Below are 57,671 nucleotides of genomic sequence, written 5' to 3' on the forward strand. Positions count from 1 at the left end.
AACTTCTTTGCTATCAAAAGCATGAATATTATAACACTATTTTTTTTATTCAAAGTTTTTTTAAAAATTTTTTTCGAATTTTTTATTTGAACTTTTGATTAAAAAAATACTATCCACATCATAGTTTAATGGACAGTATTAAAGTTTTTGTTATTTGTATATTTTTGAAATATCAGCAAACATCGAAGTTTCTTCATTGTATTTTCTTCTATTATTAGTATCTAATAATTTATTATATGTTTTCTCTGTTATTAATTTATCATCATATAAAACTTTTAAATAGTATGCAATAACTTCGTCTGAAAAGAAATATTCATAATCATTATATAAAGAAATGATGTCTTTAATTTCATCATAAATAGTCTTTCTTAATGATTCGGGATATTTCATCTCTTTTGAATGTTCAGCAAATTCTTCTCTATCAACAATTTGCAATTCTTTATCTGGATAACATTTTATGTCTAAATCATAATCAATAAATTTAAGCGTGTCATCTTCAAAAATTGGACGTGATGCAAGGTTTATATAATAATAAGAACCGCTTTCTTTTAAAAGAACAATTGCATTGTACATTGAATCTTTCGGAATAAATCAAATTGCATTTTCTTTATATCTTCACCCATTTACATCTCTTTCATATTCAGCCACTTTAGTGTTTTTTAAAAATAAAACAATATGTCTCTTATTATGAAAAATTACTTTTACAGAATTTCATTGTCTATAAAGATGACCATTATGTTTATAAGCTTGAACATTAATCATTTGCCCAACTTTTAATTTAGAAAAATCTCATAGCATAAATTCCTTTCTATTTGCTTGTGAATATCTTAACTATGTAAATAATTTATGAAAATCTAATTTAACTTTATTATCTCTAGTTTTTATTATATTGTAAACATTTTGATTTTTTGTTGATCTTGCTGTTGTTACTCATCTATTTTCAGGAAGTGTTATTTCTTTTTCAGTTAAAATTTCATTTTCTTCAGCAATATTATTTTTATTTAAATCTTTTCATAAATAAATAACTGAATTATTACTTGGTTTTGTAATGAAATCTTCTGAAATATATGGAATAAATAAAGTGTTTGTATATTCATTTAATGAATTTGGATAAATTCTATTATTTAATTGTTCTTCTCTTTGCTGAACTTGTTCTGATGTTAATGAATTTGATAATAATGCACCTTTATCAAAAGTTTTGTGACCAAAAAAATTGAATGTATCTAAGTATTTAATTTTTGACGTTGCAGTAACTTGATTATTATCTGGATTAACGAAGACAAACCCTGTGTACTCATTTGAATCTAAGTAACCACTTAATTTGATTTTATGTTGATTTGCTTCATTATTTTCTATTTGCGAATGCTCTAAATCAATTCATTTTCATCCACTATTATCATAATATAGTTGTGAAATAGTTTTTCCATAACCCATTGTATCTAAAAATAATTTGTAAAAATCAACTGATTTATCTTGTTTTATTTTCTGAAGATTTAAATATTCAGTTTTAGTTCTATATCCTACTTGAGGTTGATATTCAGATAAAGCAAAAGGTGTTGTTGGCAGAAGAATTGAAGATTGATTTTTATAAGTTCTTGTTCTGTTTGAATTTTCTTGAATTGTCAAATCACCTTGTATGTATCATCCTTGTCTATATTGTGAATCAAAATTATTCAAGAAAACTTTACTCATATCATCTGCTAAAGATGTTGGTGAAATTGTGTAAGTTGTGGATGAAGATTTTTTATCAATATGAGCATAGCTAAAATAACTCATTGTAAAGATATCTTGACCTTTATTTCTTGAATCTTCTATAGCAGGACCAATTGGATTTGGTAAATTTATATTAAAGTAAGGTTCAAAACCATATTTCAAATATTCTCTAGGAACTAATTCAGTCAATGAATAATAGTAGCGAATATTATTTGATGAAAGACCGAACTTTGTATCAGGTGAATAATACAATTTTGAATGTTCTTTTAATTTTTTATTAAGTTCAATTACATCAGGATTGCTTGGTTTTCCGTTTGAAAGATCTCAAATATCTTTCGGGCTAAAAACATTATGAATAAAACTATTTTTTTTGTTATTATCTGCTCTTAATATTTCTCAAGTTTCATCAGAGATTTTTGACTTTGAAGTTACATCATAGTTTAATAAATATTGAAATGAATCAACAAACGATTTATTTCAATATTGAGTGTAAAGATGATTATGCTGATCTTTAATTGTTGTTCCAGGTGAATAATAAATAATTGATGGGTTAACTAAATCTGAATCATCATTTTCAAAACTATAATATTTTGCAAGTACATCTTTTTTAAATGCAATTTCTGCATATGAGTTTGCTCAATGATGCATATATTCGTGGAATGTTGTTTGCATCATATAAGCAATAATTTCATAAAGGCTCATTCCTGATTCACAAAAAAAGAAACCATTAATAAAGATATTTTTAATATTCGGAATATATAATCCGTTTGCAGTATTATCTATTACACTAAAATTATTTATATTTATAGCTTCAAGATCGAAAACTTCAGTACTGAATGGAATTTTTCTTTTAAATTCATGAGCATATAAAACTAAACCTTCAGGACCTAATAAATATCTACGCTCACTTTTGTTTTCACTAACATAATATGCATAGTCTCTAAAAGTCACATTTGTGTACGGATCTATGTATTCAAAATAGCAGGTTCCATTAGTTTCTTCATATTCGTGCACATTATTTTTTTCAGTTTCAAATCTATTTAATAATTGACTAACTTCATCATTACTTTTTGATGAAGTTTTCATAAATTCTTTATTGTTAATTGGAACTACATTAGAAGCTGCAATTGTAGGATGTGTGTAATTTGTAAATCTTAATTTAACTTTATTAACTTGTTTTTTATCACCATTTCCAGAAGATTTAAAAATATCTAGAAAACTGCATGAATTAGTCACAAGTGTTCCTAGACCTAAAATTGAACCAGTTAAAAACAATAAAGATTTACGTAATTTAGTCATATTTAAATCATACACTTTTTATCTTCAAATAAGATAAGAAGTGTTGTAATTATTTTTTTCATAAATGTGAAAAATTTACTAGAAAACATTAAATTTTTGATAACTTGATCTCAAAAAGTTATAGAATAAAAGTGTAAGAAATCGGAGGTGCTTATGTACAAATACAAAGCAAAATTAGTAGCTAGTGGTGAAGTTATTGCACAAGCTAACACAATTGACGAATTAGAAGGTCAAATCAAAGGATTTCGCCGTGGTCAAAAACACGGATTACACACCAAGGGAAATGAAAAAATTGAAATATTCCATATAGAAAGAAACAATTTGGAAGGTAAATCACATTCTAAAGAAGTTTCAGTTAAAGTTGTTTAATTTATTGAATAGAATTTATATATTAGTTTTATAGATATGTGCCACCAATTTTTGGTGGTTTTTATTTAAAAAACTCTAATTGCTATATAATAAAAAGAAAATTATAAGGAGTTAAAATGTCAAAACCTAGATTAGAAGATAATTTTTATGTATACGTTAATTATGAATGATTAAATACTGCCACAATTCCATCAGATAGATCATCAATGTCAGCATTCGGTGAATTAGATATCAAATTAGAAAAATTACTTAAAGACTTAACAGTTCAGTGAGCTAATGGTCAAAAAGAATTACCTAACGATCCTATGATGAAGCAGTATGTTGAATTTTACAAAATGATTATTGATAAAGATAAGAGAAAAGAAATCGGAATAAAACCAGCTAAAGATTTTCTTAAAAATATTGAAGAATTAAAATCATTTGAACAACTTGCTTCAAATTTTGATTACTTTAATAATAGATATGTATCTTTACCTTTATCTTTTGGTGTTGGAGAAGATTTTAAAAATAATAAATTACAAGTTTTATGACTTGATGAATTTAGCTTAATTTTACCTTCAAAAGAAACATATGAAAATGAACAAGAAGCAAATAGATTAATGACTGTATGAATTAATATGGTTTTTGATTTATTACAAAAATATGGATTTGATGAAAGAAAATCAAATGATTTAATTAATAAAGCTATTGCTTTTGATTTAAAAATTAAAGATTATGTTCTTTCAGATGTTCAAAAGGCTGATTATGTTTCATTATACAACCCTAAAGAAATTTCATGATATACCGATAAAAGTTCAATTTTTAATATTCCAAACATTGCAGAACAATTAGTAGGTCAAAAAGTTGAAATGATACCTTGTTCAAATGTTAAATTCATTGAAAACTTAAACAATATTTTCAATAGTGAAACATTCGAAGAATATAAAGCCTTATTCTTTATTAAAAACTTAATTTTTGCAGCTTCATATTTAGATGAAGAAACAAGAATTAAAGCAACAGAATTTAAAAATGCAATTTACTCAATCCAAAAACCAAGAGATTTAGAAATGTTCGCTTATGATTTAGCTACTAAATATTTCAAAGAACCATTAGGTATGTACTATGCAAAACATTTCTTTGGAGAGAAAGCTAAAAAAGATGTAGAACATATGGTTGCTAATATGATTGAAGTCTATAAGAAAAACTTGGAAGAAAACACATGATTATCAAAAGAAACGATTAAAAAAGCAATTACTAAATTGAACAAATTAGGTGTTATGGTAGGATATCCAGAAATCATCAGACCATTTTACAAAGATTTTGTTGTTAAGAACTATGAGCAAGGTTCAAACATTTTAGAAAATGTTTTATTCTTTGAATCAATTAAGACTCAATATAACTTATCCCAATACAATCAATTAAAGAATGATAAGTATTGATCAATGTCTCCTGCAGAAATTAATGCTTACTTTAATCCATTTGCAAATCACATTGTTTTCCCTGCTGCAATTTTACAAGCTCCTTATTATGATATTAATCAATCTTCATCTGCAAATTATGGAGGAATTGGAGCAGTTATTGCTCACGAAATCTCACATGCATTTGATAACAACGGTTCACAATTTGATGAAAATGGAAGCTTAAACAACTGATGAACTGATGAAGATAGAGTAAAATTTGACGAAAAAATTGCTGCAGTTATTAAGTTATATGATGGTAAAGAAACTAAATATGGAAAAGTTAATGGAAAACTAACAGTTTCTGAAAATATTGCTGATATCGGTGGAGTTTCATGTGCTTTTGAAGCTGCTAAACTTGAAAATGACTTTAATCCAAAAAACTTCTTCGAAAACTGAGCTAGAGTTTGAAGAATGATTATCACAGAAGGAAGTGCAAAAAGAAGATTGGAATCTGATGTTCACTCACCTTCAGAAATACGTGGTAATGTTGTTTTATTAAACAATCCAGATTTCACAAAAACTTATAACTTAAATGAAAATGATCAAATGTTTTTTCCTGAAGAAGAACAAATCAAAATTTGATAGATAACTAAATTGAAAAATATAAACCTCAATATAACAAACACTTTTTTAGTGATAGTTATATTGAGGTTTTTTATAATTATTTTAACAATTTTAGTTTGATATTTAGTCTCCTAAAATTGTATATGCATTATTAGCATGATATGCTTCATATTCTCCTCCATTAAATGTCTCAAGGCTCTCAGGATTATCTATAGAAAATGAATAACTTTATCAACTATTTTAATTTTTTTAACTATTTTTGTAACTAATTACCTAATAGTTCAAATTTGAGGAAAATCACTAAATTAATGAGGTGATTATGAAAAAAATTTTAGTTTACTTAATAATTTTTATGAGGTTAATCTTTTGTTGTAGTTTTTTTACTGCTTCATGCAAGACTGATAACCATCAATTAAAAAAAGAAATTAATAAGAAAAACCATAATACAAATTCTTATAAAACAACAAATAGTTTATTGAATCAGAAATATTTAAGTAATTTTTGCCCATTATTAATTAATAATAAAATTTTGCTTGGTTCAGGAAAAATGAATTGAGAAAGTTTCAAAGTTGATAAAAATAATCAAATTAATCTTAATATTCACCATGAAGATATGATGAATAATACATTTAAAGTTTCATTTCATAACTATAACCCTCATAACAGGATAAACTCACAATCTAAATACATGATTCATTCAGGTACTATTAGTTTATTTGATTATCATCTTGATGATAATGGTGAAATTGAAAAATTGTATTTCGTAACAAATGCTCATGTTCTAAATAACTTTGTAAAGAATAATTCTGATGGTTCAATATTTTCAAATATTATCAATGATAATCAATTATTAAATGATGAAAGTAACCTTATAACTTCTCAAGTTCAAATTTCAAAGTTAAAATTTGATACGAATAAAAACCAAGAAATTAAGCAAATTTTCAACTTTGATCCTAGTGATTTTAAAATTGTATATTTAGCATTAGATTTTTTAGAGTCAAGTCCTAAAAATTACATCCATAATATGGATAATGTTGAAGAAATGATTGACTTCGGTATACTGGAATTAGATTTGAAAAATCTTCATAATAAAAGTAATTCAATTTTTGAATACTCTAAAAATGAAAATTTAGTCAGTTGTCAAAATATGACGTTTAATGAATGATTAGGTAAATTTATTAATATCAAAAAAATTAACACAATATCATCAGATAATATTTTGGAAAATCATGAATTTTACTCAATAGGTTACCACGATAAGGAAATTGAGTTTACTTTTAATAATTCAAATAATTTAAATCACTCAGAGCAATTTCATTTTTTAGAAAACTATCCTGGTTTTGTTGATATTTTGCTTAACTTTAGGTACATAAGTCATTTAAATAATTTTAAGTATGTAAATAAATCTGTTTTCAAAACAAATAAATTTGTTAATTATGGTTTAGGATTCGTAATAAATAATTATCAACCATATTATGGTTCATCAGGATCTCCGGTTGTTAATCAAAATAATCAATTACTTGGTTTAATGTTTGCTACATATGATGTTGATTTTAAAAATAAAGCATCAATATCTTGTTTATTAAGATCGCCTGAATTAGATTATTCACATAACTTTGGATCATACAACATAGAACCATATGATTTAATTTATGGAGGATATCAAAATCAAAAATCATCATATAAAGATGCAATTAGAAATTTATATGGAGATAACTATAAAACTTGATTAATAAAATAACCAGGTATTAACCTGGCTAAATAAATTATTTGTCAATATTTGTTTTTAAAACTGATAAGAAAGCTTCTTGTGGAACTTCAATAGAACCTAGTTTTTTCATACGTTTCTTACCTTCTTTTTGTTTTTTAAGTAATTTTTGTCTTCTTGTTACATCCCCACCATAAAGTTTTGCAGTAACGTCTTTTCTATAAGCTTTAATTGTTTCCCTTGCAATAATTTTTCCACCAATAGTAGCTTGCACAGGTACTTCGAAGTTTTGCCTAGGTATTGCATCCTTGAGTTTTATACATAACTCTCTTGCTGCTTCATATGCTTTTTCTCTATGAGAGATTATTGAGAATGCATCAACTTTATCACCATTTAATAAGATGTCAACTTTAACTAAATCTGAAGGTCTATATCCAATTCATTCATATTCGAATGAGGCATAACCTTTTGTAGTAGATTTTAATCTATCAAAAAAATCAAAAACAGTTTCTGCTAATGGTAATTCATAAATTATTCTAGTTCTTCTAGAGTCAACTGTCTCTAAAGTTTTATAAATACCTCTTTTATTTTGACAAAGTTCCATAACATTACCAATATATTCGTTTGGCACAAAAATACTTGCTTCAACATATGGTTCTTCGATTTGTTCTATAAAAGTTCTGTCAGGAAATAATGTAGGGTTAGAAATGTATTCAATTTCTCCTTTTGTAGTAGTTACCTTGTACTCAACACTTGGGCTTGTCGCAATAATTCCGACTTTATATTCTCTATCAAGTCTTTCTTGAAGAATTTCCATATGCAACATTCCTAAGAAACCAACTCTAAATCCAAACCCTAATGCTTTTGATGTTTCTTGTTCTCATGTGATTGATGAGTCTGATAATGAAATTTTTTCTAAACTTTCCTTAAGATCCATGTAATCTTTTGTGTCAATTGGGTAAAAACCAGTAAATACAACAGGTTTCATTTTTTTGTAACCTGGAAGAGCTTGTTTTGTTGGATTAGAAATTAAAGTGATTGTATCCCCAACGTTAACTTCTTTTGCATCTCTAATTGCTGCCGAAACTCATCCAACTTCTCCTGCAACTAATTCATCTTTTTTGGTTTCATTTGGATTTTTAATACCTAAGTCAATAACATGATACTCATTTCCTGCATCGTGTCTTGACATAAATTTAAACTTATCTCCTGTTTTAAGCTTACCTTCGAATACTCTGATAAACATAACAACTCCACGATATGGATCAAAGTAACTATCAAAAATCAATGCTTTTAAAGGTTTATTATCATCTGCATTTTTAGGTGCTGGGATATATTCAACAATCGCATCAAGCAATTGATGAACACCTTGACCTGTTTTTGCAGACACCAAAATAGCATTATCAGTTGGTATACCGATAACTTCTTCTATTTCTTTTTTGACACCTTCAACATCAGCACTTGGTAGATCGATTTTATTTATAACAGGTAAGATTTCTAAATTATTTTCAATTGCTAAATAAACATTAGCTAAAGTTTGAGCTTCAATACCTTGTGTTGCATCCACAAGCAATAAAGCTCCCTCAGAAGCTGCAAGTGATCTAGAAACTTCATAATTAAAATCAACGTGTCCTGGCGTATCAATTAAATGAAAAATATAGTCTTTATACTTGATTTGAACTGCATTTAGTTTAATTGTAATACCACGTTCCTTTTCAAGATCCATTGAATCTAAAAATTGAGCAGTTAACTCTCTTGTGTCTACTGTATTTGTATATTCTAAAATACGATCAGCTAAAGTACTCTTACCGTGATCTATGTGAGCTATTATTGAGAAATTACGAATTTTACTTTTTTCCATAGTTCTTTAAATTATAGATGAAAATTTTTTTCATTTTTTGAATTTTTATCTTATAATAATACCAGTGCTTTATCCTTGAACTTGATTCGGATAAAGAATGTGATGTCCATGAAACATCCTTCTTGTGTTAAATTATTAAACACCTGTCACTAAATAATTTTATGTAAAACACATAATCATTATTATGTCTTACATAACTTCGCCACAGCATTCTAGCTGTGGTTTTTATTTCAGAATTCACTGAATAAAGAGTGTAACCAGAGAAAAAATCCTTAATTTTTCACAAAATGTGAAAAAAATAAGAAAAAATTACATATTTATTACATAGTATTTGAAAAATGTGCTTAAATTTAAGTAGATAAATTAATTTTCAGGAGATGATTATTATGAAAAAATTAAAAACTTTACTTATGAGTATTGCTGGATTATCAGCTATTGTGGCGCCAGCCGTGGCAGTGTCATGTAAAGATACTAAAAAACCAGAACAACCTGGTAACCCTAACACAGGTTCACCTGTACATGCTGACGCAGAAATTGCTGAATTAGATAAAATTGGTGAAAGATTAGTGGCTAAAGGAGCTGAATTATTCACATTCTTACCAGAAAAAAGACAAGATGTTATTGACAAATTAACAAAAGGTGAAGTAAGAAAAAGACAATTATTCTTCTCTAACTATGATGGTCAATTAGCAACAGGTGTTGGTAGAGATTACAATGTTTCACAACCTTCAGCAGAAATTAAGGCTATTAATACTGAAAAAGGAATTCAATACATTAAAAGTGGTTACATGATTGCTAATGATGTAAAACCTCAATACGAAAACAAACAAGGTATTCAAGGGGCAAGTGGATGACTTAACACAGTTTACAATGAATCACAAGGAACAGTTACAATTAAATTCAAAGTTGCTAAATTCGTTAATGATGCAACACCAGTTAAGAGCTCATCAAAAACATTCGAAGTTACATTAAATCTTCCAGCTGCTACTACAAATTAAACAAGTACACCAGCTCAATAATTTTTACATAGATTTTATACAACACTAAATCAATTAAATTAGTGTTGTTTTTCATGCTTTTGCAAAAGGAAAACACTCATTCCTGTTCTTAATAGAACTAAAAATAAGTGTTTTCTTAATTGTGATAAAAAGGAAAATCTATTCACTAAGTAATTTTTCTTCAGTACTAATAATTGATAATGCTTCTTGCAATATTTGTTTTTCATCTTTATCATTTGTGTCTATGACATAGTACTTAAGGTTATATTTTGAAGCTATCTCTTTAAAGATTTTTAAATAGTTAGAATGTAAATTTTTAAAATATTCGTAATTAGAATCAAAATTCTTCACTTCTGATTCTCTATTTCTTGCAAACAATCTTTTCTTAAATGTTTCAAAATCTACATCCAAGAAAATTGCAAAATGCGGCATTTCATCTTCAGTTACTAACTTTTCAAACATAGCATGATAAGCCTGTAAATATTTTTTACTTTTTGCCGATAATATCAACTTAGCAAAAATATAATGTTCTAATGCAAATCTATCAACAAAAATGTGATCTTTTTTAATATTTGAATTTGATTGATTGTATTCATCTAATAATTCTGCAAACTTATCTGAATGATTTTCAGCTATATAAGATTGAAAACTAATTGTTAAATTTGGTTTATTTTCATACAATCAATTTAAGAAAGTGTTGAAAACATCATCGGATTCTTCAAACTCTCTTAATATTTTTGAAGTAGGAAACTCTTTTTGTAAATTTTTAACTAACGAACTTTTGCCTGCAGCGATCATTCCACTTATACCTATAACCATAAATACCTCACTTTAATAAATTTGGATAAAAAATCAACTCGATTAATTTAATGAGTTGAATTTACTTAAAATTATTATTACTATTTAACTAAATCTACATCATATAATGTATTAACTGATTTACACATTTTGTTAAGGGTTTTAAACTCTTGTTTAAACTCTTCTAACTGCATAAACTTTTCATAATCTAATCTTGTAGATCATCTTTCTAAAACAATTACTACTCCCTCAGGATCGACAGAATATTCGAATGATAAGTTTTCTTCTTTCATTCTTGTTTTTTTAGTTAATATAAATAAATAATCAATAAATCCTTTTAACTTTTCTGGATTTATTACATATCTTGATGCTTTGGCAAAAATCAAAATCGCCTCCTTAATAAGATCAAGTTATTTTTTTAAACGAGCAAAGAGCATATACTCATTCCCTTGATTAATATTATCAAATTTTTGATAATCTTCTATTAAATCAATAGAAAAACTATCAAAACCTAATGCAGTTGCTACTTCTTTCGTTTTATCTTTTAATACAACTGATAAATAAGTTGATACTGCATAAATACCATTTAGAAGTCTTACTAAAATTTGTTCTAATCTTGGTAAATCTTCTTTTAATTTTCACGGTTCTGTTAAATCAACATATTTATTTAAGTCGCTTGATAAATTAATAGCAACTTTTAATGCTTTGTCAATTTCTAAATTGTCAAAGTGTTTTTTGTACTCGAAGATAGAATTTCTAATTTTTAAGTCTATGTCCAAGTCATTTTGATCTTTTGATGACTTGTATTTTAAAGGACCTGAAAAACTATTTGATTTCATTTTTAAAGTTCTTGAAACTAAGTTTCCATAATTGTTAATTAATTCAGAGTTAATCACATCAATAAATCTATCTTCATCTCAAACACCATCTTCTCCTAATGTGATTTGTGATGTTAAATAGTATTTAATCATTTCTTTATCGTATTTAGCTAATAAATCATATGGATCAACTACATTATTTTTTGATTTCGACATTTTTCCTGTTGGTGTAACTAATCAACCGTGCGCTTGAATTCTTGTAGGTTGTTTTAAGTTAAGTGCTTTAAGGAAAATAGGTCAATAAATCATATGGAATCTTGCGATTTCCTTACCAATTAAGTGAACAACTTCTGAGTCTTTGCTTGCTCAAAATTTCATAAACTCATCTGGTTGTTGTTTGTTTTTTACATCATACCCTAAAGCAGTTATATAGTTGCATAATGCATCTAATCAAACATAAAGTGTATGTGTCTGATCTTCATCAATTTTGATACCTCAGTCAATGTTAGTTCTTGTAACTGATAAATCTTCTAGTCCTTTAAGTAAGAAATTATTTTTCATCTCATTGATGATTTTGTTAGGTGCTAAAAATTCTGGATTACCATCAATATACTCAACTAATCATTTTGCAAACTCATTCATTTTGAAGAAATATGAATCTTCTGAAACTAAAATTAGCTTGTGACCACTTGTCGGATGATAATATCCATCTTCTTTTTTAACTGCTTGTGTTTCTGTTAAAAACTCTTCATCTGAAACTGAGTATAAACCATTGTATTGCCCTTTATAAATAAAACCTTTTTCTAAGAAATAAGAGAAAATGTGTTTTACTGAATCTTTATGGAATTGTGATGATGTCCTTGAAAAGAAATCATATTCTATTCCAAAATCGACTCACATTTGTTTATATTTAGCAACTAAATTGTCAACAAATTCTTGTGGATTTACATTTTGCTCAGCGGCTTTTTGTTGAATTTTTAAACCGTGTTCATCACTACCTGTAAGCATTTTAACTTCATAACCAAGTAGTTTTTTATAGTTAGCTAAAACTCAAGCAACTGTAGTTGTATATAAATGTCCGATGTGTAAATTTCCACTTGCATAATAAATAGGTGTTGTTATATAACTTGTTTTTTTATTCATCTTCTCCTCCACTTTTATAGGTCTATATAGTTTTTTAATTTCAGGCAAATAATCGTGATTATTTTTATCGCTATTATCATGAAGATATAAGTTAGGTAAGAAATGAACGCCTCAACCTGTCTGATATCTTGCTTCAAGTAAAATAAATTTAGGTTTATCATCTATTCTAGGATAAATAAGTTGAACTCTTTTTGGCTCAAATTTATATTTTCTTAATAATTCAAAAGCATCAACCATTCTTTCAACAGGTAATACTAGTGATAAAAATCCTTTTTGTTCTATTATTTTAGAACAACCTAAAATTAATTGTTCTAAATTTAAATGAATTTCGTGTGTTGCAATTAGTTTTTCTTGTGAAATGTTATTTTTAACTTTTGTTTTATCATAAGGATAAAAAGGTGGATTGCAGAAAATAATTTGATATTTCTTTTGTGCATTCTTTGTGTGCTGTTTGTAAAAATCATTAAAGTCTTGGTTAATAATATGAATTTGATTTTCCATATTATTAAGCTTCACATTTTCTTTTGCTAACTCTGCTGCTTTTTTTTGAATTTCAATTGCATCAATTTTCAATTTGTCATATCTAGAAGCAACAAAAATTGATAAAGCACCATTATTAGCACCAATTTCAAGTGCTCTAGTGCTTTTTTTATTTAAATAAATAAAATTACCAAGCATAATGGTATCAACTGAATAATTAAACATATCTTTATCTTGTTTAATTACTAATCCAGCATCAAAACCTAATGAATTTTCCTCTAAATTTCTATTTTTATTTTCCATTCTTATCCTTTAATAAATATTTTTAATTATATTAAATAAGTTATATAAAAGATAACTTTTCATTATAAAAGCGCATAGCTCTTTATTAGCTTTGCGCTATTGTTTTATTTTTGAAAATTTTTTCTTGATTTTGAAAAATTTTGCTTATTTTTAGAAGCTCTTTCAGCTTCTTCTTTTTGCTTTTTAGCTAATCAAGCTTCGTATAAATCAGATAATACACAAGTAATTTTACCTTCAACTAAATCAACTTCTGTAACAATTACATCTACAAAATCACCAATTGTAAATTTTCTATCTTTAGAAATCAATTTAGTTAAGTTTTCATTAGCTTCGTATTCTCCATCAATCAATGTTGACTTATGAACTAGCCCACTAGCTTTAAAATCAAATTCAACAAAGAAACCAAAGTTAAGCACACTTAAAATTTGAGCTCTAAATGGTGAACCGATTTTATTTTTTAAGAATTCAGCAAACTTAAGATCATTAACATTTCTTTCAATTTGAACTGCTTTTTGTTCTGATTTAGTATTTAAATCACCAAATACAGGTAAGTTTAATCTAAAATCTTCAAGCTTTTCAGTTTGTTTATTAATAATAAAATCTCTAATTATTCTATGAATGATTAAATCAGGGTATCTTCTAATCGGACTTGTAAAATGGCAATAATATTCACTTGCTAATCCAAAGTGTCCTATGTTTACATCTGAATAAATCGCTTTTTGCATTGAACGCAAGAACATTAATTTAATAAAATCATCATCTCTTTCAGCTTTAACTTTATTAACAAAATCTGCAAATATTTTAGGAGTAATTGAGTTTGCTTTAAGTTTTGATGCGTCTATTGAAACTGCTGCTAAAGAGTTTTGTAGTAATTGAATTTTATCTTCATCCGGTGCTTCATGAACACGATATAAAACAGGTAATTTAGCATCAAAAAGATATTTAGCAACCGTTTCGTTTGCTCTAACCATAAAGTCTTCAATTAAAACTTCGCTAAATCCACGTTTATTAATCACGATTTGTTCAACTCTACCATATTGATCAAGTTTAATTTTAGGTTCATCAATATCAAAATCAACATATCCTTCTTTGATCTTGTAATCGTGAATAATTAAACTTAATTCTTTAGCTACATTAAGCATTTGTTTTAATTTAGCTACATTTTCTTGGTTTGGATGATCTTTGTTAATTTCACCTGTATTATAGTATTTGTCAACTTGTTTGTAAGTTAATCTAAATTTACTTTCAATAATACCTTGTGAAATATCTGCTCTAACTGTATTTCCATTTTTATCAATTTCCATTTCGCAAGCTAAAACAAATCTTTTTACATTTGGATTGAGCGAACAAATTCCATTTGATAATTCAACAGGTAACATTGGAATAACTCTGTCAACTAAATAAATACTTGTCCCTCTGCTTAAGGCTTCTTGGTTAATGAATGAACCTTCTTTGACATAGTGAGAAACATCAGCTATATAAACTCCAAGGAAATAATTTCCATTATCTAACTTTTTAACTGTGATTGCATCATCGAAATCTTTTGTATCATCACCATCGATTGTTACAATCATTTCATTTGTAAAATCACGTCTATTTGTTTGGTCTTCATTATCAATTGTTTCAGGAATTAATTTAATTTCATCTTCAGTATTTTCAGGGAAAGCTGATGGAACTTTAATTTGTTCTAAGTATGATTTAACAAAAACCATCGGGTCAGCTTCGTTTGTAATAACTCTTTCAACACTTATTGTTATGAATTTGTCTTCGTAAGCTAAAACTTTAGCTAAAACTAAGTCATTTAATTTGTTTGGAACACTTGAAGGAATTAATTTAAATTTAACACTTTTAAATCTAGCATCAATAGGTGCAAATGATTTAACACCATTTTTTTCTTTTATAAATCCAACAAAACTTTCATTGTTTCTTTGAATGATCTGTGTAACTACACCATCTTTTAATTCTTCATCACCTTTTTGAAGTTTATAAACATTAACTTTAACCTCATCACCGCTAATAGCTCCATTAAAATTAAAAGTTTTTACATAAACACTTTTTTTAGTTCCTTCTTCTTCGTTGATGTCATAATCAACAAATCCAAAGTTACCTTTTGTAGCAACTTTTAAAATTCCTGTAACTGTTTCTTCTAGTTCAGGTGAATAATATTCATCATTATTATTTCTAAAAACTAAATATTCAGATTGCAAATCTGAAATAGCTTTAGTCAAGTCTTTATTATTTCTCAATGAAACTTTAAAATGTTTTGCAATGTCTAAAAATGACCTTGACTTATATTTTCTAATGTAATTTAATATTTCTTGTTTTTGCATACTATTATTTTTTCAGTACTATTCTTAAAACAACTGAAGCAATAATTAAAATTGCTCCTAAAACTATCATTGAGTATTTTAAGAATTTCTTAACTCCTCTTTCTTTTGAATTTTTAAATAACTCCAAGTCTCCTGAACCAACTAATGCTCCTGAAAAACCATTTGAATCAGGTGACATTAATAATGAAACGAAAACAATTAGAATTCCAACCATTACCAATATAACTGTTAAAAATGTTGACATTATTACTCCTAATATTTACTTATTTAATATAAGTTAGATTAATATTTTAAATAATACCACAATATCTGTTTTTTGTGCTTTACTGATATAACTATATGCTAGATAAAAATGATTTTTTAATAATAAAAATAATAAAGTTTAATAAAATTAAAATAATTATGAAAAAACTAGTTAAAAAATTCTTATTAACAATGCCAGTTGTAACATCTGCTACATTACCAATTATTGCACTTTCTTGCAACAATCAACAAAAAGAGGATCAAAATTTAAAATCATTTAAAGGTGACTACTTAAAAACAGCGAACGTTTTATTTAACAATATTGTTAATACAGCACAAAAATGATTAAATATCATTGAAAATGATTCTGCAGCTAATGAAAGATTAAATAATTTCTTTAGTCAAAATGCAAATGCTAAAGACACGGTTATTTATGTTTTAAAGTCAGATCCAGAATCATTTAAAAACAACATTGTCAACTCAAACTTAAAACAAATTGAACAAATTATTAATGGCGAAATCCAAAATACTTATAAATACTTTAATGAAGTTTCAAGAATCACATGAGCTATAAATCCACAGTTTCTTAACGGAATTCTTTCTACATTTATTAGATTCATGCCTGAAAGTGAAGAAATTCAACAATCAATGAAATCTGACTTTAGTAAGTTAGTTGGATACTTATTTTATTCAAATAGTAAAGCTGAAATCATTAAAAATTACATTCTAATGAACGAGAGTGAAAATAGAGCTAATAAAATTAAATCATTGACAAATGATGCTACACTTAAAAATTCAGTTGATCAATATTTATTATCAAATCAAAATGTTATTGCTGAGTATAAAAAATTAAATGATGCACAAAACTATGCATATGATTCAATCACTTCATTATCTGAAGAGAAAATCAGAGAAATATCTGATGAATATTTAAAATTCCAAAAACAATTTATGAGTTTTAGAGAGCAATTTAATGTTCCATATCTTGAATTAACACAACCAGAAAGTTCGCTAGATAAACAATTTAACTCATTAATTGTTCCTAACTTTGCAAAAATGCCAAATACAAACGAAATTGGTAAACCTATTCTTGATGAAAATGGTAAGGAGACTTACAAAAACCAAGCAACAACATATGATAGATTATTAGAGAAATACAAAAAAAACCAAGAAATTAAAGCTCTCATAGAAAAAATCAAAGCTAAAAACTTAAAAGAAAAAGTAACAATTGAAAATCCAAGTGTATTAAATGATCTTACAAATGGAAAAATGTTACCTTTATCAATTTCATTCACAACTAACTGAAATCAATCTTTCAAATTTGGTTCTGTAATTTACTCAAAAAACAAGCAAACAAATTCATTTGATAAATTAAATCTTGAAGAAAAAATTACACAAGGTTCAAAATTAGTTTCATCAATGATTAGCAACTGAAATGCAGATCATATTTTAAAATTATCACTACCTATTGAAATTATTAATTATTGAGGAGTTTTCAACCCTAATGAAGCTAATACAAAGATAAATAAAGAATCAAGCGATGAAAATATTAGTGAATTAACAAAACTAACTGACTATATTACATTAGGATTTAACTCAGTTCAACCAATTGAATATAAGATTAAAGAAGAAACTAAAGACAACAACAAATACAATTTATTGCAAATAGGAGTTGTTAGAAATTCATTATTAGGTGGAAGACATTACAAAGATTTTTGAGATACATTCTTCTTAACTCCATCATATGAATACTTAATTGATAAGAATGCTGTTAAACTTTCTGGGCAAGGAATTAATCTTAATGCTTCATTTGACTTATATATAACATTGAGTGATGAAATTTATGAAAACCAAATTAAACCATTAATTATTGACCAAATGTCTGATGAAGAACTTGCGAAATTATCTGAATTAAAAGCTAAAATTTCAGCACTTGAAGATAAAGAAATTGCAATAACAGATGATGATAAGGAAATGATTTCTAAATTTGGTTATATGTATAGATTTAAAGATGTAACTGACGAAACATATCCAACTCAAGCTATTCCTGTTGATCAAATTCCATCTACACTACCTCAAAAATACTTAATTGATGCAATTAACAATTACATTAATGTATCAACAAAAGGTTCAGAATACATTTCTTCTTTAGAAAGTGAAATCTCAAATTACACATCTAGAATTGATACATACAAAAAAGAATTAATTGCACCTGCTGAAGAAAAACTTGCTGCGTCACAAGATGAAGAAGAAAAGCAAAAATTAAGAGAACAAATCGAGCTTTTCAAAGCCGAAGTAGATAAATTAGAAGGGCAAAAAGAAGAAGCGACAGCGAGATTAGATGCTGCTAAAGCAGAAAAAGAAAAATGAAATATTTTTGACACCGATAAAGTTGCATACTTTAAAAACAAATTAACTGAATTAACTGATCCAAAAATTGCTAACCCTAATAAAAATGCTGAGAGTGATCCTGAACAAATTTCAGATCCTGAAAACTCAGTTAAATATAATAAAGAAGAGCTCGAAAAAGTTTATACAGCTTTTGACACAAGAAGAGCTCAAGAATTCAATAAATTAGTTATTGGATTCACATTTAAAGTAATTGATTAATTATGAAAACAAATTACATTTATAAAACTCTTTTAGAAAGAAATGCAAATTTGAATCTATTATCAAATGACGAATTTGAAAAATGTGTTCAAATAATTCTTTCTAGCCCACAATTAATTAACACATTTGACTGAATGGAACAAACTAATGGTGAACCAACATTAGTTTCAATGTTTGATAACATTTATCTTGTAGATTTATCAACTCAGTCACCTAATAGAAGATCGGTGTGCTATGATAGAACTGCGCTAATTAACAGAAAGAAGTTTGTGCCTGAAAATGATGCTTTAAGTCTTGCACATAGTTATTTTTGTGAACTCTTAACTGAGCAAGACTATAGATTTTTAAACACAATCAAACCACTAGATACTAAGACGTCTTCGTGAATTCACACACCTAAAGAAATTCGAGATAAAGGTGGTGCGATATTTTGCGACAATAGATATGGTGCAGTATTTGTCTACCATAATAGTGCTGATTCCTATTATTCTTCTAGAGGTTTTAGAGTTAAAGTTAAAATCATTTAACCTATGCGCATAGATACAAAAAGTAAGATATTTAATTTGGTATCTTACTTTTTCTTTTAAATTAGTTACTAAAAAAGATAAAGAAAAAGCTACCTAAATGGTAGCTAGTTAATGATTTATTAGAATTTATCTTGTGGTAAGTAAATTGAACCATCAATACTTTTAATATCTGAAATAGAGATAAATGCATCTTTGTCAACTTTACGAACATCTTTAATAATACGTAACACATGTCTGAATAATGCAACTGATGTAATAACATCAATATCTTTTCCTTCGTATCCACCTGTAGCTCTGAAAATTGTCATACCTGTAACAATTTTCTTGTCGCTTGTGATAATTTCTTTAACTTTAGCAGCATTCTTTGTAAAGATTTGAACTCTAACAAGTTTAAATTTAGGGAATAATTTATCTAATACACCGATATAAACAACGTTTACTAAGAATGTAGCGATGAAGTTAGGTGAGAAGTAAAGTTCAGCGTGTCATACTTTTGCTTTCAATGCTTCTGCTTGTCTTGTAAATTCAATTACTTGTGAATCTGTTAATCCCATATTAGATTTATTTTGAGCAACTAATGAAGGATCAACTTTTGATAAAAGAATTGAACCTGGTAATCAAGACCCAACTAAAACAGCGACAATCATAATTGCTATGTTCATATATCCACTAATTGAACCGAATGATTTTTGTTTTGCGTTTGCGTATCATTCTCCGATAACACCTGTAACACCAGCTGTTCCTCCAATGATTTGGATAATAGCAAATACGTAAGCTAATAATACTCCATAAACAATTGCATAAAGCATTAATGCTAACACACTACCTGATGAGTATGAGTCTCATAATAATGGAACTAATCCTGAAAGTGATTGGTAAGCTGTAGGTAAAGCGGCTTTAACAGCTTTGTTTGAGAAGTCCCCAATAATATATGTTGAACCAGCACCTGGGATCATTCCGATTCCGAATGAAACTAATGATGAAACAACTAAGAATAAAATTGTTAAGTTTGTAAATAATTTTCCGACTTTCTTATAACCGAAAATGAAAATAGGAATACTTAAAATAACATAAGCAACTCAGAAGACGAATTGGTCAATTAAGTTAAGCACTGTTCCATCAACTTGTCCAGCTATAGAAACTACTAAAATCTTTGCTCCAGCTTGTCCAAAAGCAGCTAAACCAAAGTTGTAAATACCAACATTTTTAACAAAGAATACACCAATGATACCGAAGATAACTGCTGTAATGTTTGTTATTAAAATAATTTTTCAAAGCGGCATTTGTTGGTAGAAGTAATTTAATTTAAGACCAAAGTTAGACATTCTTGTTCTTTTGTATAAAGTGTTCTCTTTTTTAATGTGCACTTTTTCTAAGTTTTCAACTGTGTCTTGTCATTCAAAAGAATTTTGGTCTTTATGACTATTTGACTTTTTAAAAAGCATTTTGCTCCTTTCTTTAAAATTAAAAAATATGTTACCTATCAACAAGATAACTAAACTACTATTCTTATTCTATCACTTTTGCAAATAAAGCAAAATTTTAAAAATACTAAATAAAAAACCACATATTTTTAATATGTGGAGATTGGTCGCTTAAACGAAATGGTAGACCGTACAGGGTTCGAACCTGCGACCCACTGGTTAAGAGCCAGTTGCTCTACCGACTGAGCTAACGATCCACTAATATTATAAAACTTTTCAGAGTGATTTGATAGTCTCTGATTTCAATAATCTAATAAATTAAAAATTAACTTTCACAGTAGTGCTCTAGGTTTAAAAGTTGAATTCGATTTCTCTAAATTAAAAATAAATAAAAAATTCCATACATTAATTTGTGTATGGAATAAATTTATATTAAGCGTTAGCTTGTTCTTCTCTTCATCTAGCTACTTCAGCAGCACAGTCATCAATAACTTGTTCAACTAAATCAAGTGAGTCAATAATAGCACCTGAGGCTCTTTCGTGTCCTCCACCACCTCATTTAACGGCAACATTTCTAACAATCGGTCCATTTGATCTAAATTCAACTCTAACTTTTCCGTTTTCCTCTTCTGTGAATTGAACTCACATTGGGAATCCATCGATGTTAGCAATTGAATTTACTCTAATTGATTGTTGTGGTGTTTTACCAAATTCATTTGTTGTTTTTAAATCATTTTGAATGTAAGCTACACCGTCTCTTGTTTTTAATGTTGTCATTAATCAAGCACTGTATTTTAAGTCATCTAATGTAACTTTAGCTAAATTTGAGTGGATAAAGTCTTGTTGTAATCCTGCTTCATATAATTTAGCAGCTAAATTTAATGTTCTAGCTGTAGTGTTATTGAATAAGAATCTTCCTGAGTCTGTGTTGATTCCTAAATATAAGAAGTTAGCAGCTTTTTGTGTGATTTTTCAGTTGTTTACAACCGCGATTTCTGTAATCATTTCATCAGCTGCAATATATGATGAATCAACTCATCTAATACAATTTTCGCCTAAATCATCATCATTTGGGTGGTGGTCGATTCTAATAACTTGAGCAAATAAGTCTTTGTCTAAAACTTCTCTATATTCAATTCTTTCTTTGAAGTTTGCATCTACAACAACTCCTAAAGCAGTTTTTAAAAATTCATCTGATGGAATTTCATCCATTTTGATATCTAAGAATGAAAATGAACCTTTTGAATCACCTATTGCATAAACTTTTTTATTTGGGAAGTTTGTTTCAAGTAATTCTTTTAATCCAAATTGTGATCCTAAACAGTCTCCATCTGGACGAATGTGGTGAAAAATAACGATGTTATCGTATTTTTCTAATTGTTCAGTAACTAATTTTAAATTACCAATAACCATAATTATTTAGCCTCTCATTCAACGATAGCTTGGTTTAAGTCAGCTAAAACGTCTTTAACTTGGTCTCAAGATTGAAGAGTAATTCCGGCAGCGTTATCGTGCCCTCCACCACCATATTTGTTAGCAACTAAGTTAACTAATGGTCCATTTGAACGTAATCTTCCTCTAACTGTTCCATCTTCAAGTTGAATGAATAATGCTCAACAAGAGTTGTCTTCAATATTAGCTAATTCATTTACGTATTGAGCAGCTTCGAATGAATCCATATCATATTTCTTTAATGTTTCTGTATCAATTTCGTAGTAAAGAACTCTTCCTTCTTTTTTGAATCCATTTAAAATGTGTCCAACAAATTTAAGTTGTTTGAATGTTCTTTTTGAAAGTTCTTTTAAGATGAATGATGGGTGGAATCCTGTTTCCATTAAGAACGCTACTAATTTGTGTGTTCTAGCTGATGTGTCAGGGTATAAAAATCTTCCTGAGTCTGTGTTGATTCCTAGGTAAATGTGTGATGCAGCTTTTTGTGTAACTGTTCATCCTGCATCAAATGCGATTTGAGCAATCATTTCAGCAGCTGCAACATAGTGTTCATCGATTCAGTTGTAATCGTAATCAATGTCAGCTGAGTTAGGGTGGTGATCAATTCTTAATTTAGCTGTTGTCTTGTTTTCATATAATAAGTTTGCACATTCAATTCTGTTTCCACTTGAAGCATCAACTACAATTCCTAATGAGTTTGTAAAGTCGATTTTTTCAATCTCATCAAAGTGGTAACCCATAAAGTCAAATAAGTGTAAGTTATCCCCTACTGTGTAAACATTTTTGTTAGGGTAGTTTGTTCTAATTAATTCTGCAAGCCCAGCTTGTGAACCTAAACAGTCTCCATCTGGACGAATGTGGTGAAAAATAACAATATTGTCATATTTTTCAATAGCATCAATTGCTACTTTTGAATTTCCTATAACCATAATAATTTTCCTTTCTTAATAGTGATTTTTTTAATTTAAATTAAATATTTCTAAATTATATAGCATTTAATTTTTATTAACATAACTTTCAAGATACTCTCATAGGTCTTAAAATCTTTATTTTCATTATTCAAATTGTTAGATTAAAAAAATAGATGCAATTTGATGTTGCATCTGAAATCTTAAGATGTTTTTTCACTTAATTCACTAATTAATTTAAGTTTAATAACTGCTGTTTGTGGATTTTTTGATGAAAGTTGTTTTGTAATCATTGATTCAATTATCACTCCCATATATGGATAGTCCACGAAAATCTTATCAACATAAACACCTAAACTATCGTAAATTGATTGGTAACCAATGTCACTAATTCTAAAGTGTTTTGAAGCATACATGTTAATTGAAATAAACGAATCGTGAGTCGAACAAATAATATTTGAAACATTATTTGTATTTGCAAAAGCAATAATTTCTTTAACTTCTTCTTTATTTTTCTTAGCACTGATTGGATATCTCACATAAGTTATACTATATTCTGAACAAGCTTCTTTGAATCCTGAAATTCTTTGGAATTTTTGATAATCAGATAACTTTTGGTCTTCTAAGAAAATAATTTTGTTTGAGTTTCTCCCTCTTGGGACTCTTCTAATAAATGATTTTGTAAGTTTGTAAAATGCTTCTCTATCATCTGGAACAACTCAAGAAACACCATCAACTTTGTGTCCATAAACTAAGACAGCAACGTCCTTAATGGTTTTAAGGAAATCAAATAATTCTAGATTTTCTTCACTAAGAAATACAACGATTGATTTTGGTTTTCATAATAAAAGATATTTTAAAGTTTCAATATATTCATCAGCTGTTGGTACAGTGTAAAATGTAACAACTCTTCTATTATTTTTTGATGCACCAGCAATAATTCCTGAAATAATGTTTTGAATGTAACTTTGACCATAAAGAGGACAGATAACAAAAATTGAGCTTACTTGAACTTTATTAATTCTACTTCTTGGATTAGGAACATAATCATATTCCTTTATAATTTCTTCAATTTTTCTTCTGTTATCTTTAGAAACATAACCATCATTATAGAAACGACTAATTGTAGCAACTGAAACACCTGTAAGTTTTGAAATCTTTTGATATGTTATCGGTTTTCTTGAAACTCTTTTACCAAGTCTGCCAGGCATTTTCACTTCGATTGAGTCATCTAATATTTCTAACGCTTGCTCATGGTGGTTTTCTAAAATTCTAGGATCTAATTCTTCGCTAAACTGCCTTTTGCTCTTTTTATATTTATCATTAATCATATAATTTAGATTTGATTTCATATTTAAATTATATGAAATTCTAAAATTAATTATTTTATATAAAAAAACAAAAATTTCAAAGACTTTTTTTGTGCTTTTAAAACTTTTACGCCTAGAGGAATATGGTAAAAGTTTCAAAATGGCATTTTTTATTAAGTTTTTTCATTGCAAAAATATTGTTTTATAATTTTATAACTTTAATATTCAGATAAAAAGGAGTTATTTTACTATGAGTAAAAAAATCAGAACACGTTATGCACCAAGTCCAACAGGATACTTACACATCGGTGGAGCTAGAACAGCTTTATTTTGTTATTTATTTGCTAAACATTTTGATGGTGATTTTGTTTTCAGACTTGAGGACACAGATGTTAAACGTAATGTTCCAGGTGGTGAAGAATCGCAATTAAATAACTTGGCTTGATTAGGAATTATCCCAGATGAATCTCCATTAAATCCAAATCCAAAATGTGGTAAATACAGACAAAGTCAAAAGTTAGATAGATACAATGAAGTTTTAAATGAACTTTTACAAAAAGGTCTCGCATATAAAGCTTACGACTCATCTGAAGAATTAGAAGCTCAAAAATTAGAATCAGATGCTAAAGGTATCCCAAGTTTTAGATACGACAGAAACTGATTAAAAATTTCTGACGAAGAAAAACAAAAAAGAGATGCTAATGGTGAATATTCATACCGTTTAGTGATGCCTAAAAATCACACTTTAGCTTGAGATGATATTGTTAGAGGTGAAATTTCATTCAACTCTGATGAAATAGCTGATTGAGTTATTTTTAAATCAGATGGGTATCCAACTTACAACTTCGCAGTAGTAGTTGATGACCACGATATGGAAATTTCACACATCTTACGTGGAGAAGAGCATATTGGAAACACACCTAAACAACTTGTTTTATATGAATACTTAAATTGAGAAAAACCACAATTTGGACATATGACAATTATTACAAATATGGAAGGTAAAAAACTTTCAAAACGTGATCTTGAAACAAAACAATTTATCGAAGATTACAAAAATGAAGGATATATGCCTGAAGGTATTTTCAACTTCTTATCATTATTAGGATGAACAGCTGCTGATGCATCTGAATTAATGAGCAAAGAAGAAATCATTGCTAAATTTGATCCACAAAGATTATCTAAGTCACCTTCAAAATTTGATGTTTCAAAAATGGATTGATTCTCAAAACAATACTTAAAAAATACAGACAATCAAAAATTAATTGACTTAATGAATTTAGGAAACTCAAATTTAGATTCAGAATGATTAAATATTTTCGTTGACACATTTAAAGCTAGCTCTGTAACAGTTTCAGAATTAAAAACTCACTTAAATTCATATTTAAATCCTGAATACTCAAAAACTGAATTCAATGAAGCTGAATTAAATACAGTTAAAGAATTTGCAAATAACTTCAAAAAACTTGCAGTTGATGACTTTACAATTGCAAATATCCAAGAAGCAATTAATTTAACCTCTTCAAATTTAAATGTTAAAGGTAAAAACTTATTTATGCCAATTCGTCTTGCTGCAACTGGAATTCCTCACGGACCCGAATTAGCAAAAGCCATTTGATTATTTGGAAAAGAATTAATTTCAGAAAGACTTAAAGAATATGAAAATTAATTTTAAATCAATTATTAAGGTTCCTACAAATGATGAACCACAGGTTATTGAATTTTTAGCACAACTTGATTTATATAACAAAACTGAAGATGGTGTTATTGAACTTAAATTCAATGAACCTAAATACAATGAAACAAATAGAATTGACATTTCAGAAAATGAAGTTAATATTTACACAAACTTAACAACTGTATGTGTAAAGAAAAATGAAGAGGGTAATGCAAGCATTTCAGTAGTTGACCCTTCAACACAGAAAAAATTTGAAATTAATTTAAAAACTGTATGTAAAAACTTCTTCACATCAATTAATGAATTTAACTTTCAATATGACTTATTGACATACGAAAATGATGAAGTTTTAACATCAATTAATATGACATTAGAACTTTATGAATAATACAAAAAATACTTTTATGCCTTATTCATTAGCATAAAAATCACTACATATAATAAATACTATTAAAATAATATGGTATTATTTATATACAACGTTAATTATATTTAGAGGTAAGAGAAAGGAGTTGCGAAAGCAGCTCTTTCTATTTACATTTTTATAGGAGTAAAATGTTTGATGAAAAGATTTTAAAAGAGCAATTTTCTAAAGTTTTATCAGCAAAAATGGAACACGATCCTCTTTTAGGAAAAACACTAGAAGTAGTGGTTGATTATAGAAGTTTGGATGAAGTTAACAAACTTGGAAAAGAAATTTCTGCATTTTTAGAGACACAAAAATGATTTACTGATGATATAAATTTAGCAGTATTATCAAAAGGAACAGACCTTAAAATTTCAATGGAAATGTTAGATCAATACATTGATAAATATATTGAAGTCAAAACTCAAAAAAGTTTTGAAGGACAAAATAATTTTGTAATTAAATTAACTGAAGTTCACCCAGATCACATAGTTGGTAAATGAAATAAAAAAGGCCAAATTAGAACAATTAAATTAGATCTTTCTAATATAAACGAAATTGAAGAATATATTAAGTTTTAACAAAAAATAAAGGAGTAAATAATGGCAAAAGCTAAAAATAAAACACAAGTTGACCTTGAAAGTCAACAACTATTTAAATATATTGAACTTCAAGCAGAAGGTCTAAACTCTCCATTTGAAGAAGTTTTAGAATTATTTAGATCAGAAACTCAAAAAGCAATTACTAAACAAGTTGACCCTAATGCTGAAATTCAATTTGAAGTAGACTTTGATAATAAAGCTGTAAATATGTTCAACTTAAATGGTGAAGTTATTGAAGATGAAGAAATTTCAGAAGATGATGAACCTCAAGTTTTAAGTGAAGATGATGCATTAGCTAAAATCTACACAATTCAACTTTCAGAAGCTAGAAAAAACGATTCAAATGTTCAAGTTGATGATGTAGTTAGAATTCAATTTAAGTTTGCTGGATTATCAGACAAATTAAGAAGAGCAATCACAAGTGGTGTTAAACAATCTTTAAACTTAACAAACAAATCAAAAGTTGTTGAAAAATATTCAAAAATGATTGGACAAAAAGTTCCTGCAGTTGTTTTAAAACACTTATCTAACAACTCATACAATGTTATGTTAGAAGATAAACAAACAGCTTTCTTACCTGGAGCTAAAAAGCCTAAGAACTTAAAATTAAACTTAGGTCAAAAAATTATGGTTTATGTTGATTCAATTAATCCTGAATCAAGATTAAGCATTGTTACAGTTTCATTAAACTCAACAGAAGAATTAGTTGAAATCTTAAGAAACGAAATTCCAGAAATCAAATCAGGTGAAATTGTTATTAAAGACATTCAAAGAGTACCTGGAGAAAGATCTAAAGTTTCATTTGCACTTAAAGATCAAGAGAGTGATCAAATTAATTTAGTTGGTTCGATTACAGGACAATTTGCTTCAAGAATTCAATCAGTTGTTACTGAATTAGATGGTGAAAAAATTGACGTTATTGTTTACTCACCAGACACACTTGAATATGTTAAAAATGCTATTGCTCCTGGTAAGGCAGTTGATATTAAATGAGCTGATGAAGAAAGAAGGAAAGTTTATGCAATTGTTAAACCAAGCGATGCAACAGTTGTTATTGGGAAACAAGGAATTAACATTGAACTTGCTTCTAAATTAACAGGAACAAGAATTGAAGTATTAACAACTGAAGAAGCACTTGTAAAAGGAATTAAATTCAAAAATGATTATGTTCACGATGTGCACTACTTCAACACAACTCAACCAAAAGTAAATGCAAGTAAAAAACAATCAAAAACAAATTCAATGCTTAAAAACATTGATATGTACATCGATACAGACTCATTATTTGAAGACTTTAACAACAATATTTACACAGAATTAGAAACAGAAACAGTTGTGGAAGAACCAAAACAAAAAGCAGAAGAAGGTAAAAAACCTGCAACTAGCGAAGTTAAAACTAAGAAAAATAAAGCAGAAGAAATTAACAATATTTTTGAAGAAGAATCTTCAAACATCGAGAAACTTCTTAACTCATTAGATGAATACAGTTTCGTTGATGAAATCGACAAATACAATGACGAATTCACAGATGAAGTTGAAGATGAAACTCTTGATGAAGAAGCTGAAAACGCTAAAAAAGAAGAGAAAAACAGAAAAATGCTTAATGAATTTAAGAGAACTAAAAATCAACTTAAAGACTTTAAAGTGGATGATGACCTTACAAACTATGGATTATCAAACGTAAAACTTGATTTAGATGACTTAAATTCAGATGACTGAGATTAAAGCAGTTTTTCGTAAGTGTATTGCGACAAATCAAGTTTTACCAGTTGATGAACTCACCAGATTCAGTTACGATAAAGAAAATAATTTATTAGTTTTAGACTTACATAAAAACAAAAAACATAGAGGAGCTTATTTTGTTGCAAGTTTAGAAAACTGACAAAAAATAAGAAAAACAAAAGCTTTAAATAGAACATATAAAACTAACATATCTGATGAGCAATATGATTCATTAGAAAATGAACTTAAGGAGGTGTTATATGGCTAAAAAACAAAACAGAATTTCAAACGTAAATGAAATTAAAGAGCAATTGCAAACAACGAAAACTGAATTAAAAGATGGTGTATTTATTTTCACCGAAAAAATGTCAATTGCTGATTTTGCACAAAAAATCGGAGTACCTGCTACAGAAATTATCAAAAAATTCTTTATGCAAGGTAAAATGTACAACCTTAACACACTTTTAGATGAAGAGCAAATTGCTGAAATGGCAATTGAATATGGATATGACTTCAGAAAAGAAACAAACATTAATGGTTCAAACTTCCTTGATGAAGTTCAATTTAAAGATGATCCAAAAGATTTAGTTAAAAGATCTCCAATCATCACTGTTATGGGGCACGTTGACCACGGTAAAACTACATTAATTGACAAAATCAGAAACTCAAACATCGTTTCAACGGAAAGCAGTGGAATCACACAACATACAGGTGCTTACCAAATTAGTCACAAAGGTCAAAAAATCACTTTCTTAGATACACCTGGGCACCAAGCATTCACACAAATGCGTGCTAGAGGCGCTAAAGTTACTGATATTGTTGTTTTAGTTGTTGCAGCTGATGATGGGGTTATGCCTCAAACAAAAGAAGCTATTGAGCACGCTAAAGCAGCGAATGTTCCAATGATTGTTTTTGTTAACAAAATGGATAAACCTAACAAAGACCTTGACAGAATTAAAGGTGAATTAGCAGAAAACGATGTTCTTATTGAAGAATATGGTGGAGATGTTCAAATCGTTTACGGTTCAGCACTTAAAGGTGAAGGGCTTATAGAATTATTTGATGCTATTATGTTATTAAGCGAAATTTTAGACTTAAAAGCAAATCCAAAAAGATATCCAATGGGAACAATTATTGAATCACGTGTTGATAAAGGAGTTGGAGTTGTTTCTACAATTATTGTTGAAACAGGAACATTACACAAAGGTGACTTCTTAATCGCTGGTTCAAAATACGGAAGAGTTAGAATGATTACTGATTCTAATGGAAACCAAATTGAAGCAGTCGAACCGGGAGCACCAGCAATCATTTCAGGTCTTAACTATGCACCTGATGCTGGTGATAAATTTGTTGGATTCAATGATGAAAAATTCGCTAAGAAATTAGCTCAAGAAAAAGCTACAGCTGATCGTATGGATTTACTTCACTCAAAAACTATTACAGATCAAAATATTGATGGTAAAAAAATTATCAACGTTATCATTAAATCAGACGTTTACGGTACTTCTCAAGCTATAAAAGATCAAATTGATGGTTTAGAAAATGAAGATGCTATTGTTAAAGTTATCTCAGCAGCAGTTGGAAACGTCAATGATACAGACTTACTTTTAGCTAAAGCGTCAAATGCAGTTATTTTTGTATTTAACTTGAGAGTTTCACAAAATATTAAACAAAATGCATCTGCATCAAACGTTACTGTTATTTCTCACGATGTTATTTACAAAATTATCGAAGATGTTCAAGGAATGCTTGATGGAGAAAAAGCACCCATCTATGAAGAACAAAAAATTGGAGAAGGTCACATTATTCAAATTTTCTTCTACTCAAAAGTTGGAAACATCGCTGGTACAATGTTAGACGAAGGTGTTGTAAGATCTAACTGTAAAGTTAAAGTTTACCGTAAAGGAAAACTTATTCACGAAGGTGTTATTGACTCACTTAAACGTGAGAAAAATGACGTTAAAGAAGTTCTTAAAGGTAAAAACTTCGGAACACACATCAAAGGATTTAATGATATTGAAGCAGATGATGTCCTTGAATTCTATGAAGATGTAAGAGTTAACTAATAATTATCATGAAAAATCTTAAAGATTTAATTACTGATATTCCTAATTTCCCTAAACAAGGCATTGTATTCAAAGATATAGCACCACTATTAGCTAATCCTGATGCATTTACCTATGTCATAAACAAAATGGCACAATTATGCAAAGAAGCAGACATCATTGTAGCACCTGATGCAAGAGGATTTATCTTCGGAACTCCTGTTGCTTATAAACTTAATAAACCATTTGTAATGGTTAGAAAGAAAGGTAAATTACCAGGTCCTACAATTTCTCAAAAGTATGACTTAGAATATGGTGACAATACTTTAGAAATTCAAGATAAAATTCTAAAACCAGGTCAAAAGGCAATCATTATTGATGATGTTTTAGCAACTGGTGGAACTACAAAAGCTATTATTGATTTACTTCAATCTCAAGGTGTAAAAGTTCTAGCTAATGTTGTTTTAATGGTCTTAGATGAACTTGATGGATACAAGAAAATCAGTAAACTAATTGATGTAAAATCAATTCTATAAATTGCAAAATAAAAATACTAGACTTACGAAATCTAGTATTTTTTTACATCACTATTTAGACTTGACTTCAAGGAATAATTCTGTTAATTGCTCTGAATCAACACTTGAAGGAGCTTGGGTCATAAGGTCTTCATTTTTTGAATTTTTAGGGAACGCAATAACATCTCTAATAGTTTTTTGGTTAGCTAAAATCATAATCAATCTATCGATTCCAAGACCAATACCACAGTGTGGTGGGACTCCATATTCAAAAGCTTTTAAGAAAAATCCGAATTTGTTTTGTTGTTCTTCTTTTGAAAGATTGATCATTTCAAACATTTTAGTTTGAACTTCTTCATCATAAATTCTAGCTGAACCTGAACCTAATTCAAACCCGTTAAGAACTAAGTCGTAACTTTTTGCTCTAATTTTTTCTTTAGGTAATTTATCTAAATCTTCTAATGGATTATCAAATTGAGTGAACGGATGGTGAGCTGCTGCTCATTTTCCTGTTTCTTCATCATATTCAAACATAGGTCAGTCAATAATTCATTTGAAGTTATATTCATCTCTAGCTCATCCATATCAAGAATTAAGTTCAACTCTTAATGCTCCTAAAGCTTGTGAAGCATTTTCGAATTTATCAGCACAAATCAAGTATGTTCCTTCACCAAATTGTGAAATTAATTCTTGGACATCTGCTGGATTTAATTTTTGGGCAAAGTTTGTTTCAACAAATTCTTTATTTTCATTAACAACCAAGTAGAATAATGCTTTAACTTTGTTTTTCTTAGCTATTTCTTCAAGTTTCTTGTATTCTTTTTTGTTAATTTTCTCTACAAAATGAAGCAATCTAATTGAAGGAGCTGATGTTATGATGCTGAAATCACTGTTTTTAGCAAATTCAGGAATATCAACAATTTTATTTTCAAATCTAAAGTCAGGTTTGTCTGAACCATAATCTCTAATACAGTCATCAAATCTTACTCTATCAAAAGGAACTTTGATATCAACGTTCATAACTTTTTTCATAAAGTGTTTGAATAAACCTTCAATGTATGATTGGAAGCTAGGAACGTCCATAAAACTTACTTCGATATCTAATTGTGCGAATTCAGGCTGTCTATCTTTACGTGAGTCTTCGTCTCTGAAGCATCTTGCTATTTGGTAGTATTTTTCAAATCCTGAAATCATTAATAATTGTTTGAATAATTGAGGACTTTGTGGAAGTGCATAAAATGCATTTTCTTTATTACGTGTAGGGACTAAAAAGTCTCTAGCACCCTCTGGTGTTGCTTTAGATAAAATTGGTGTTTCGATTTCTGTGAATTCTTGTGATTGTAAGTATTCTCTAATTGCAAAAATTACATCATTACGTAATTTAATGTTATTTTGCATAACATTTCTACGTAAGTCTAAGAATTTATATTCAAGTCTTAATTCTTCTTTAACTTCAATGTCATCTCTAATTTGGAATGGTAATTGTTCTTTAGATGATGATAAAACTTTGTATTCATCAACTAAAATTTCAATATCTCCTGTAGGTAAGTCCGGATTTCTATCTTTTCTTTCACAAACTGTTCCGGTTACTTCTAAAACAGATTCTTTTGTGAATGAAATAGGTGTTTTAAATACTAATTGTGTAATTCCAAATTTGTCACGTAAGTCAACGAAGTTTAATTCACCAAATCTACGTTTGTTAGCTACTCACCCGTATAAAGTAACAACTTGTCCAACATTTTCTAATCTTAATTGATTATTTTTAATTGTTTTTTTCATATTATTTTCCTTCTTCTAATTCTTCAATAAGAAGTGTAACATCAACTAATTTAGAGTCACTGATTGTGATGTGTTCATCGCTATTTTCTAAAATAAAGTTAAGTGCAGAAATGATACCCTCTTCATTTTTTGAGAATGTAACTTTTTCTCCTGTAACCATATCTCTAATGATTAATAAGTTAGGATTAATCATTTTGTCATCATAAACTAAGAAGTCAGCGGTTCTCTTTGCTGCTTTTTCAAATAACTTTTTATTTTTAATTAAAGAATGTTCTGTGTAAACTGATAAACCAGCTGTTGCAATATAATTTTGTCCCATTATAGTACCAAAAGCAATATTATCTTCATCATTTGTCATTGCAATATAAACATCAGCGTGTCTTAATTCTGTATCTGGTTTTAAAATTTCCATCGCATTTTCTCTTACAACACCAACAACACGATCAATTCCCATTCCGAAACCAACACTTGAAATATTATCACCACCTAATTGAGCTATTAAGTTTGAATATCTTCCACCACCAATTAATGTAAGTCCACTTGTTGAACCTTTACCTGCTGTTACAAATTCAAATACAGTTTCATCATAGTAATCGAGCCCTCTAACTAATTCATTTGAAACTTTGTATTCAATATTTGCTGCATCAAGTGCTGTAGTAACTTTTACAAAGTATTCTTTTGATTCATCTGATAAATAATCAGCAATTTTAGGTGCATTTTTAATAAAAGGTTTTTGTGAATCTTCTTTATCATCAAGAATTCTTAAAACTTTTTTGCTTTCTAATCTTTCTTGTGAAATTTCACTTAACTCAGATTTGTAAGGTAATAAGTAGTTATATAAAGCTTCTTCGTATTGTTTTCTACTTAATTCATCACCAATTGTGTTGATTTTTAATTCTCAATCAACCATTAAGTTATCTAAAATGTGTGCAGCTAATAAAATAACTTCCACATCCTTTGTATAAGCTTTTTCACCTACAAATTCAACACCAGCTTGATAGAACTGTCTATATCTACCTTTTTGAGGTTGCTCATATCTGAACATTGGCCCATAGTAAGCAAATTTACTAAATCCATCATTTAATCATTTTTGTTCAATAAGCGCTCTAACAAAAGGTGCAGTTCCCTCAGGTCTAAGTGCTATATCTCTGTCACCTTTGTCTTTAAATTCATACATTTCTTTTTTAACAATTTCTGAATCATCAACAGAACGTCTGAAAAGTGTGGCTTGTTCCATAATAGGCGTTTCCACTAAAACATAACCTGCTTTAGCAACTGTTTCAGTGAACATATCAGTTACAAAATCTTTTAATAAAAACTCTACTGGTGAATAGTCTTTTGTTCCTTTAATTTTTGTAATCATAGTAACTCCTTAATATATTTGGAAATTATACTTTTTTCTCTTGCAGCTTGTTTATTTGTTTAACAATTTTTAAAATTCTTTTTCTGATTTTATTTTTAACTAAATTAGCTCATATAGTTTCTAAAAATGGATGAAATTTATACATATGAGATTGAAATTCAGTTTTGATTTCAATCTCTTTTTTAGCTTTCTTGTAAGAAACACTTGTAATAGTTGAGAATCTTTTACCTTTTGTTTTAACTTGAAAAATGTAATGTTGTTTTGTGTTATCTCAATCAAGTAATTGGAGCTTATCTATTTTTGATTTTTTAAGAAAGCCGGTTGGTTTATTGACTAAATAATCAAAAACATTTTTCATATCTTGAACAGTTTTGTTAATGTATGAATAAACATAGTAAGTTTTATTCATTGATTCAATCATCTTGTTGTATTTAAGTGTAAGTAAGTTATTGTTTTCTAAATACTCTTGCAACATCACGCAGAAGTTAAATAGAAAATCATAATTTTCAAAACTTAAATGTTCATTAATATCATTTGAAAATGAATTTGAATTGTATGCAAATAAAATGTTGTTTGGGTCATCCATTTTATTTTCAAATTCATAAGGAATTTTAAAAGTATTAAGTAAGTTGATAATCAACTCTGAAGCATCTAGTGGAATAAAAATATTTGGTTTATCAGTTAACTTAGTTTCTTTTCATTTTAAATATTGGTTTGAAATGAAAAGATAAGCGATTTGGTCATTATTTAATTCAACAAAGCTATTTTTAACTCTAGCAAATAACTTAATATCATTATGTTCATCCATAACAATAATTAAGTTGGCATTGTAATTAGTTGATAGAGCTCATTTAACAATAGAAAAAGTTGAATTTTTATTTTTTAAATCTTTGTTAAGTGTTGGGTTCAACTTTGAAACCTTAACATTTAAATTTGATAAAAATCTATTAATAATGTAGTTTGATAAATTGTCGCTAATAAGTGTATAAACAACCAATTTGTTGTTTGAACTAAAATCAAATTCATATTTAACTGATTTTAAGAAGTTTTCATAAGCTGAGTCAATAACTTTATCTGAGTTTAAAACAATTGAATAATTTGAATCAGAAACAAATATGTGATCTTTAACTTCATAAAGCTCATTAATTAACTTCTCTTGTTCTTCAAGTGAAATTAATTTATTTTTGTTGTAAATTTTTAAATAAAACTTATTATTAGTTTCTTTGTAATCTAAATAAACTGAATAATCTAAATCCATATTGTTTACAGTTGTATTGATAAAAAAATCATTTAGCTTATCAATATTAAAAGTATAAACGTGGTACTTTTTATCATTTAAAAATCTAATTAATAAATCTTGAAGTTTTGAATTAATATTAACTTTGTTTTTTAATGCAACTAAAACTTTTCTTCTTCTGTTAAAAATTGACTTTCTAGGAAGTGATTTATCAAAAAGTGAAATCAAATTAAGCAATGTATAAGAGTTTAAATTGTTGTAACCAAGTTGATTTTGTGTATCAAATTCAATTCCGTAAACAGTTGATTTTGCTCTTGTGTAAAATTCACCATTTGGAAACTGATTATCAACCTTTCTAACAAATTCATTAATGTCTGAGTTTATTAGTTCTTTGGATTTATAGAAATTAAATCAGTGTTTGATTTTATTGTTAATTTGACTCATTTTTACCTTCCTTAAAATTTATTTTAATTTTATCAAATTAAAAAATTACTTTTCAAGCATTTAGAGTAAAATTAAAAACATAATTATTGATTAAAAAGGAGTTTATTTATGTCACTAAAAGCAGGTATTGTAGGTCTTCCAAACGTAGGTAAAAGTACATTATTTAGTGCAATTACTAAAAAGCAAGTTGAATCATCTAATTACGCTTTTACAACTATTGAACCTAACATTTCATCAGTTCCTTTAATTGATCCAAGATTACAAAAAATTGCAGACATTATCAAACCAGATAAAATTGTTTGAGCTACATTTGACTTTGTTGACATAGCCGGACTTGTTGAAGGCGCATCAAAAGGTGAAGGATTAGGAAATAAATTCTTATCAAACATCAGAGAAGTTGATGCAATTATTCACGTTGTTAGATGTTTTGAAGACAAAAACATCTTGCACGTAGCTAATTCAGTAAATCCTGTAAGAGATAAAGATGTTATTAACTATGAGTTAATGTTAGCCGACTTAGAAACAATTAACAACGTAATTAATAGAGTTACTAAAAAAGCTAAATCAGGTGATAAAGATGGTTTAATTGAATTTAATGCTGCTAACAAAGTTAAAGATGCATTGCTTCAATCAATACCGGCTCGTGATGTTGAACTTGATGAAAACGAATTAAAAGCTGTTAAAGGTTATCATTTACTCACATTAAAACCAATAATTTATGTAGCTAACTTAGGTACAGAACAGTATGCAAATTACAGAGATGATAAACTTTATAATGAGCTTAAAAATTCTTTAAAACCAAATGAAAAAATTATTCCAATTTCAGTTCAATTAGAATCTGAGTTAGTTGATCTATCAGATGACGAAAAAAACGAAATGCTCTCAATGTATGGCGTAGAACGTAGTGGTCTTGATGTTTTAACAAGAGAATCATTTGATCTTCTTAATTTAGAAACATACTTTACAGCAGGTAAAATTGAAGCAAGAGCTTGAGTTTATCATAAAGGTTGAGCAGCTCCTAAATGTGCCGGAATTATTCATACAGACTTCGAGAAAAAATTCATTAAAGCAGATGTTATTGCATATGAAGATTACATCGAATACAATGGTGAATTAGGTGCTAAAAATGCTGGTAAAATGCGTTCTGAAGGTAAAAACTACATTATGAAAGACGGTGACGTTTGCCACTTCAAATTCGGGAAATAATAAAAAAATCATCATTTTAGATGATGATTGTATGGGGGTTTAGTATAGTGGTAGTGCTGCAGTCTCCAAAACTGAAAGTAAGGGTTCGATTCCTTTAACCCCTGCCAAATTTCAAATAAATTTTCTGGTGTTTTCGAATTACCAGATTTTTTTATTTTTGATATTTATTTTAATAGAAGAATTTAAAAGAATATTTTTGCTAGTTTGTCTAATTATTTGTAAAACTAATATCTAATTTAAGTTAAATTATCAAATTTTGCAATTAAATTTAAAAATTGCTAATTTGTCAAAATAAGCAATAAGAAGAACGTATATAATTTATTATAGTATAGTAAATATAGTTTATAGTAAACGAAAGGATAACACATAACAAAATGAGAGAGAGAGACAACCTAAATTTCGTTCTGAAATTTACACAATAAGTAAATTAAAAGACCTAAAAGGAAAAGGTCTATTGATTATAAACCCTGATTACCAAAGAAATTTTGTTTATAATCCAGAAAAAACATCAAAATTAATAGAATCTGATCTTATGGGTATACCTCTTCCTAGCATATATTTATGCGAAGAAGAAGATGGTCGTTTATCAGTAATTGATGGTCAACAAAGATTAAAAACTCTTATTGACTTTACAGAAAATAAATTTTCTTTAAATAAAAAAATTAATTCAGAAGATTGAAAAAATAAAAAATATACAGAACTAAATTTAGAAGATCAAAAAACCATTAATGAAACTAATCTATATGCATATACCTTGATAAAAGGACAAGATAAGCTGAAATTTGATATTTTTGAGAGATTAAACAAAGGCGCAGTCAATCTAAATGAGCAAGAATTAAGAAATTGTGTTTATCATGGTCAATATAATAAAATGATAAATGAATTGTCCAAAGTAAACCAGGAGAAGAAAAGTAGACAGAAAATAAAAAACTGTCTACTTTTCTATTACTTTTTAAAAGTATCATAATTTTTAAATGCTATTTCAAATAATGCTTTTGATATTTCTGTTGAAATATCATTCAACTCATCTAAAACAGTATCTTTTGGTCTTTTTACATTACCCATTTCCTTAACAACTTTTGGTAAAGTAACAATTAATTGATCACATAACTTTTTAAAAGCAAACTTATCCTCTGTGATAAATTCATAAAACTTATCAATAGACATATGTCTAATTCTTTTAATAATATTTGGATCTTCGATTTGTTTCTTAGAGATTGTAAATTCTTTATCTGTTGTTTTTAATGCAATAACTTCAACCAATGCACATTGTACATTTTCATCATTTGATGTTTTAATTTTCTCTAACATTTTTGAATAAATTTTATCTCTTGATGAACTATTCATTGTATTATGTTTATTTTTCATTTCAACATATAAAGTTAATCCATCTTTTTTAACAATAATATCTCAACCATGATCTGGAACAACACAATTTTCTATATATTTAAAAATGTTTTGATGAAAATAACCGATTGCATTGTTATTGTGCTTATCTCTTTGTCTTTCAATCTCTTGATCGATCAATGATGTAAAACTCTTATTTAAAATTTCTTTATCAAAAAGCAGTTTTATTGGATCGATTACATTGCTATTGAATTTCTTTAAATCAATTGCTTCAGTACCTTTTACGTAGCTATCAACGGTTTCTTTGATGTGATTTGTAAAATCGCTTTCACTAATAAAACTTAAATTATATTTGTAGCTCATATTAGTCATCTCTTTTCATATTTTTTAAAGCTTTGACCATTTGCTTTCCAACACTTTTAGCTAAGTTTACTGGGACTGCATTTCCAATTTGCTTATATTGATTTGCAACTGAACCCTTAAAAGTTCATCCATCTGGAAATGATTGAATTCTTGCAGATTCTCTAATTGTAAATGGTCTATTTTCGAACGGATGGCACCTGTCTGTTTGCTTCATTTGAGGAGTTGTTAAGATAGTTAATGATGGTTCATCAAGACTTAATCTTCTTAAAATACCAGTTCTTCCTCCATATGAATCTCAACTGGATTTCATATATTCCTTTGCTATTTCCTCAGGTATATCTCTTCAATATCCACCTGCTGGGACAAGTGAGAAAATAGCTTCTTTTTCCTTAGAATATTTAGCACCCTCACTAGCAGGAACATCTAATAAAATATCTCTTAAAACTGGTTTCGGATAATGTTTATTTGGGAATTGAAAAACAACTTTGTCAACTAAATCATTACGAATTCCAATTAAAATTAATCTTTCTCTTTTCTGAGCCACATTATAATCTCAAGCATTCAGAACTTGATATTCTAATTTGTAACCTTCATTTGTGAAAATATTGTAAATGACTTCAAAAGTCTTACCATTATCGTGTGAAAGTAAACCTTTAACATTTTCAAATAGGAACATTTTTGGCTTAAGCTTATTAAGGAATAAGGCATAGTTGTAGAATAAAGTTCCTCTTGTATCCTCTAAACCTAACCTTTTGCCAGCATAACTAAAGCTTTGGCAAGGAGCTCCACCTGATAAAATATCTAGTTCTCCTTCTTTTAGATTAAATAACTTGCATAAATCCTCTTGTGAAATTTTTGTTATATCTTCTTGGATAACATTTCATTCAGGTCTGTTGGTTTTCAATGTGTCACAAGCTCATTTATCTACTTCAATTAAGCCTATGTGTTGAATACCGGCTTCTTCTAGGCCTAAAGCTAATCCACCGGCTCCTGCAAATAATTCAATACCTTTTATTTTTTCTCTTTTTTTCATTATTTCAACTCTCCAAATATATATTTTAATTATATTTTAAATTGGCTATTGTTTCATAAAAAAGAGCAGTTAAAAATGAATTCAAAAAATAAAATGAAAAGTCCACTCTTTTAATCTTGAGACATTAAAATTTAATTATTATGAGGAATTAAAACTCTTAAAAAATGGATTTTATAATTTTGAATATTTAAAAAATTCAGATAAAAAAGTCTATGATATTAAATAAACATAAAGAGTGTGGTGAGGTACAGACACTATGACCCACCAGCAACTTATTTGAAAAAACAAGATACAGAGAAGAAATGCGTAATCTATTTAAAGATTCTACATATAGAAAAGAGTTAGGTGCAGAATTTAAAAAAGATACATCTAAATATAAAATCGCAATTGTTTAATTAGATAATAAAGTTATTTTTCATGCTCTTATTAAATTTTCAATAAAAAAAAGAACAGCTAACGCTGTTCAATTTATCTAATAATTAGTATTCTGTCGAATGCTCTAATGAATCGATGCTTAATTCAACAGAAGTTCTTTTTCCAAATGATTCAATTTGAATTGTAGCGATATTTGCGTCTAAGTTTAATGATTTAATTGGACCAATTTCACCTTTAAATGGACCATCTAAAACTACAACTAAATCATTAATTTTAAGTCCTTGTAAGTTTTTACCTAAGTTAAATAAGTGTGTAGCTTCTTCAGCGGCTTTTTCCATTTTTCTAATTTCTCTAGAAGAAACAGGTGTAGGCTTTGCTCCTTTACCAGATGAACCGATGATACCTGTAACATTTTGTGTGTTACGTACAACGTATCAAGCTTCATCTGTCATATCCATATTTGCGAAAATGTATCCAGGGTAAAGATTTGTATATTTAACCTTGTATTCTTGACCTAAACGTCTTTTTTCTAATTCTTTAGCTGTTAAAATAGGTTTTTTAAAGATTTTAAAAGCGCCATCTTGTGTTGCATATTGATTAAATGATTCTGCAACATTTTCAGCAATAATACGGTTATTTAAAGCTTCGATAACTTGTTCTTCTTTTCCTCTAACAGTAGAGATCATGTATCATTTAAAATTATTCATAATTTACCTTTCTAAACTGAACCAAATACTTCTCATAATTTTGTAAATCCAATTGTTACTGCATAAACAAATAAAGCAAATATAGCTGTAAAAACAAGAATTTTAACAAGGTTTATTCAATTTTGTCTTGGAGTTGCTCAACGAACACGTTTAATTTCTTTAACCGTCTTTCTAAAGAAATAAATTTTATTTCTGTTTTCAAATCTGTCTTTTAAAGACATTTTTGCTGTTTCAACTTTTCTAGTTTTTGCTTTCTCATTTTTTCTCATAATTAAACTTCTTCTTTGTGAATTGAGTGTTGTTTGCAATGAGGACAATATTTTTTAATTGCTAAACGTTCTGCATTTCCAGCACTTTTAACTGTCACGTAATTTTTCTTTCTGCATAATTCGCATGCAATTGATACCTTGTTACTTTTCATAGTGTTTTAATTTTACCACAACATTACAATATACATTAAGTAAATGAATGCTATGCAATAGGTTTAATTGAAATTATTTACATGTGCAAAAAACATAACACATTACTTTCTTCATCTAAATATTGATCTCACTTTTGCAAATGCTAAACGCACTCCTAAATTAATTGTTGGGACTAAATTACCTCTAACTAAGCTTAAAAATAATCTATTTCTAAATTGATTCTTAATAATAAGTCCAATAAGCATAATGTTGTTAGAACTAATAAGCTTCATTTTAGGTGTTTTTAGTATAAAGTTGATTGTTTCATTAATGATTTTATTTTGCATTTTAGTCATATTTAAGTTGCTCAATAACTTATCTACATATCTATCAAGAGCTTCAAAATCTCTTCTTGAGAGATATTTATAATCAATCTTGCAATAGGCTAAAATGAATTGAATTAATTTATCCTTATCAGTGAACAATTGTTCTAAAACAATGTTTAGAAACTTCGATGATATTTGTTTGATTAGCGCTTTGTTTTGGATAATAAAACTATTAAAGTAACTTTCGAAGCTAACAAAATGTGAACTTGATAAAAAGTAATCTTTAAAAATAATCATAAATTCATCTAAATCATTTTTTACTAATGAAAAATCTAAATTAAACTCATAATCAATCTTTCTAATATCAATTGGAATCTTAATAAATTTTCTTTTATTTAACTCTCCAAGCATAAAATGAATTAAATCAATTATCTCTTCTTTGAAATTAGGGTACTTTTCAAAGAATTTTTTTGTTATATCAAACAATGTTTTTTCATTTGAAACTAAAAAGAATTGTCAAAACTTATTAAGGGAAATGTTTTTGTTTCTAGTAAAGAATTTTTCAACATTATCAATCAATGTAACAAACTCTTGATTATTAGCTAAAAAGTCAATTAATGTGTCTGTGAATTTTAGTGAACTGAATTTATTTTCAATATATTCAAGCACGTTTTCGTCATGGAAAATCTTACCAATGAGCGACATAACATTCTCATTTAGAATTGCGCTGAAATTAAGTGTGATATCTAAACCTTTAGTTAGTTTCTCAGTAATCAATGAATTGCTAATTGTGCTTATATAAATTCTAATTAGCGAACCTTCTAGAACGCCTAATTCTTTGTATCAAGTTTGAACAAGATCAATAATTTTGTTATCCGGGTATATTGGAATACTTCTAAATTTAGTTCAAGTAAATTTATTTAAACGATGCTCTTTAGCAAAATTTAAATAAAGTTTCTTCCCAATGTATTTATAACATTTCTTACTGCAGTGAATATCTAAAAACAACTGATATCATTTGCGTTCATTTCTTAAACATTGTTCAAAGTCAAATATTTCAACATATTTAGTATTTGTTGCTGCTGAAACTTCTGTAAAAATATTCTGAAATACCTTGTATATAGATTTAAAAATAGAATAACTCTTGTTTAAAAGATTATCTTTATTTTTAAGAATCAACTTGTTAAGTACAGGTAATGAAGCAATAGGATAATCGACTAAATAGATTTTGCAATTTGTATTAACTTCTTTAATTTTGTTAACTAAAACAATATATTCATTAATGATTTGCTGTGTTGTACGTTTAACATTTTTCAATAAATCATCAATTTGTTTATTTTGAAGGTAGTAATCTTTTTGAGACATTACTTCAACTAAGTCTACATAGGAAATACTGAATAAAAATTCAATTCCACTAGAGTTTATAAATAAGTAATCTGCTTCCTTAATTTCTTTTAAATATGAATCAAAATCATAATTAAAACAAGTGTGATTAAATTTTTGAGCTAAAACTTTATTTATGTGCATTAGCTCTCTTGTTTCATCCGTAAAATCTTCACCAGAAACGATATTAATTCAAGTACTAATCTTGCTTGCTGATAGGCCTAAATTGCTATATTTAATGTCTAAATTTCTACCAACATTCTTCTGAATTAACTCAATGAAATAGTCTGAATAAGCATAACCTAACTCATCTAAATTTCCATATGTTCCAGTTCCTTGAGATAAATCAAAACCTTGCGCTATTGAGTCACCAATAAATACAAATTTTTTATTTCTAAAATTGCGATTATTCATATTACTAAAATATTAGCACATAATATAAAAAGAAAAAATTTACAAACGGAGGATATAAAAACCACTTAACTTAAAAAAGTTAAGTGGAAATCTAATAGACATTGTAAAAAATTAAATAATAAAATTAAAGAAAGGTGTTTGACATTTAACAGAAAATGTCTAACTGATGAGAGAAGAAAAAATAATGAATTTCGGTTCATTTAGAACCAATTTTGTATTTCGCATTTAATAATAAAGTCTTATATTGAATAAAAGTTAATAAATGGATAAATATAAGAAAGTGAAATACTTTTCAAATGTTGAGAAAGGAATAATCCAACAAATAAACTAAAAACCATATTATATTTTGTTTAAAACACTATAAAAATTTAATGAAAACCAAATTGAGTAATGAAGAACATAAACTGGAAAGTGAAAAAGAGTTCAGTCCCCACAACATAAAAGAAGATAACCGTAATTTTGAGAAATACCCCAAAATTTACACTAATAAAATAAAAAGCAACAAGAGAAAACATATTAATTAAACTTACGAATTTTCCTTAACCCTTAAAACTTAAATTCAAGTTTAATTAATTTTGACCATCCCACACACTCCCCCAAGCGATCGAGATGATACGTTTTCATAACCTAACACTTACCTAATGTTATTAATATGCAAGAATTAATAATTATTGGAAATAAAATCCAAGTGAGTTTACCTAAAATACGGAAAAAACATAGATAGAATCAAAAAAGGTCTATACATGCATATTTTGTAAGTGAAAAAATAAAATAAATATAGAAGGGACTAAATCGTCAGAGAGTAAAAACGATTTGTCTGAAAAAAATATAAACAATAATGGAGCAACAAGCAAAATATAGCTTGTTTATAAAAAACATAACATATTAAAGAGATTTTAAAAATCAACACAAAATAATTTGAAAAATCTACTGCGTTTTATACCATAAAAACATTTCATAAACTTATGTAAATATACGATAAATATATATGAGAAAGAAGAATTAAAAATTTGGACATATAAATTAACATAAGCTCTATTTAACTTGATATCAATGTAGTAATAAGGTTGTTCGAACAAATAATGTCAATATCAATTGATGAACCAACATTTAAATCTGTTGTTTTCATAACTGAATGTTTCTTTTTATAACTACTATTTAAAAAATGATTTCTTGAGTGCATTTTTTGAGTTTTAATTTGATAATCAAGTTGTTTTGGACTATGTGAGTTATCAACTACACTATTTTCCATGTCTATTAGAATTTTTTGTAAATTTACCCTTTTATTAGCTATACCATCATCAAAAATATATTGAGAGTTAATTTCTGAGTGGAAGAAATTCAGGGTCTTTAACTTTAATTTATTTCAAATGAATGATTCGAAATGAGAATAGGATTTAAAATCCTTACAAAAAACTTCTGAAGAAACTTCTAGAAAAATTCCTAAAAATTCATGAAGTATAACATTTTTAATTTCTGCTGGCTCAATAGATACCTTACCAAAGACTCAACTAACTTTTCTAGACAAAACATCTATTGACTTACTGTGCTGTATACTGAAAGCAGAAATGATTTTTGAAACTGAATAATACTTGTCATTTTCGAGTTTCAAAAATTCAGAGAGAAACTTATCGTTCAAATGATATTTTCTTATCATTTAGTTAATGCATCGAACACAATAATACCTGTTGCTACTGATACATTTAAAGATTGCACATTCCCCCTTTGTGGAATATAAATTGTTTGATCTGTGACTGAAAGCACACTTTTTGATACACCATCACCTTCGTTACCTACAACTAAAATTGTAGGTCTGTCGTATTCCACCGTTGTGTATGGGAGAGCTTTTTCATCTAATACAGTTGAATAAACTCAATAACCTCTTTTTTTGAGTTGAGTTAAGGCCGCATTAAGACTATTAACTCTGTAAAAATTCATATTTACAAATCCACCTGATGAAACCTTTAACACAGTTGAATTAATTACAGCTGCATTATCTTTAGGGAAAATAATATGCTTAATTCCCCCAGCATTTGCTGTTCTTATAATTGCACCAAAGTTATGTGGATCTTGAATTTTGTCCAACACAAGAATTGGTGAATTATCCTTATGCAATCTTCATAAATCGTCTAGTCCCTTGTAATTAACAGATTTTAAGATTGCTTTAAAACCTTGATGGTTTTCTTTTGTTTCTTCATCTAAAGTTTTCTTATCAGTGATAACAATTTTTATACCCCTTAAAGTGTTATCATCTTTAAAATACTTCAAACTTCCTTCATCAGTTAAGTGTATTTCAGAAATATCTAATTTATTATTGACACAGTCAATAACAGAATTTTTCCCATACACAATTAATTCTCCCACTTTTTTAGTGGTCATATCATATTTTTTTTGTTTTTCGTGTAATTTTTTCATATTTACCCTATATTAAATTATTTTCAATCAATTCGTTTCTTAATTTGTCAGCATTTTGATAATCTTTTTGAGCTAAAAACTCTTGTCATTTTTGATAAATTGGAACATATTTTTCGTAATCGAATTTATGAAATTCAAAGCCTAACTTATCAAAAATATATACTAATGTACCTATGTCCAAGGTGTTTTTGTCTTTATTAATATTTTTAATTAGATCATTAATAAGTTTATTAAATTCAGAAAATCTCTGCTCAAAAATATATGTGAATGCTTCTTTAGCTAATTCATTGTTAATTTGTGAATCGTTTTGTTTGTTTAATAGTGCATTTAAGAAGTAAATTTTGCTAATTTTCTTGAAAATCACTTCAACATTATTAATTAAATTCTCATCAATATTGATCAAACCTGTAAATGAGTTTAATAATAAGATCATTTTAAAATAGTCAGCTGAATAATTTTTAAGAAAGTCAGAAGCTAAAATTACGTTTTGTAATGACTTGGACATCTTAATTCCATTTAAATTAATTTGACCTGTTCTTAATCATTTATTTGAAAGTTGTTTTTGATTTAAAGCATAGAATTGAATATTTTCATTTTCATGGTGTGGGAATGTTAAGTCCATCCCTCCTCCGTGAATATCTAAACCAGAATCTCCAAAATGTTTTTCAATTAAGGCAACACATTCTGTGTGTCATCCTGGTCTACCTTCGCCAAAAGAAACATTGTATTTAACACCCTCAGCTGTGTTTTTTCATAAAGCAAAATCAGCAGGTGATTTTTTATTTGAAGAAAGTTCACTATCTTCAAATTTCATGTTTTCAATTTTTTGATTTGAAACAATACCATAGTCATTTTGGTTTTTTATGACATCAAATCAAACATTACCTTCATTATCTAAATATGCATTATTCGATTTGATTAATCTTTGAATGAAGTTATCAATTAAATCAATGTTTTTGGTTACGTATTCAATATCAGTTATAGTTTCAACACTGAATTGTTTAAGTAAATCTAAATATAAATTACCATACTTTTCTGATACTTGAGTTTCTGAAACACCTTGCTCTTGGGCTTTTTTGATAATTTTGTCATCAATATCAGTAATATTATGAACAAATTTATATTCAATTCCTAGTTGCTTTGCAGCTTTTAAAATTAAGTCCATAGTTACAATCGGTCTCATATTTCCTATATGAACATCATTGTAAACTGTGGGTCCACATACATATATTTTTAACATATTGTTATTATAATAAAAAATAATATTTAATTACCATTTTATATAAGCAAAATTAACTTTTATAACTATGTGTAAGGTAGATAAAACTAGTTGTTTCCTAGCTATATAAAAAATATTTTTTAATATAATAGATATATAAAATATATCTATAAATAAGGAGGATTATGACGCTAAAAGAACAGTTAAAACAAAATATCATTGACGCAGTTATAGAGTTGCAAAATGAAGATTTTGTTAATAAGGATTTTAATGTTAAAGATTTAGTTTTTAATATCACTCAACCTAATGTTCCTGACAATATTAACATCGATCAAGTTGTTTATGATTTTAGTACAAATATTGCATTTATTTTAAAAAATCATTGTGCTGTTAAAAATCCAATTGAAGTAGCAAATAAATTGGTTACTAAAATGTCAAATTCAAATATCTACCAAAAAATAGACATTGCTGTGCCTGGATTTATAAATATTGTTTTAAGCAATCAATTATTTTTATCAACAATACAAAACATTAACTTAAATCCAGCAGAATATGGAGCTGACTTTATTAATAAAGAACATGTTAATGTTGAATTTGTTTCAGCTAACCCAACAGGATTTTTACACGTTGGTCATGCTAGAGGTGCTGTTTATGGGGATTCTTTAATTAGAATTTTAAGACATGCTGGTTACGATGTTGAAGCCGAATATTATGTAAATGATGCAGGTAATCAAATTAATGTACTTACAAATTCAGTTTATGTAAGATATCAAAACTTATTTGGTATTGATGCACAATTACCTGAAGATTGCTACAGAGGTCAAGATATAGTTTGATGTGCTACAAAAATTAAAGAAAAATATGGTGATTATTTCTTAAATGCTGATGAAGTTAAATTAACTGAATTATCAACTGTGGCTAAAAATATTATGCTTAATAAAATCAGAGAAGATCTTGGTAGATTAAATGTTTCATTTGATACATTTGCTTCTGAAAAAGCAATTAAAGAAGATGGCTTAATTGAACCAGTTCTTAAAAAATTAAGCAAATACACATACACAGAAGATGGTGCATTATTCTTAAAAACCAAAGAATTTGGCGATGATAAAGACCGTGTGCTTATCAAAGCTGATGGAAATTATACTTATTTCTTACCTGATATTGCTTATCACGAACTTAAGTTCCAAAAGTCACCTAAACTTATTAATATCTGAGGAGCAGACCATTCAGGATACATTCAAAGAATGAAAATTGCGATGCAATGCTTAGGTTACAATCCAGATAATTTAGATATATTAACTATTCAATTAGTAAGATTAATCAAAGATGGAGAAGAATTTAAAATGTCTAAAAGAGCTGGTACAGCAGTTACTTTGCAAGATCTTTTAGATTACTCTTCAGCTGACGCAGTTAGATTTATGATGCTCACTAGGGAAATCAATAATAAATTTGATTTTGATATTGATGCAGCTAACTCAACTGATGTTAATAACCCTGTATTTATAGTTCAATACGCTCACTCAAGAGCTGTATCATTATTAAATAGATTAAAACAAGAAGAAGTTAATAATCAAATTAACTTTACAAATAAAGCTAAAAAACTTATTATTGAATTAGACTCATTCCCTGAATTAATTAAAACAATTGTGTCAACTTCAAAAGTCAACTTATTAACACAATACTTAATTAATTTAGCTAAATCATTTAACAGTTTTTATGCTGAAACTAAATTATTAGGTCATGAAGATGAAGCAACATATGCTCACCTTATCAAATCAGTTCAAGCGATTTTAGCTCTTGGACTTAGCTTAATTGGTGTTTCTGCACCTTTATCAATGTAATTAAAGGAGAATTTATTATGTACAAAACAATGTTAGAAATCGCATACGAATTAGTATCATCACGTCCAACAGACGAATTTGCATTTATGGAAATCTTTGACACTGTTGAAGACGAGTTAAGATATGACTGAGAAGACAGATTCGTTTCAATGAACACACCGTATGAAAAAGTTAGAGAAAGAAAAATTGGTGAGTTATACCGTTTATTAACGGTTGATAAAAGATTCAACAGACTTGCAAACGGAAACTGAGAATTAAGAAATATCTAATAAGTAGGTTTTTATGTCATTAGTTAATGCGAAAGATATGCTCAAGAGAGCTAAAAAAGGTAAGTACGCAGTTCCTCATTTTAATATTAATAACTTAGAATGAACAAAAGCAATTCTTACAACATGTCAAGAAATGAATTCACCTGTTATTTTAGGAGTTTCTGAAGGAGCACTTAAATATATAGGTGGATATGAAACTGTAACAGGTTTAGTTTCAGGTCTTATTAAGGACTTAAAAATTTCAATTCCTGTAGCTCTTCATTTAGATCACGGTTCATTTGATGCTTGTGTTAAAGCTATTGATTCAGATGGTTTCACTTCAATTATGTTCGATGGTTCACACCTCCCATTTGCTGAAAATAAAGAATTAACTCAAAAACTTGTTTACTTAGCTCAAAGCAAAAATATGACTGTTGAAGCTGAGGTTGGTTCAATCGGTGGTGAAGAAGATGGTGTTATTGGAAACGGTGAAATTGCAGATATTGAAGAAGCTAAACAATTAGCTGCTGAAAAAATCACAGTTCTAGCAGCAGGGATCGGAAACATCCACGGTAAATATCCAAAAAACTGTCAAGGTCTTAATTTTGAAGTTCTTGAAAAATTATCAAGTGAAACTGGTTTAGGAATTGTTCTTCACGGTGGTAGCGAAATTCCACTTGACCAAATCCAAAAAGCAATCAGTTTAGGTGTTACAAAAATTAACATCAATACCGATTTACAATTAGCAAACCACGCTGCAATTAGAGAATTTATTATTAGCAACAAAGATCTTGAAGATAAAAATTATGATCCTAGAAAACTTTACAAACCTGGTTATGAAGCTATGTGTAAGGTAATTAAACAAAAAATATTAGAGTTCGGATCAAATGATAAAGCTTAGCATCATCTTGATGCTTTTTTATACACATTATTTCTAAATAGGAATAAAATTATATTTATATACAAATAGAAAAGAGACAAGATGAAATTTAAAAAATTATCTTTATTCAGTTCACTTGCGATTTTACCAGTCGCTACTACATTATCTATTTCATGTGGTAATAAAAACGATGTTCCAAAAGAACCATCAAATCCTATTAATAATGCAAATAGTGAACTTATCCAAAAACTAGAAACAGTTAAAACTAATTATTCAACTGACAATAATTTGGTTGAATTAGTTGACGGCTACAAAAATAAAATAAACTCAAACAGTACTAATCAAGATTTATTAACTCAAGCAGGAAACGTTGTAAAAGTTTTTGATAGTGCTAATGAAATGACTGCTGAAATTAGACATCAATGATTTTTAGGTTCAAAAACGTATAACAATTTAACTGAAACATCAAGATTTTTAAGACAAACTTATGCAAATGAGCAAAACTTAATTGAATCGCTTAATAAAATTGATGTAAATTTAGAAGATTATAAAAGTAAATTATTTTTAGCTTTTGCTAGTCAGCAAGAGATGGATTACTTATCATCATTAAATTTACAAACAAGTTTAGGTTTTAGCACAACAATTAAAAAAACATTACCACAAAACTATGCTGTTGTTGACATGTCAGGAATTGTTGATGGCGACACATTATATGGTGCATATATGAATTTAGTTAGTGGTATTCAACCTGGAACTCAATCAACTAATCGTCGTAATGGTAAAAGTCTAGGATTAAGATCTAGAGGAATCGATACTCCTGAAACAGATAAAGGTTCAAATTCAGATGAATTAGCTTCAAAAGAAAATTATTGAGCTCATATTTCTAAAAAATACTACGTAGAACAAGTTCAATCACATGGTTTCTTCTTCTACTTTAATAAGTTAAAAGAAGATGATTATGGAAGATGAGTTGTACTCTTATATCCAGATGAAAGAAAAAATCCTGATTTAGAGTTTGGGAACCAGCTTATTAGAGCAGGTTTAGCTAGAGTTGCTTACATTACATTAGACCCTTCAGATACAAAATTCTACGCAGAAACTGAAGAAGAACAAACAATGTATCACACAATTAAGAACTCTCAAAATTATGCAAAAGAAAATAGATTAGGTTTCTGAGTTGACCCAATCGAAGATGTATTTTATAAGAACCCTAGAAAGAACTGATAATTCGATCAAGCGAAAGCTTGATTTTTTTATCTAGTTTGATTAGCTTAAATTATGCATATTACATATGCATATGTCGGTTAGTAAAAATAGACATTTTTTCACTTTTATCATAGTGTACAAGCTGCAAAAGTAAAAATGTACTTGCAAAAATATAACAATCTATTTTTCTTAAAAATCTATATAATATTTTAATAAATATGTAATATTTATTAAAATTTACATTCACACATGGAGGTATAGATGTCTGAAGTTAAAAAAGAGCATAATTATGATGCAAGTAATATTCAGTTTTTAGAAGGATTAGAACACGTTAGAAAAAGACCCGGTATGTACATTGGGTCAACATCTAAATCGGGTTTACACCACTTAATTTGAGAAATTGTAGATAACTCTGTCGATGAAGCTATGGCTGGTTTTGCCAACAGAATTGATATTATCATTACACAAGATAACTCAATTATTGTTGAAGATAATGGTCGTGGAATTCCTGTCGATACACACGCAAGATTTGGAATTAGTGCACTTGAGGTTGTTTTAACAAAACTTAATGCTGGTGGTAAATTCGAATCTAATGCATATAAAGTTTCTGGTGGACTTCACGGGGTTGGAGCTAGTGTTGTTAATGCTTTATCAGACTCATTTAAAGCTTGAGTTAAAAGAAATGGAAACTTATACTATGCAGAGTTCGCTAATGGTGGAAAAACTATTAAGTCAACAGAAGTTATTGAAAAGCTTGCTAACCCAAATGAAACAGGAACAAAAATTCAATTCCATCCTGACTATTCAGTTATGGAAGAATTACCATTTGATAAAGAAATTATTTTAGACCACGCGAAGCAAATTGCACACCTTAACAAAGGTTTATATGTTTCAGTATCTGACTACAGAGATAACACACACTATGAATTCTTATATGAAAATGGAATTATTGACTACGTACACGAATTAAGCGACGGTTACAAGCCAGTTACACCTGTTATTTATGCAGATGGAGAATTTGCTGTTAAAAATAATAAAGATGAGGATGTTGTTATTGGTGTTGAAGTCGGTATGCAATACTTATCTGATTTATATCGTGGAAACATTATTTCATATACAAACAACATTTCAACACATGAAGGCGGTTCTCACGTTTCTGGTTTCTATGATGCTTTAATGCGTTTAATTAATAATTATGCAATTGAAAAAGGTGTTATTAAATCTGAAAGTGACAAATTTACTCGTGACGATTTAATTGAAGGTGTTACAGCAGTTATCTCAATCAAACACCCTGATCCAGAATTTGAAGGACAAACAAAAGGAAAATTAGGTTCAAAAGATGCTCGTCAAGCTGTTAACAGAGTGTTTAGTCCAATTTTAGAAAGATTCTTAAATGAAAACCCTGCTGATGCTAAGAAAATTATTGAAATTGCATCTATGGCTAAAAAAGGACGTTTAGCTTCTAATGCAGCTAGAGAAAATGCGAGAAGAAAAAATGTTTTCGAATCAGGTGGATTACCAGGTAAATTAGCTGACTGTACATCTAAAAATCCTGAAATTTCTGAATTATATATTGTCGAAGGGAACTCAGCTGGTGGTTCGGCTAAAATGGGTAGAGATAGAAAAACTCAAGCTATCTTACCATTAAGAGGGAAAATTATTAACGTCGAAAAATCTCGTCAAGAAAAAGTTCTTTCTTCAGAAGAAATTTCATCATTAATGACAGCTATTGGTACAGGTTGAGGGGAAACATTTAACATCAACAAATTAAGATACCACAAGATTGTTATTATGACTGACGCCGACGTCGATGGTGCTCACATTAGAACTTTATTATTAACATTCTTCTACAGATACTTTAGACCTTTAATTGAGTATGGATTTATTTACATAGCTCAACCTCCTTTATACAAAATTCAACAAAATAAATTTGTTGAATACGCTTTCAACGATAATCAAAAAGACGAAATAATCGCAACATTAAACCCTAGTCAAAAAATTACAATTCAACGTTACAAAGGACTTGGAGAAATGGATCCTGAACAACTATGAGAAACAACTATGGATCCTGAACGTAGAAAAATGCTTCAAGTGCAAATTGAAGACATTTACAAATCAGATTCAATTTTTGAAACCTTAATGGGAGAAAGAGTTGAACCGAGAAGAGAATTCATTCAAAAGAATGCGAAATACGTAAAAAATATCGATTTATAATTTCAAAAATGCACATCCAAAAATGAACTGGATGTGCTTTTTGTTCACCAAAATTTAGGATTAGATTTAAAACTTTATTGCAACTAATTTTCAACAAAAATTACAAAATCCTAAAATTACATGAATGGAATATATAAAATTTTTTAAACCTCAAAAATAAGGAAAAACTTTTATCACTTACACACTATTATAAAAGTCAAAAATTATTTTAAAAAAATATTTTTATGCTCATAATTTTATTTACTAAAAAGGAATATGATATAAGTGCGACAAGTATATTGTCGCAACAAAAGGGAAATTCTTTTATATATCAAAAAAATATTCTATTATTTTAAAATTTTATTTATTCAGTCACAAAATAGACAGACATTTATTAATATCATTTATTATTAATTATTAAAATTATTAGGTTTTTTATACAAGTTTATTATTATCAATAAAGATATTCACTATATTTTTGTTATAAATTATATTTAGTTGTTTTAACTTTTTATTTTTATCATTATTTTATAGAGTAAATTTTGTATTTACACTTCTTTAAAATAAAGAAATTTTAATCATATTTATTTGAGTAATTTTGTAAATTTAAACACACAGTTCGTCATATATAAATTTTAAATTTTCAAAATATTAACTATCTTTTATTAATTAGTAGATATTAATATTCTTGGGTATTTCCATAGATTACTCCTTTATTAAATTTTATTTTTCAATTAAATAATTTGGTTCGAGAGTCGTCACTTGAACCAATCATAAAATATACATATAATATCCTATTAGCACATCCAATTTAATGGTACTTGGATGTGTTTTTTATACAAAAAAAGATGCAAAAGCATCTACATTTTGTTCATTTTTTCCTCAATTTTAAGCAAATTATTAATTGCTTTATTAACTGCATCAGTTGCAGCTTGTCTACTTGTGACCATCACTTCAGCAACTTCTGCATATGATAAATCTTGTTCATAATATAACTTAAAAACTTGTTGTTGATTTTGAGTTAATAAATTACCATATTTATCAAATAACTCTGTGTATTTAATTACGTTTTCTAATGACTTATTGTTCATTATCAATTAATGCTTTTGTCATTTGATAAATAAATAATTCAAGATCAAATTCTTGTAAGTCATCTAGTTTTTCACCTAAACCAACATATTTAACATCAAGATCATATTCATCTTTAATTGATAAAACAATTCCACCTTTTGATGTTCCATCCATTTTGGTGAGAATAATTCCAGTTAAGTTAGCAATTTCTTTGAAGTTTCTTGCTTGAGATAATCCATTTTGACCTGTAGTTGCTTCAAGAACTAATAATGATTCATGTGGTGCTGAAGGTTCAAATTTTCTAATAACACCAATCATTTTTTCAAGCTCTTTCATAAGGTTAACTTTATTTTGCAATCTACCGGCAGTGTCGATGATTAATAAATCATAATTTTCTTCTTTAGCTTTAGAAACTGCTTGATAAACAACACTAGAAGGATCAGCTCCTTCGTGAGCAGGTTTAACAATTTCTGCGCCAATTCTTTGTGCTCAAACACCTAATTGATCAACAGCACCGGCCCTGAAAGTATCAGCAGCAGCAATTAAAACTTTTTTACCTTCTTTAACATATTTGTTTGCTATTTTAGCAATAGAAGTTGTTTTACCTGATCCATTAACACCAACAAAAACAAAAACATTTAATCTACCAACTTCATAGTTCAGATTTGTATTAACAACCGAGTTGTTTGTGTAAATTGTAAACATTTGATCTGCGACAATTTCTCCAATCATTTTTGGATCGTCAATATTGTTTAATCTAATTTCTTGTTTAATTCTTTCTACCATAACATCAACTAATGAAGCATTAATATCAGACATAATCAATAACTCTTCAAACTCATCAAAAAAGTCTTCATCAAGTTTTACGTGTCTATTTTGTAGCTCTAAAAGTTTTTTTCCAAATGATGCAGAAGAATTTAAACCTTGTTCATATTTCTTAAATTTCTCACTTGTGATTATTTTCTTATGCTCTTTTTTGTCTAATTCTTCTTGAACTTGTTCAACATCTTTAGGTTTTCTATTGAAAACCTTATTTACTAAATTTTTAAAAAATCCCATATCTATATTTTACTTTATAAATCAAAATATCACATCAGCTAAATAAAACTAAAACCATAGTTTGCAAGTCGTAAAAATAAAAATATATTTGTGCTTTATATTGAGTATAGGTATTTAAATATAGTAAAATAATTTTATGAGTAGTTTAGTAATGGTAGCTATGCAAGTAATATTTACTTTAATCATTTATTACTGTGCATATAGATTAATCAATTGCCTTAAATTAATTAAGGGTAGATTTGCATACAAAGATATGCAAATGAAATCAATTTATTCAGCATTAGCTGGATTTGGCTTCTTTGCAATTAGCTTAATTTTATTTGTTTTAAATGCTACAGAAGTAATTAAATTAATTGGTTCACAAGTTAATGAAAAAACAAAAACAGCCGAAACAGTCACGCTTTCATTCAGTGCAATTTCAGTTTCATCAATAGTATTCTATTTATCTTGTGTTATGCTTGCAGTTTTAATTTCATTTATGATTATTGTGATTGTATTTGTTCAAAAATCAAGAATTCAAATTTCTAAGAAAGAGTTTGATGAGTTTGATATCGAAAAATATGACGTTAACATTCTTGGTTCATTCACAAGAGCAAACAAATATTCAAGAAACATACCTGTAACATTCAAGGATCAAGTTGGGAATATGTTGTTTTTTAAGAAATTTGGAACAAAAATGTTTTTAAGCAAAATTGTAGATCAATCAATTTTCTTTATTTCACAGTCACCGTATGTTAATAAAGTTTATGAACAAAATGAAGTGACTTTTACAGAAGATACATTGTTAGCTTCACATTTTAACAATAACAAAGAATATATTCTTTTTGTGCTTAAATCAGCACAAAAAGAAGTGTCAGTTATTAACAAAATTGATGAAAAATTATTTGAGGAAATAGTACTTAAAAAGTTTGCATAAAGAGCTTAAATGCTCTTTTTTTGTAATAAATTAATATAATTAATTTATTATGCTAAAATAAAAAGGAATTTAAAGAGGTACGTAAAAATGAGTGTTGATAGAGAAACTAAATTATTTAAAAGAATGAAAATTCTCGCAATAAATGATGATGTTGAATTGAAAAAAGAATACGAATGGTTATATAAAACGTTTTCAAACACTTCTGTTTTCATCCCAAAATACATCAACACCATTTCAAACACTAAAACAATACCCAAATCAGATTTGTATAAACCTTACGAACAAATCTTAAAAATCAAAGAGCAATTAAATAAGCTTGAATTAAATCTTGAAATCAATTCAATTGACTTCACGGATGATTATGTAATTTTCGATAATAATCTACCTGAATTAAAATATGTCCTAAATTCTCTTTATCCAGAGAACAATAAACAGGAAGATACAAAAAGTACAAAAATCAATAAAAATAAAATAAAACTTTAAAGAGGGAAATATGAGAAAAGTTAATATAGCTATTGATGGTCCAAACGGCGTTGGTAAATCAACTGTTTCTAAAAATCTTGCTCAAAGATTAGATTACACTTTTATTAACAGTGGTTCAGTTTATAGAGCAATCACATTAAATGCTCTTGAACACAATATTTTAACAACTGATACAGCAGGTGTAATTAAATCTCTTGAAACAATCAACATTGAGTTATTGCCTAACGATATAACTTTATTAGATGGAAATGATATCTCACTCAAAATTAGGGCTGACTATATTTCAAAAGTCACTCCTACTGTGGCTAAAATTCCTGAAGTTAGAGCATTTGTTGTTAAATTTATTCAGCATATGACTTTAAGACACAAGGGTTACATCATTGATGGAAGAGATACAACTTTCAGAATTCTACCTCACGCTGAAGTTAAAATTTTCTTATGAGCTACACCAGAAGTCAGAGCACAAAGAAGATATGAACAAAACAAAATGTTAGGTT

At 27.8% G+C, this 57,671-nt stretch carries 49 protein-coding genes and 2 tRNA genes (1 of these 51 running past the window's edge); 24 read left to right on the forward strand and 27 right to left on the reverse strand.

Going from position 1 to position 57,671, the window contains the following annotated elements; genetic code table 4:
• Positions 1 to 150: 150 nt before the first annotated feature.
• Positions 151 to 798 carry a DUF402 domain-containing protein gene (locus tag VBM89_RS01890; RefSeq protein ID WP_257089504.1) on the reverse strand — a complete coding sequence of 216 codons (648 nt, stop codon included), beginning with the start codon at positions 796 to 798 and terminating at the stop codon, positions 151 to 153.
• 33 nt (positions 799 to 831) lie between these two features.
• Complete coding sequence (locus VBM89_RS01895; RefSeq protein ID WP_323188612.1) at positions 832 to 3,012, reverse strand: MYPU_1760 family metalloprotease; 2,181 nt, start codon at positions 3,010 to 3,012, stop codon at positions 832 to 834.
• A 153-nt stretch (positions 3,013 to 3,165) separates the two neighbouring features.
• Here VBM89_RS01895 and VBM89_RS01900 point away from each other — a divergent pair, with 153 nt between their 5' ends.
• From VBM89_RS01900 to VBM89_RS01910, 3 genes are all read left to right on the forward strand, one after another.
• The gene (locus VBM89_RS01900) at positions 3,166 to 3,381 is read left to right on the forward strand and encodes an MAG6790 family protein (protein WP_257089500.1); all 216 of its coding nucleotides are present in this window, start codon (positions 3,166 to 3,168) and stop codon (positions 3,379 to 3,381) included.
• Positions 3,382 to 3,497: 116 nt separating this feature from the next.
• Positions 3,498 to 5,405 (forward strand): M13 family metallopeptidase, encoded by a 1,908-nt coding sequence (locus VBM89_RS01905; RefSeq protein ID WP_323188613.1) that lies wholly within the window; start codon positions 3,498 to 3,500, stop codon positions 5,403 to 5,405.
• A gap of 526 nt (positions 5,406 to 5,931) precedes the next feature.
• Positions 5,932 to 7,125, forward strand: coding sequence for a DUF31 family putative serine protease (locus VBM89_RS01910; RefSeq protein ID WP_323188614.1), 1,194 nt, complete (start codon positions 5,932 to 5,934; stop codon positions 7,123 to 7,125).
• Between the two features lie 25 nt (positions 7,126 to 7,150).
• On the opposite strand, the gene lepA is transcribed toward VBM89_RS01910, so the two are convergent.
• The gene (gene lepA, locus VBM89_RS01915) at positions 7,151 to 8,953 is read right to left on the reverse strand and encodes a translation elongation factor 4 (RefSeq protein WP_323188615.1); all 1,803 of its coding nucleotides are present in this window, start codon (positions 8,951 to 8,953) and stop codon (positions 7,151 to 7,153) included.
• A 386-nt stretch (positions 8,954 to 9,339) separates the two neighbouring features.
• Here lepA and VBM89_RS01920 point away from each other — a divergent pair, with 386 nt between their 5' ends.
• Positions 9,340 to 9,951: a variable surface lipoprotein gene (locus tag VBM89_RS01920; RefSeq protein WP_323188616.1), complete on the forward strand. Its 612-nt coding sequence runs from the start codon at positions 9,340 to 9,342 to the stop codon at positions 9,949 to 9,951.
• A 159-nt stretch (positions 9,952 to 10,110) separates the two neighbouring features.
• On the opposite strand, the gene VBM89_RS01925 is transcribed toward VBM89_RS01920, so the two are convergent.
• The 5 genes from VBM89_RS01925 to secG all read right to left on the reverse strand — a co-directional run bounded on the left by VBM89_RS01925 (position 10,111) and on the right by secG (position 16,067).
• Positions 10,111 to 10,770 (reverse strand): deoxynucleoside kinase, encoded by a 660-nt coding sequence (locus VBM89_RS01925; protein ID WP_323188617.1) that lies wholly within the window; start codon positions 10,768 to 10,770, stop codon positions 10,111 to 10,113.
• Between the two features lie 80 nt (positions 10,771 to 10,850).
• The gene (locus tag VBM89_RS01930) at positions 10,851 to 11,135 is read right to left on the reverse strand and encodes a putative quinol monooxygenase (RefSeq protein WP_323177608.1); all 285 of its coding nucleotides are present in this window, start codon (positions 11,133 to 11,135) and stop codon (positions 10,851 to 10,853) included.
• A 24-nt stretch (positions 11,136 to 11,159) separates the two neighbouring features.
• Positions 11,160 to 13,493, reverse strand: a complete 2,334-nt coding sequence (gene metG / locus VBM89_RS01935; RefSeq protein WP_323188618.1) for a methionine--tRNA ligase — start codon at positions 13,491 to 13,493, stop codon at positions 11,160 to 11,162.
• 104 nt (positions 13,494 to 13,597) lie between these two features.
• Complete coding sequence (gene rnr, locus VBM89_RS01940) at positions 13,598 to 15,823, reverse strand: ribonuclease R (RefSeq protein ID WP_323188619.1); 2,226 nt, start codon at positions 15,821 to 15,823, stop codon at positions 13,598 to 13,600.
• A 4-nt stretch (positions 15,824 to 15,827) separates the two neighbouring features.
• Positions 15,828 to 16,067: a preprotein translocase subunit SecG gene (secG, locus tag VBM89_RS01945; RefSeq protein WP_257089479.1), complete on the reverse strand. Its 240-nt coding sequence runs from the start codon at positions 16,065 to 16,067 to the stop codon at positions 15,828 to 15,830.
• 158 nt (positions 16,068 to 16,225) lie between these two features.
• Between secG and VBM89_RS01950 the strand changes: the two genes are divergently transcribed.
• Positions 16,226 to 18,676, forward strand: a complete 2,451-nt coding sequence (locus VBM89_RS01950) for a hypothetical protein (protein WP_323188620.1) — start codon at positions 16,226 to 16,228, stop codon at positions 18,674 to 18,676.
• A gap of 2 nt (positions 18,677 to 18,678) precedes the next feature.
• Positions 18,679 to 19,203: a DUF4256 domain-containing protein gene (locus VBM89_RS01955; protein WP_323188621.1), complete on the forward strand. Its 525-nt coding sequence runs from the start codon at positions 18,679 to 18,681 to the stop codon at positions 19,201 to 19,203.
• A 119-nt stretch (positions 19,204 to 19,322) separates the two neighbouring features.
• Here the strand turns inward: VBM89_RS01955 and VBM89_RS01960 are convergent, their stop codons facing one another.
• From VBM89_RS01960 to VBM89_RS01980, 5 genes are all read right to left on the reverse strand, one after another.
• Complete coding sequence (locus tag VBM89_RS01960; RefSeq protein WP_323188622.1) at positions 19,323 to 20,648, reverse strand: DUF2179 domain-containing protein; 1,326 nt, start codon at positions 20,646 to 20,648, stop codon at positions 19,323 to 19,325.
• Between the two features lie 160 nt (positions 20,649 to 20,808).
• Positions 20,809 to 20,884, reverse strand: a tRNA-Lys gene (locus VBM89_RS01965).
• Between the two features lie 175 nt (positions 20,885 to 21,059).
• Complete coding sequence (locus VBM89_RS01970) at positions 21,060 to 22,040, reverse strand: bifunctional oligoribonuclease/PAP phosphatase NrnA (protein ID WP_323188623.1); 981 nt, start codon at positions 22,038 to 22,040, stop codon at positions 21,060 to 21,062.
• A gap of 2 nt (positions 22,041 to 22,042) precedes the next feature.
• The gene (locus tag VBM89_RS01975) at positions 22,043 to 23,008 is read right to left on the reverse strand and encodes a bifunctional oligoribonuclease/PAP phosphatase NrnA (protein WP_323188624.1); all 966 of its coding nucleotides are present in this window, start codon (positions 23,006 to 23,008) and stop codon (positions 22,043 to 22,045) included.
• Between the two features lie 182 nt (positions 23,009 to 23,190).
• Positions 23,191 to 24,339 (reverse strand): LacI family DNA-binding transcriptional regulator, encoded by a 1,149-nt coding sequence (locus VBM89_RS01980; RefSeq protein ID WP_323188625.1) that lies wholly within the window; start codon positions 24,337 to 24,339, stop codon positions 23,191 to 23,193.
• A gap of 208 nt (positions 24,340 to 24,547) precedes the next feature.
• Here VBM89_RS01980 and gltX point away from each other — a divergent pair, with 208 nt between their 5' ends.
• The 7 genes from gltX to VBM89_RS02015 all read left to right on the forward strand — a co-directional run bounded on the left by gltX (position 24,548) and on the right by VBM89_RS02015 (position 31,286).
• Positions 24,548 to 25,966 (forward strand): glutamate--tRNA ligase, encoded by a 1,419-nt coding sequence (gene gltX / locus VBM89_RS01985; RefSeq protein WP_323188626.1) that lies wholly within the window; start codon positions 24,548 to 24,550, stop codon positions 25,964 to 25,966.
• A complete protein-coding gene (locus VBM89_RS01990; protein WP_323188627.1) occupies positions 25,956 to 26,363 on the forward strand; it encodes a hypothetical protein in 408 nt (135 codons plus the stop codon). The genes gltX and VBM89_RS01990 overlap by 11 nt, the downstream gene beginning before the upstream one ends.
• Before the next feature lie 167 nt (positions 26,364 to 26,530).
• Positions 26,531 to 26,962: a hypothetical protein gene (locus VBM89_RS01995; RefSeq protein ID WP_323188628.1), complete on the forward strand. Its 432-nt coding sequence runs from the start codon at positions 26,531 to 26,533 to the stop codon at positions 26,960 to 26,962.
• Positions 26,963 to 26,983: 21 nt separating this feature from the next.
• Complete coding sequence (locus VBM89_RS02000) at positions 26,984 to 28,708, forward strand: NusA N-terminal domain-containing protein (protein ID WP_323188629.1); 1,725 nt, start codon at positions 26,984 to 26,986, stop codon at positions 28,706 to 28,708.
• A complete protein-coding gene (locus VBM89_RS02005; protein ID WP_323188630.1) occupies positions 28,695 to 28,973 on the forward strand; it encodes a YlxR family protein in 279 nt (92 codons plus the stop codon). The genes VBM89_RS02000 and VBM89_RS02005 overlap by 14 nt, the downstream gene beginning before the upstream one ends.
• Positions 28,966 to 30,771, forward strand: a complete 1,806-nt coding sequence (infB, locus tag VBM89_RS02010; protein ID WP_323188631.1) for a translation initiation factor IF-2 — start codon at positions 28,966 to 28,968, stop codon at positions 30,769 to 30,771. The genes VBM89_RS02005 and infB overlap by 8 nt, the downstream gene beginning before the upstream one ends.
• An 8-nt stretch (positions 30,772 to 30,779) precedes the next feature.
• Positions 30,780 to 31,286, forward strand: a complete 507-nt coding sequence (locus VBM89_RS02015) for an adenine phosphoribosyltransferase (RefSeq protein ID WP_323188632.1) — start codon at positions 30,780 to 30,782, stop codon at positions 31,284 to 31,286.
• Between the two features lie 51 nt (positions 31,287 to 31,337).
• Here VBM89_RS02015 and aspS read toward each other — a convergent pair whose 3' ends face one another.
• Genes aspS through VBM89_RS02030 form a run of 3 tightly spaced genes read right to left on the reverse strand, consistent with a single transcriptional unit; the run spans position 31,338 to position 36,088 of the window.
• Complete coding sequence (gene aspS / locus VBM89_RS02020) at positions 31,338 to 33,044, reverse strand: aspartate--tRNA ligase (protein ID WP_323188633.1); 1,707 nt, start codon at positions 33,042 to 33,044, stop codon at positions 31,338 to 31,340.
• A gap of 1 nt (position 33,045) precedes the next feature.
• Positions 33,046 to 34,407 (reverse strand): histidine--tRNA ligase, encoded by a 1,362-nt coding sequence (hisS, locus tag VBM89_RS02025; protein WP_323188634.1) that lies wholly within the window; start codon positions 34,405 to 34,407, stop codon positions 33,046 to 33,048.
• A 25-nt stretch (positions 34,408 to 34,432) separates the two neighbouring features.
• Positions 34,433 to 36,088 (reverse strand): MAG5620 family putative phospho-sugar mutase, encoded by a 1,656-nt coding sequence (locus tag VBM89_RS02030; RefSeq protein ID WP_323188635.1) that lies wholly within the window; start codon positions 36,086 to 36,088, stop codon positions 34,433 to 34,435.
• 108 nt (positions 36,089 to 36,196) lie between these two features.
• On the opposite strand from VBM89_RS02030, the gene ychF reads away from it, so the two are divergent.
• The 3 genes from ychF (at position 36,197) to VBM89_RS02045 (ending at position 38,261) form a co-directional block, all read left to right on the forward strand.
• Positions 36,197 to 37,294: a redox-regulated ATPase YchF gene (gene ychF, locus VBM89_RS02035; RefSeq protein WP_323188636.1), complete on the forward strand. Its 1,098-nt coding sequence runs from the start codon at positions 36,197 to 36,199 to the stop codon at positions 37,292 to 37,294.
• A 33-nt stretch (positions 37,295 to 37,327) separates the two neighbouring features.
• A tRNA-Trp gene (locus VBM89_RS02040) sits at positions 37,328 to 37,401 on the forward strand.
• A 347-nt stretch (positions 37,402 to 37,748) separates the two neighbouring features.
• Entirely contained in the window at positions 37,749 to 38,261 is a 513-nt protein-coding gene (locus tag VBM89_RS02045) for a DUF262 domain-containing protein (RefSeq protein ID WP_323188637.1), read from the forward strand.
• Here VBM89_RS02045 and VBM89_RS02050 read toward each other — a convergent pair.
• From VBM89_RS02050 to VBM89_RS02090, 9 genes are all read right to left on the reverse strand, one after another.
• The gene (locus tag VBM89_RS02050; RefSeq protein WP_323188638.1) at positions 38,240 to 39,004 is read right to left on the reverse strand and encodes an Eco47II family restriction endonuclease; all 765 of its coding nucleotides are present in this window, start codon (positions 39,002 to 39,004) and stop codon (positions 38,240 to 38,242) included. The genes VBM89_RS02045 and VBM89_RS02050 overlap by 22 nt on opposite strands.
• Position 39,005: 1 nt before the next feature.
• Positions 39,006 to 40,037, reverse strand: a complete 1,032-nt coding sequence (locus tag VBM89_RS02055) for a DNA cytosine methyltransferase (protein ID WP_323188639.1) — start codon at positions 40,035 to 40,037, stop codon at positions 39,006 to 39,008.
• A 479-nt stretch (positions 40,038 to 40,516) separates the two neighbouring features.
• A complete protein-coding gene (gene nusG / locus VBM89_RS02060; RefSeq protein ID WP_257089437.1) occupies positions 40,517 to 41,119 on the reverse strand; it encodes a transcription termination/antitermination protein NusG in 603 nt (200 codons plus the stop codon).
• Between the two features lie 11 nt (positions 41,120 to 41,130).
• Positions 41,131 to 41,388, reverse strand: a complete 258-nt coding sequence (gene secE / locus VBM89_RS02065; RefSeq protein WP_323188640.1) for a preprotein translocase subunit SecE — start codon at positions 41,386 to 41,388, stop codon at positions 41,131 to 41,133.
• Between the two features lie 2 nt (positions 41,389 to 41,390).
• Positions 41,391 to 41,540, reverse strand: coding sequence for a 50S ribosomal protein L33 (rpmG, locus tag VBM89_RS02070; protein WP_323188641.1), 150 nt, complete (start codon positions 41,538 to 41,540; stop codon positions 41,391 to 41,393).
• Positions 41,541 to 41,642: 102 nt separating this feature from the next.
• A complete protein-coding gene (locus VBM89_RS02075; RefSeq protein ID WP_323188642.1) occupies positions 41,643 to 43,643 on the reverse strand; it encodes a hypothetical protein in 2,001 nt (666 codons plus the stop codon).
• Positions 43,644 to 44,682: 1,039 nt separating this feature from the next.
• Positions 44,683 to 45,282 carry a hypothetical protein gene (locus VBM89_RS02080; protein WP_323188643.1) on the reverse strand — a complete coding sequence of 200 codons (600 nt, stop codon included), beginning with the start codon at positions 45,280 to 45,282 and terminating at the stop codon, positions 44,683 to 44,685.
• Between the two features lie 11 nt (positions 45,283 to 45,293).
• Positions 45,294 to 46,058, reverse strand: a complete 765-nt coding sequence (gene rlmB, locus VBM89_RS02085; RefSeq protein ID WP_323188644.1) for a 23S rRNA (guanosine(2251)-2'-O)-methyltransferase RlmB — start codon at positions 46,056 to 46,058, stop codon at positions 45,294 to 45,296.
• Positions 46,059 to 46,065: 7 nt separating this feature from the next.
• Positions 46,066 to 47,298, reverse strand: coding sequence for a class I tRNA ligase family protein (locus VBM89_RS02090; protein ID WP_323188645.1), 1,233 nt, complete (start codon positions 47,296 to 47,298; stop codon positions 46,066 to 46,068).
• Positions 47,299 to 47,462: 164 nt separating this feature from the next.
• On the opposite strand from VBM89_RS02090, the gene argS reads away from it, so the two are divergent.
• The 5 genes from argS (at position 47,463) to VBM89_RS02115 (ending at position 53,666) form a co-directional block, all read left to right on the forward strand.
• Positions 47,463 to 49,118, forward strand: a complete 1,656-nt coding sequence (gene argS, locus VBM89_RS02095; protein WP_323188646.1) for an arginine--tRNA ligase — start codon at positions 47,463 to 47,465, stop codon at positions 49,116 to 49,118.
• A gap of 17 nt (positions 49,119 to 49,135) precedes the next feature.
• The gene (rpoE, locus tag VBM89_RS02100) at positions 49,136 to 49,387 is read left to right on the forward strand and encodes a DNA-directed RNA polymerase subunit delta (protein ID WP_323188647.1); all 252 of its coding nucleotides are present in this window, start codon (positions 49,136 to 49,138) and stop codon (positions 49,385 to 49,387) included.
• Positions 49,388 to 49,400: 13 nt separating this feature from the next.
• Positions 49,401 to 50,267 carry a class II fructose-1,6-bisphosphate aldolase gene (fba, locus tag VBM89_RS02105; RefSeq protein ID WP_323188648.1) on the forward strand — a complete coding sequence of 289 codons (867 nt, stop codon included), beginning with the start codon at positions 49,401 to 49,403 and terminating at the stop codon, positions 50,265 to 50,267.
• Between the two features lie 81 nt (positions 50,268 to 50,348).
• Entirely contained in the window at positions 50,349 to 51,473 is a 1,125-nt protein-coding gene (locus VBM89_RS02110; RefSeq protein ID WP_323188649.1) for a thermonuclease family protein, read from the forward strand.
• Positions 51,474 to 51,713: 240 nt separating this feature from the next.
• Positions 51,714 to 53,666 carry a DNA topoisomerase subunit B gene (locus tag VBM89_RS02115; protein WP_323188650.1) on the forward strand — a complete coding sequence of 651 codons (1,953 nt, stop codon included), beginning with the start codon at positions 51,714 to 51,716 and terminating at the stop codon, positions 53,664 to 53,666.
• Between the two features lie 839 nt (positions 53,667 to 54,505).
• On the opposite strand, the gene VBM89_RS02120 is transcribed toward VBM89_RS02115, so the two are convergent.
• Positions 54,506 to 54,736, reverse strand: a complete 231-nt coding sequence (locus VBM89_RS02120; RefSeq protein ID WP_323188651.1) for a sigma factor-like helix-turn-helix DNA-binding protein — start codon at positions 54,734 to 54,736, stop codon at positions 54,506 to 54,508.
• On the reverse strand, positions 54,726 to 55,775 hold the full coding sequence (ftsY, locus tag VBM89_RS02125) for a signal recognition particle-docking protein FtsY (RefSeq protein WP_323188652.1): 1,050 nt from the start codon (positions 55,773 to 55,775) through the stop codon (positions 54,726 to 54,728). The genes VBM89_RS02120 and ftsY overlap by 11 nt, the downstream gene beginning before the upstream one ends.
• 136 nt (positions 55,776 to 55,911) lie before the next feature.
• On the opposite strand from ftsY, the gene VBM89_RS02130 reads away from it, so the two are divergent.
• The 3 genes from VBM89_RS02130 to cmk all read left to right on the forward strand — a co-directional run.
• Entirely contained in the window at positions 55,912 to 56,691 is a 780-nt protein-coding gene (locus VBM89_RS02130; protein ID WP_323188653.1) for a hypothetical protein, read from the forward strand.
• An 87-nt stretch (positions 56,692 to 56,778) separates the two neighbouring features.
• On the forward strand, positions 56,779 to 57,174 hold the full coding sequence (locus tag VBM89_RS02135; protein ID WP_323188654.1) for a hypothetical protein: 396 nt from the start codon (positions 56,779 to 56,781) through the stop codon (positions 57,172 to 57,174).
• Between the two features lie 10 nt (positions 57,175 to 57,184).
• Positions 57,185 to 57,671: the 5' portion of a (d)CMP kinase gene (gene cmk / locus VBM89_RS02140; RefSeq protein WP_257089399.1), read on the forward strand. It continues 200 nt past the right edge of the window; only the first 487 of its 687 coding nucleotides appear in the window; its start codon is at positions 57,185 to 57,187; the stop codon falls past the right edge of the window.

It is taken from the genome of Mycoplasma sp. 1199 (genome assembly GCF_034863365.1).
GTDB lineage: Bacteria > Bacillota_I > Bacilli_A > Mycoplasmatales > Metamycoplasmataceae > Mycoplasmopsis.